General features: G+C 65.2%; 50 protein-coding genes and 2 pseudogenes. 28 read left to right on the plus strand and 24 right to left on the minus strand.

Annotation, left to right across the window (positions count from 1 at the left end; translation table 11 throughout):
* The 4 genes from QQS52_RS08815 to QQS52_RS08830 all read right to left on the minus strand — a co-directional run.
* Positions 1-456 (minus strand): transposase (locus QQS52_RS08815; RefSeq protein WP_472773512.1); only part of this gene is annotated, 456 nt, incomplete at its 3' end.
* 459 nt (positions 457-915) lie between these two features.
* On the minus strand, positions 916-4,302 hold the full coding sequence (gene murJ / locus QQS52_RS08820; protein WP_472773513.1) for a murein biosynthesis integral membrane protein MurJ: 3,387 nt from the start codon (positions 4,300-4,302) through the stop codon (positions 916-918).
* 19 nt (positions 4,303-4,321) lie between these two features.
* A complete protein-coding gene (locus tag QQS52_RS08825) occupies positions 4,322-6,550 on the minus strand; it encodes a hypothetical protein (protein WP_472773514.1) in 2,229 nt (742 codons plus the stop codon).
* A complete protein-coding gene (locus QQS52_RS08830) occupies positions 6,550-7,323 on the minus strand; it encodes an NUDIX hydrolase (RefSeq protein WP_472773515.1) in 774 nt (257 codons plus the stop codon). The genes QQS52_RS08825 and QQS52_RS08830 overlap by 1 nt, the downstream gene beginning before the upstream one ends.
* Positions 7,324-7,351: 28 nt before the next feature.
* Between QQS52_RS08830 and QQS52_RS08835 the strand changes: the two genes are divergently transcribed.
* From QQS52_RS08835 to QQS52_RS08850, 4 genes are read left to right on the plus strand one after another with little or no spacing between them, the layout of a single operon-like run.
* Complete coding sequence (locus QQS52_RS08835; protein WP_472773516.1) at positions 7,352-8,788, plus strand: CCA tRNA nucleotidyltransferase; 1,437 nt, start codon at positions 7,352-7,354, stop codon at positions 8,786-8,788.
* On the plus strand, positions 8,788-9,384 hold the full coding sequence (locus QQS52_RS08840) for a YqgE/AlgH family protein (protein ID WP_472773517.1): 597 nt from the start codon (positions 8,788-8,790) through the stop codon (positions 9,382-9,384). The genes QQS52_RS08835 and QQS52_RS08840 overlap by 1 nt, the downstream gene beginning before the upstream one ends.
* A 55-nt stretch (positions 9,385-9,439) precedes the next feature.
* The gene (locus tag QQS52_RS08845; protein WP_472773518.1) at positions 9,440-10,165 is read left to right on the plus strand and encodes an AzlC family ABC transporter permease; all 726 of its coding nucleotides are present in this window, start codon (positions 9,440-9,442) and stop codon (positions 10,163-10,165) included.
* Positions 10,165-10,497 (plus strand): branched-chain amino acid transporter permease, encoded by a 333-nt coding sequence (locus QQS52_RS08850; RefSeq protein ID WP_472773519.1) that lies wholly within the window; start codon positions 10,165-10,167, stop codon positions 10,495-10,497. Before QQS52_RS08845 ends, QQS52_RS08850 begins: the two co-directional genes overlap by 1 nt.
* On the opposite strand, the gene QQS52_RS08855 is transcribed toward QQS52_RS08850, so the two are convergent.
* The 4 genes from QQS52_RS08855 to QQS52_RS08870 all read right to left on the minus strand — a co-directional run bounded on the left by QQS52_RS08855 (position 10,494) and on the right by QQS52_RS08870 (position 12,930).
* Positions 10,494-10,832, minus strand: coding sequence for a hypothetical protein (locus QQS52_RS08855; protein WP_472773520.1), 339 nt, complete (start codon positions 10,830-10,832; stop codon positions 10,494-10,496). The two genes, QQS52_RS08850 and QQS52_RS08855, sit on opposite strands and share 4 nt — an antisense overlap.
* Before the next feature lie 34 nt (positions 10,833-10,866).
* Positions 10,867-11,844 (minus strand): bile acid:sodium symporter family protein, encoded by a 978-nt coding sequence (locus QQS52_RS08860; protein WP_472773521.1) that lies wholly within the window; start codon positions 11,842-11,844, stop codon positions 10,867-10,869.
* Positions 11,845-11,898: 54 nt separating this feature from the next.
* On the minus strand, positions 11,899-12,243 hold the full coding sequence (locus QQS52_RS08865; protein WP_472773575.1) for a Rieske (2Fe-2S) protein: 345 nt from the start codon (positions 12,241-12,243) through the stop codon (positions 11,899-11,901).
* A 216-nt stretch (positions 12,244-12,459) separates the two neighbouring features.
* The gene (locus tag QQS52_RS08870) at positions 12,460-12,930 is read right to left on the minus strand and encodes an SdpI family protein (protein ID WP_472773522.1); all 471 of its coding nucleotides are present in this window, start codon (positions 12,928-12,930) and stop codon (positions 12,460-12,462) included.
* 214 nt (positions 12,931-13,144) lie between these two features.
* Here QQS52_RS08870 and QQS52_RS08875 point away from each other — a divergent pair, with 214 nt between their 5' ends.
* Positions 13,145-14,383: a dicarboxylate/amino acid:cation symporter gene (locus QQS52_RS08875; RefSeq protein ID WP_472773523.1), complete on the plus strand. Its 1,239-nt coding sequence runs from the start codon at positions 13,145-13,147 to the stop codon at positions 14,381-14,383.
* A 69-nt stretch (positions 14,384-14,452) separates the two neighbouring features.
* Positions 14,453-16,444, plus strand: coding sequence for an MMPL family transporter (locus tag QQS52_RS08880; protein WP_472773524.1), 1,992 nt, complete (start codon positions 14,453-14,455; stop codon positions 16,442-16,444).
* Positions 16,445-16,516: 72 nt separating this feature from the next.
* Here QQS52_RS08880 and trpA read toward each other — a convergent pair whose 3' ends face one another.
* The 7 genes from trpA to QQS52_RS08915 form a co-directional block, all read right to left on the minus strand.
* Positions 16,517-17,374, minus strand: a complete 858-nt coding sequence (trpA, locus tag QQS52_RS08885; protein WP_472773525.1) for a tryptophan synthase subunit alpha — start codon at positions 17,372-17,374, stop codon at positions 16,517-16,519.
* A 2-nt stretch (positions 17,375-17,376) separates the two neighbouring features.
* Entirely contained in the window at positions 17,377-18,594 is a 1,218-nt protein-coding gene (gene trpB / locus QQS52_RS08890; RefSeq protein WP_472773526.1) for a tryptophan synthase subunit beta, read from the minus strand.
* 45 nt (positions 18,595-18,639) lie between these two features.
* Positions 18,640-20,076, minus strand: coding sequence for a bifunctional indole-3-glycerol-phosphate synthase TrpC/phosphoribosylanthranilate isomerase TrpF (trpCF, locus tag QQS52_RS08895; protein WP_472773527.1), 1,437 nt, complete (start codon positions 20,074-20,076; stop codon positions 18,640-18,642).
* Positions 20,066-21,091, minus strand: a complete 1,026-nt coding sequence (trpD, locus tag QQS52_RS08900; protein WP_472773528.1) for an anthranilate phosphoribosyltransferase — start codon at positions 21,089-21,091, stop codon at positions 20,066-20,068. The genes trpCF and trpD overlap by 11 nt, the downstream gene beginning before the upstream one ends.
* A 65-nt stretch (positions 21,092-21,156) precedes the next feature.
* The gene (locus tag QQS52_RS08905; protein WP_472773529.1) at positions 21,157-21,768 is read right to left on the minus strand and encodes a glutamine amidotransferase-related protein; all 612 of its coding nucleotides are present in this window, start codon (positions 21,766-21,768) and stop codon (positions 21,157-21,159) included.
* Positions 21,765-23,309 carry an anthranilate synthase component 1 gene (locus QQS52_RS08910; RefSeq protein WP_472773530.1) on the minus strand — a complete coding sequence of 515 codons (1,545 nt, stop codon included), beginning with the start codon at positions 23,307-23,309 and terminating at the stop codon, positions 21,765-21,767. Before QQS52_RS08910 ends, QQS52_RS08905 begins: the two co-directional genes overlap by 4 nt.
* A 233-nt stretch (positions 23,310-23,542) precedes the next feature.
* Complete coding sequence (locus tag QQS52_RS08915) at positions 23,543-23,923, minus strand: YbaN family protein (RefSeq protein WP_472773531.1); 381 nt, start codon at positions 23,921-23,923, stop codon at positions 23,543-23,545.
* A gap of 233 nt (positions 23,924-24,156) precedes the next feature.
* On the opposite strand from QQS52_RS08915, the gene QQS52_RS08920 reads away from it, so the two are divergent.
* Positions 24,157-25,629: an NAD-dependent succinate-semialdehyde dehydrogenase gene (locus tag QQS52_RS08920; protein WP_472773532.1), complete on the plus strand. Its 1,473-nt coding sequence runs from the start codon at positions 24,157-24,159 to the stop codon at positions 25,627-25,629.
* Between the two features lie 93 nt (positions 25,630-25,722).
* Here QQS52_RS08920 and QQS52_RS08925 read toward each other — a convergent pair whose 3' ends face one another.
* Positions 25,723-25,878, minus strand: coding sequence for a hypothetical protein (locus tag QQS52_RS08925; RefSeq protein WP_472773533.1), 156 nt, complete (start codon positions 25,876-25,878; stop codon positions 25,723-25,725).
* A gap of 536 nt (positions 25,879-26,414) precedes the next feature.
* Here QQS52_RS08925 and QQS52_RS08930 point away from each other — a divergent pair.
* The 6 genes and pseudogenes from QQS52_RS08930 (at position 26,415) to QQS52_RS08955 (ending at position 32,590) form a co-directional block, all read left to right on the plus strand.
* Entirely contained in the window at positions 26,415-26,753 is a 339-nt protein-coding gene (locus QQS52_RS08930; protein WP_472773534.1) for a flavin reductase family protein, read from the plus strand.
* A gap of 32 nt (positions 26,754-26,785) precedes the next feature.
* The gene (locus QQS52_RS08935) at positions 26,786-27,070 is read left to right on the plus strand and encodes a hypothetical protein (RefSeq protein ID WP_472773535.1); all 285 of its coding nucleotides are present in this window, start codon (positions 26,786-26,788) and stop codon (positions 27,068-27,070) included.
* An 89-nt stretch (positions 27,071-27,159) separates the two neighbouring features.
* A pseudogene (locus QQS52_RS08940) lies at positions 27,160-28,567 on the plus strand (aldehyde dehydrogenase family protein).
* A gap of 162 nt (positions 28,568-28,729) precedes the next feature.
* Positions 28,730-29,806 (plus strand): annotated as a pseudogene (locus tag QQS52_RS08945) (ABC transporter substrate-binding protein).
* Positions 29,807-29,891: 85 nt separating this feature from the next.
* On the plus strand, positions 29,892-31,493 hold the full coding sequence (locus tag QQS52_RS08950) for an ABC transporter permease (protein ID WP_472773576.1): 1,602 nt from the start codon (positions 29,892-29,894) through the stop codon (positions 31,491-31,493).
* Between the two features lie 5 nt (positions 31,494-31,498).
* Entirely contained in the window at positions 31,499-32,590 is a 1,092-nt protein-coding gene (locus QQS52_RS08955) for an ABC transporter ATP-binding protein (RefSeq protein ID WP_472773536.1), read from the plus strand.
* A 29-nt stretch (positions 32,591-32,619) separates the two neighbouring features.
* Here the strand turns inward: QQS52_RS08955 and QQS52_RS08960 are convergent, their stop codons facing one another.
* The gene (locus QQS52_RS08960; RefSeq protein ID WP_472773537.1) at positions 32,620-34,308 is read right to left on the minus strand and encodes an alkaline phosphatase D family protein; all 1,689 of its coding nucleotides are present in this window, start codon (positions 34,306-34,308) and stop codon (positions 32,620-32,622) included.
* Between the two features lie 341 nt (positions 34,309-34,649).
* Here QQS52_RS08960 and QQS52_RS08965 point away from each other — a divergent pair, with 341 nt between their 5' ends.
* The 9 genes from QQS52_RS08965 to QQS52_RS09005 all read left to right on the plus strand — a co-directional run bounded on the left by QQS52_RS08965 (position 34,650) and on the right by QQS52_RS09005 (position 44,194).
* Positions 34,650-36,368, plus strand: a complete 1,719-nt coding sequence (locus QQS52_RS08965) for a purple acid phosphatase family protein (RefSeq protein ID WP_472773538.1) — start codon at positions 34,650-34,652, stop codon at positions 36,366-36,368.
* A gap of 212 nt (positions 36,369-36,580) precedes the next feature.
* Positions 36,581-39,433 (plus strand): leucine--tRNA ligase, encoded by a 2,853-nt coding sequence (leuS, locus tag QQS52_RS08970; RefSeq protein ID WP_472773539.1) that lies wholly within the window; start codon positions 36,581-36,583, stop codon positions 39,431-39,433.
* Positions 39,434-39,668: 235 nt separating this feature from the next.
* Entirely contained in the window at positions 39,669-39,929 is a 261-nt protein-coding gene (locus QQS52_RS08975) for a hypothetical protein (RefSeq protein WP_472773540.1), read from the plus strand.
* A gap of 282 nt (positions 39,930-40,211) precedes the next feature.
* Entirely contained in the window at positions 40,212-40,883 is a 672-nt protein-coding gene (locus tag QQS52_RS08980) for an ABC transporter substrate-binding protein (protein ID WP_472773577.1), read from the plus strand.
* Positions 40,884-40,889: 6 nt separating this feature from the next.
* A complete protein-coding gene (locus QQS52_RS08985; protein ID WP_472773541.1) occupies positions 40,890-41,912 on the plus strand; it encodes a FecCD family ABC transporter permease in 1,023 nt (340 codons plus the stop codon).
* Between the two features lie 2 nt (positions 41,913-41,914).
* Positions 41,915-42,673: an ABC transporter ATP-binding protein gene (locus tag QQS52_RS08990; protein WP_472773542.1), complete on the plus strand. Its 759-nt coding sequence runs from the start codon at positions 41,915-41,917 to the stop codon at positions 42,671-42,673.
* A gap of 27 nt (positions 42,674-42,700) precedes the next feature.
* Positions 42,701-42,874, plus strand: coding sequence for a hypothetical protein (locus QQS52_RS08995; RefSeq protein ID WP_472773543.1), 174 nt, complete (start codon positions 42,701-42,703; stop codon positions 42,872-42,874).
* A gap of 395 nt (positions 42,875-43,269) precedes the next feature.
* Complete coding sequence (locus QQS52_RS09000; RefSeq protein ID WP_472773544.1) at positions 43,270-43,806, plus strand: Fic family protein; 537 nt, start codon at positions 43,270-43,272, stop codon at positions 43,804-43,806.
* A 16-nt stretch (positions 43,807-43,822) separates the two neighbouring features.
* On the plus strand, positions 43,823-44,194 hold the full coding sequence (locus QQS52_RS09005) for a hypothetical protein (RefSeq protein WP_472773545.1): 372 nt from the start codon (positions 43,823-43,825) through the stop codon (positions 44,192-44,194).
* Positions 44,195-44,225: 31 nt separating this feature from the next.
* Here QQS52_RS09005 and QQS52_RS09010 read toward each other — a convergent pair whose 3' ends face one another.
* Positions 44,226-44,981, minus strand: a complete 756-nt coding sequence (locus QQS52_RS09010) for a hypothetical protein (protein ID WP_472773546.1) — start codon at positions 44,979-44,981, stop codon at positions 44,226-44,228.
* Complete coding sequence (locus QQS52_RS09015; RefSeq protein WP_472773547.1) at positions 44,981-45,961, minus strand: MDR family oxidoreductase; 981 nt, start codon at positions 45,959-45,961, stop codon at positions 44,981-44,983. Before QQS52_RS09015 ends, QQS52_RS09010 begins: the two co-directional genes overlap by 1 nt.
* 196 nt (positions 45,962-46,157) lie before the next feature.
* Here QQS52_RS09015 and QQS52_RS09020 point away from each other — a divergent pair, with 196 nt between their 5' ends.
* Positions 46,158-46,646: a VanZ family protein gene (locus QQS52_RS09020; protein WP_472773548.1), complete on the plus strand. Its 489-nt coding sequence runs from the start codon at positions 46,158-46,160 to the stop codon at positions 46,644-46,646.
* Here the strand turns inward: QQS52_RS09020 and QQS52_RS09025 are convergent.
* Genes QQS52_RS09025 through QQS52_RS09035 form a run of 3 tightly spaced genes read right to left on the minus strand, consistent with a single transcriptional unit; the run spans position 46,643 to position 49,502 of the window.
* Positions 46,643-47,665, minus strand: a complete 1,023-nt coding sequence (locus QQS52_RS09025) for an FAD-dependent oxidoreductase (protein WP_472773549.1) — start codon at positions 47,663-47,665, stop codon at positions 46,643-46,645. The genes QQS52_RS09020 and QQS52_RS09025 overlap by 4 nt on opposite strands.
* On the minus strand, positions 47,665-48,270 hold the full coding sequence (locus QQS52_RS09030) for a response regulator (RefSeq protein WP_472773550.1): 606 nt from the start codon (positions 48,268-48,270) through the stop codon (positions 47,665-47,667). The genes QQS52_RS09025 and QQS52_RS09030 overlap by 1 nt, the downstream gene beginning before the upstream one ends.
* 47 nt (positions 48,271-48,317) lie before the next feature.
* Entirely contained in the window at positions 48,318-49,502 is a 1,185-nt protein-coding gene (locus tag QQS52_RS09035) for a sensor histidine kinase (protein WP_472773578.1), read from the minus strand.
* Between the two features lie 165 nt (positions 49,503-49,667).
* Here QQS52_RS09035 and QQS52_RS09040 point away from each other — a divergent pair, with 165 nt between their 5' ends.
* From QQS52_RS09040 to QQS52_RS09050, 3 genes are read left to right on the plus strand one after another with little or no spacing between them, the layout of a single operon-like run.
* Positions 49,668-50,681: an ABC transporter permease gene (locus tag QQS52_RS09040; RefSeq protein WP_472773551.1), complete on the plus strand. Its 1,014-nt coding sequence runs from the start codon at positions 49,668-49,670 to the stop codon at positions 50,679-50,681.
* A 1-nt stretch (position 50,682) separates the two neighbouring features.
* Complete coding sequence (locus QQS52_RS09045; protein ID WP_472773552.1) at positions 50,683-51,363, plus strand: ABC transporter ATP-binding protein; 681 nt, start codon at positions 50,683-50,685, stop codon at positions 51,361-51,363.
* 59 nt (positions 51,364-51,422) lie between these two features.
* Positions 51,423-52,160, plus strand: a complete 738-nt coding sequence (locus QQS52_RS09050) for a YwaF family protein (RefSeq protein ID WP_472773553.1) — start codon at positions 51,423-51,425, stop codon at positions 52,158-52,160.
* Here QQS52_RS09050 and QQS52_RS09055 read toward each other — a convergent pair.
* Entirely contained in the window at positions 52,143-53,627 is a 1,485-nt protein-coding gene (locus tag QQS52_RS09055) for a bifunctional ADP-dependent NAD(P)H-hydrate dehydratase/NAD(P)H-hydrate epimerase (RefSeq protein ID WP_472773554.1), read from the minus strand. The genes QQS52_RS09050 and QQS52_RS09055 overlap by 18 nt on opposite strands.
* Positions 53,628-53,636: 9 nt before the next feature.
* The gene (locus QQS52_RS09060) at positions 53,637-54,449 is read right to left on the minus strand and encodes an Fpg/Nei family DNA glycosylase (protein WP_472773555.1); all 813 of its coding nucleotides are present in this window, start codon (positions 54,447-54,449) and stop codon (positions 53,637-53,639) included.
* Positions 54,450-55,039: 590 nt separating this feature from the next.
* Between QQS52_RS09060 and QQS52_RS09065 the strand changes: the two genes are divergently transcribed.
* Together QQS52_RS09065 and trhO are read left to right on the plus strand one after the other, a co-directional pair.
* Complete coding sequence (locus QQS52_RS09065) at positions 55,040-56,536, plus strand: DUF1846 domain-containing protein (protein WP_472773556.1); 1,497 nt, start codon at positions 55,040-55,042, stop codon at positions 56,534-56,536.
* Between the two features lie 53 nt (positions 56,537-56,589).
* Positions 56,590-57,528, plus strand: a complete 939-nt coding sequence (gene trhO / locus QQS52_RS09070; RefSeq protein ID WP_472773557.1) for an oxygen-dependent tRNA uridine(34) hydroxylase TrhO — start codon at positions 56,590-56,592, stop codon at positions 57,526-57,528.
* The last annotated feature ends 143 nt before the right edge of the window (positions 57,529-57,671 follow it).

The following is a 57,671-nucleotide window of genomic DNA, read 5'->3' on the forward strand; positions in this document are numbered from 1 at the left end:
CATGGCAGTTGCCATATGGTGCTGGATGTCCCTAATGGTCATCCCACCGGCGTACAAGCTGACGATCATGTCATCAACGTCAGTCAAACGCCTCGAGCCTTTAGGGACCATGGTCGGCAAGAATGTGCCCGCCCGATCTCTCGGCACATCAACGGTGACTGGCCCGTAGTTAGAATCCACGGTCTTTGGATACGACCCGTTGCGGTGATTGCCTGTCCCAGCAGCAGCTTTGCCGCTCCTGTCGCCAGACTCATAGCCCAAATGGGCATCCATCTCAGCGTTGAGTCCCCTAGTAATCGAGGCCTGCAACATGCCCCGAACCAGGTCATTGGCATCCGTTGTCGACGTGCCTAGGACATCAATCAGTTTCGCGATTTCAGGGTTAGCAAGAAGCTTCTTTTCAATCGCATCAATCTCGGCCTTATCAGCCGGATCTCGTCTCGCCACAGTAGTCATTCTGGTCCATCTCCTTATGTGGGTTAGGTACCCACACACAAACCATCAGACACTCTCCAGAGAGGTTGTAATCGAAGACTAATCTAGCGATACTGAGGGTTTGATGCATGAGCATTCCACGTCAGATTCCACCGTAGCGGACCCCAATTAAACGCATAATAGAATAACCCACTCCATCACTTAGCACCTAATTAATCCCCGTTGTTTCCTGTATTTTCAATGCAAGGTTCCCAGGAGCGTGTACAACTCATGGAAGCGCTAGTGCTATCGATTCTGTCTTATTGGCAAGATAAGAACGGAGTGGTTACTTGGTGGTGGAATCTTCAGATTAGGAAACGACACCCTAGAGCTATGGGCTGGATTGCTATTAACATACGATCGAGAACGACTGGGTGTAAATAGATTTCTTGAAGAACTCGAGTGGACTATCAACCAAGCGAAGACTAACCAATATCCGGTTTACTGTGGCACTCCGGCGACGCGGATATCGGCCAGGGTGGCCTTCTTATTCTTCGGCAGTTCGCTGATCCAGACCAGCAGGCCGTCGTAGAACTCCGGGTTCTCCTTCAGATCCAGCGAGGTGCGCGAGCCCTGCAGCGGTTCGCTGGCCAGCTGCGGCAGCTCGTCGAGCTGCGGGTTCGTGGGGTCGAAGGTCTCCGACTCCACCGCGTAGATTTCCACCTTCGCCTGGGAGCTCCCCGACTGATCGATAATGACGTCGCGCAGCTGCACCGGATCCTCAAGGCCCAAGACCACGCCGGTCTCCGTCTTCTCGGTGGACCAGCGGGTGGACTTGTCGCCGTCGATGAGGTCTTTGGCGTCCTTGTTCGTCGGCACGGTGTGGGCCGACTGGGCATCGAGGAGCAGCGGCGGGCCGGAAAGCAGGGTCGGCTCGGCTTGCTCGACCGCCTCCGTGTTGATCGGCGCGTTCTCGGTGTTGTTGCCCAGGATCGACATCACCCAGGTAGTCAGGGCCGCCATGAGCACCACGAAAATGGTGGCGAGTACGCCGATGAGCAGCACGCCGGAGCCCGAGTAGCCGCGCCCGCCGAAGCCGGCGGTCGGTTCCGGGGTCTCCTCCGGGGTATCGTCCGGCAGCTGGCTGACCGGCAGGGCCTCGTCGCCTTCCGGATCGTCCGGGGCGAAGTCGTAGAGGCGGTGGGCAATTCCGGCCAGGGTCTTGCCCTGCGCGGCGGCCAGCGCCTCCTCCTTGTCTTCCTTGTCGTCCGCGCCCGCGGCGTCCAGTTCCCGGTAGGCCTGCTCCACCTCTTCCGCTACCTCCTCGCCGGAGAGCTCGGCATCGGCGGCGATATCGCGCAGCACCTTCGGCGTGGGCGAGGTCGACTCGACCAGCATGTCGAGTGCGGAGCTCAGGCTCTCACGGTCGGTGGACTCCGCGGCGTCGCTCAGCACCGCCGGGAAGGCCAGCACGGCCACGCCGTCGGTGGAGATCCGGATGCGGTCGCGGTGATCCAGGCCCATCAGCACGCCGGCCTCGTGGGCGGTGGCGGTGTCCTCGACCATGTAGCCCATCGCGTGGGCGACCGCGTGCGGGTCCAGCCCGTCGGAGGCGGCAACCGTCTTCAGCTCGGTGCCGGCGACCCAGTCGGCCACCACCAGGCAGCCGGAGCGATAGGATAGCACCTCGATGTTTGGCGCCACCGAGGTCAGGCCAAGCTCGCCCAGCTTGCGGGTGTTGCGGGCCACCGCGGCGGAGCGGCGCGCGGCCTGGCCCGGGTTTGCCGGCGCGAACGGCGCCTGGTTGGTGGTGTCCACGAAGGTCAGCGCCACCGTCCGGCCGGTGGACTGCTCGCGCGCCTGCCAGAAGCGGGCGCCGGCCACGGATCCGTGGTCCTTGAGCAGGCGGAAGCGGCCGTCGGAGACGGGCGCGCCCGGGACCAGCCGGGGGCCGCGGACAATGCCGGCCGACATGGGTGGCGGGACCGGCGAGGAGTTGAAGGAGTCCTGCGTGAACACGGACTGGATTTCCTGCAGCTCCGGCTCCTCGACCTCGATGGCCTGGGAGTTGTCGACCTTGATAAGGCGGGCCATGCCCGGGATGCGGTGCAGGGCCCGGCCCAGGTTCTGGACTTCGGGCAGGCCGGAGCGGGACAGCACCAGGCCGGTGATGACGACGAAGAGGAACCCGAAGACGATTACGCGCAGCAGGTAGAAGATGGACGGCATGGGATCCGGCAGCACCAGGCCCACCAGCCAGTTCGCGGCCATCGTGATGGCCACGCCCACTACGCCGGAAATCGTGGCCCACACGATCGTGCGGCTGAGCTCCTTGCCTCCCAGGGATCCCAGCTTGCGCTTGAGCAGGAACGCGCCGATGACCGCGCCAGAGATGAAGCCGAAGCCGTTGGCGGTACCCAGCAGGATGACCACGTGCTCCGGGGTGCTGGCCACCAGTGGCGCCAGCAGGGTCAGCACCACCTTGGTGAAGGTGATGCCGGCGATGATAAACGTCGGGGTCCAGGCTTCCTCGCGGGCGTAGAAGACGCGCAGGTGCAGCAGCACCAGCGCATAAGGGATCAGCGTGAAGGCGGAGAAGCTGATGGTCAGGCCGAGCTGCTCGGCGCTGTCGGCGCCGTAGGAACCGTATTGGAAAAGAGCGCGTGCGATTGGCGTGCCGAAGACCGTCATGAAGATGACGATCGGGATCAGCGCGATGAAGGTCAGCTTGGAGCTCAGGGTCAGGTCCCGGACCACGCCGTCGACGTCGCCGTCGGCCGCGTTGCGCGACAGCCGCGGCATGATGGCGGTCAGCAGCGTGACGCCGATGATGCCGTAGGGCACCTGCAGCAGCAGCCAGGCGTTCTGATAGACCAGCGGCGAACCGGCGTCGGCGTGCGCGGCCACCCGGGAGGTGACTACGTAGCCGGCCTGGGAAATGGCCACGTAAGCGATGATGGCCACCGCCATGCTGCCGAACTGCTTGATGCGGTCGTCCAGGCCCCACATTGGACGCATGTTGATGCCGGCCTTTTTCAGGTACGGCAGCAGGATCAGCGCCTGGACCACCACGCCCGTGGTGGTGCCCAAGCCCAGCAGGATGACGTGCGGGTCGGTCACCGGGCTGGGCGCGTCCGGGTGCAGGCTGCCCGGCAGGAAGCGGTACATCAACAGCACCGAGATAGAGATGATGTTGTTGATCACCGGCGCCCACGCGCCCGGGCCGAAGATGTTCTTCGTGTTGAGCACCGCCTGGGACAGCGCGAAGAGCCCGTAGAAGAAAATCTGCGGCAGCAGGAAGTAGGCAAAGGAGATCGCCTGGATCGAGTTCGCCTTGGAATCTTCGGGCAGCATCAACTCCGTCAGCAGCGGAGCAAACAGCACCGAGAGCAGCGTGACCACGCCGAGAAGGCTAAAGGCCAGCGTGAACAGCCGGCGGATGAAGACCTCGCCGCGGTCGGAGTCCTCCTTCTCCGCGCGCACCAGCACCGGCACCACCAGCGAGGTCAGCACCGCGCCTAGCACGATCTCGGTGACGAGGTTGGGGATCTGGTTGGCGGAGCTGAACGCCGTGCCGACGGCCGCGCCCAGGGTGGCGCCGATGAGCATCTGGCGGAGGAAGCCGGTGATACGCGACAGCAGCGTGGCGATGGCCATCGTGCCGGTCGCGCGCACGACGTCGCGATCGCTGGTGGACTGATCGGCATTCTTGCCGCGCAGGTCCGACTTGTCCTTCACCGGCTCCGCGGCCGGCACGTTCACCGACTCGCGGCGGGTGGGCACGGGAGCCGGCGGCGACGCCGAAACGATCCGCCCACGGAGGCCGGCGGGTTTCGGTTCTTCGTGCCTGGGTTCTGATTCAGCCTCGCGGCCCTGCTGGTTGGTCATAGAAAAACTTAAGCTCTTTTTACGTCTCTGATTTCTTCTTGCGCCCGACCTTAAAAAGAAGGGCCAAACCTACTGCGAGTGCAGCGGCGATGCCGATGCCATAGACACTGAGGATACCGGCTCGGGTCTGCACGGCGATACTTATCGGCTGCGAGATCATGTCGGATTCCGGGGTGGCCAGCCACAGCTCCATACGGATGCGGTCGGTCTGCTCGGGCAGATCGGCGGTCATGTTCACCGTAATAGAGCCGGTGGCGGGGATCCGAACCCGCTCCGGCGTGTTTAACCGGGCGTTATCCGGGCCCTGGTACTCCAGCGTGGCTTCCACCGGCAGCGGTAGGCCGTTTTCCGCCACGATGAGCAGCGGCGAGGACTCCGAGACTCGCGTGTAGACGTTGCCGGGCGGCAACAGCGTCACCGAGGAGCGCAGCTCCTGCAGCGTGTTCGAGTTGGCGTCCAGGCGCCGGGTGGAAGCCTCTTCCGATTCCTTAGCGGTCGGCAGGGTGGTCCGCCGGGTGGCCGAAAGCGCCGTGAGTAGATCGTGGCGCAACGGCTGGGTAAAGCCGTAGCGGGTCAGCGCGATATGCGGATCGTTGACCATGATCTTGGTCAGCTCGTCGGCGTACTTCGCCTGCTGCTTGACGCGCCCGGTCTGGGTGGCATCGAAAGCAGCCGGGTCCACGTAGGGGCTGCCGGCCGACAAACCTTGCTCCGCCGCCTCGCTGGTTTCCAGCGGCAGCGCGGAAATTGGTTTGGCGCGCGCGGTGTGATCCCCCAGTACGGCCTCGCCCGCGGCGAGCACCTGGTCGGCGGTGGCCGGCTCCAGGGTGGCGGGCAGCACGGCCAGGGTGTCGTCCTCCTGGGCCCCTAGCCGGAGGGCCGCGGCAGCGCTCAAGTCCCGCGCGAGGACGGAGTCCACCCGGTAGTCGTAGCGCAGCTCCGGGTTGGAATAGGCCGTGGTCTGCGGCTGCGTCCCGGTCTGGGCCAGCAGGCTCCCCAGAGATGCGTCAAAGGAAAGCGCCTGGCCTTCCCAGATGCTGTTGTCGGCCACGACGGCGGGCCGGCCGAGGTCTTCCGTGACGTAGCCCTTGCTGCCCACCAGGGCGTTGCTGGCCAGCGGGCGGCCGGCCAGGCGCTCGATAATCTCGGCGCCGTGCGCGAAGGCCTCGTGGTCGAGCCAGGCGTTGTCTACATTGCGCACGGCGGAAGGATCCGCGTCCGCCCAGGGCATGGCCATAACGCAGTCGAGTTGCTTGATCTTAGCCAGCCACTCGCCGGCGGCCCTACTGCCCTGCCCGGTCTTGCCGCGGTAGTCCGCGTCATCGTTAAACCACGAATCGCGCAGGCGCTTGGTCTGGTGCGCCACTGAGGGCCGGGAATCATGGACGGTGTAGCCGTCTTCCATGCGCTCGACCACGCTGAGTAGCGCCGGGTCCAACGCCGCGCAGGCCGCGCCCTGCAGGTCGTGGGACAGGTAGCTATCTACCAGGCGATCCAGCCGTCCCCCGGGCGAGAGGGACTGGGCCAAGTGATCGGACTCCAAAATCAGCGACTGCCCGCCGGTATCCCCCGGCACGATGTCCACCGTGTCAGTAATCGGATAAATAACGGACAGGTCGTGGGGCTCGGAGTTCTCTGTCTCTTCCATGTTTTCTGCGTCTTCGGCCGCGGGGCTCGCGGCTTCGCCTTGTTCCTTTTCGTCAGGTTTAGGGGCGAGGTCGAGCAGGGTGCGGTCCTCCGACAGGCTGACCGGTTCCCCATCGCGGGTGCCGGTCAGCGTGTAGAGCAACGGGTAGATACCGGCTTCGGTCATGGCCAAAGAGCCTTCGCCCTCCAGCCCAGTCGGGATCGTCAGGCTGACCTCCCGGGTCTCCCCGGGTCCCAGGGGCCCGGGGTTGGCGCTGGGGCCGAAATACGGGAAGGAGCCTTGGGCCAGCTGCGTGCGGGCCTCGGCGGTGGTGGCCACCGCATCTCCGCGCCGGGTGGTGACCTGCAGATCCTCCACGGCCTGATCAGTCGGGTTGTGGATCCGGAAGCGCACGGTCAGCGCGTCACCCACCTGGACCGGGTTGGCCTCGATGAGCTCGAGGTCCAGCTGGTCCGGCTGGCGCGCCTGGCCCCAGGCGGCGAATTCAGTGTCCTGCGCGGTCGCGTCGGGGGCGGCCGCCTGGCCGCCGGTGCTGATTCCGAGCGCTACGGCCAGGCAGGCGGTCGTACCGGCGGTCAAGCGGCGGAGTCGGCGTCCCATCACCGCGGCGTGGCCTTCCCGGCAGCTGCCTCCTGACGGGCCATGTCCGGCAGGACGTCGTGGGCAATGCGGGCCAGCTTGCGCTCGTCCGCGTAGGCCAAATGCTCGATGAGCTCGGAGACGGGAATCCAGGCCACCTCGGTGACCTCCGGGTCCTCGTCGTTGAGGATGCCGTCGACGAAGCGCAGCAGGTGGTGGTGCACCGTCTTGTGGATACGCACCCCGTCGGAGACGAACCAGTAATCAATAGTGCCCAGATCGGCGAAAACCTCGCCGCGCACGCCGGTTTCCTCCCAGACTTCGCGCTCAGCGGTGGTGCGCCGCGGCTCCCCGGGCTCTACGTGGCCCTTCGGCATGGACCACAGCAGGCGGCCCCGGCGGTCGAGCCGGCCGATTAGCGCCACGTAGATGCGGGTGAGATCCACCTCGCCGCCGTTGTGGACGGCTTCGGCGAGGCCGGAGACCACCAGGCCGCCCGCCGAGGTCTCGTCCCGGGTGGTCATGTGGCTGGCCGTCGCCTGGCGCCAGGAGTTGTTGCCGCCGCGCCCGCCGCGGGACTTGGAATGGGTGCGGGTATTCTTGCCGCCCTTGCGGGCGTTGTTCGCGCGCCCGCCGCGCCGCGACTTGGCCCCGCCGCGCCGGCGCGAGCGACCGCGGCCCCCGCGACGCGAGGAGCCGGAACCGTTCCCGCCTGCCGTGGCAGCCGCAGGCTCGCCGCCGGGCGCGGCGTTGGTGTTGCTGGCCTTCGGGCTGGCCTCGTTGTGGTTAGTCATCCTAGTTAATCGTAGTAGACTAACGTGCGTGAATTTTCAGGACACTCAGCTAATCGGCGTTATGGCGCGGGCAGAATCCGCGATTGCCCAACTCAGTGACCTGTTGAGCGGGCTGGTAGAGCGCTTCGCAGCGCGCGGCTTCCCGCTCTACCTGGTAGGTGGTTCCGTCCGGGACGCCCTTCTGGGGCGCCTGGGCAATGACCTTGACTTCACCACCCCGGCCCGCCCCGACGTCGTCCAGGAGATCTTGGAAGACTACGCCGAGAAGGTCTGGGACACCGGCATCGCCTTCGGCACCGTCTCCGCGGTCTACCGCGGACAGCAGATCGAGATCACCACCTTCCGCGCGGATTCCTACGACGGCGACTCCCGCAACCCGGAGGTCGTCTACGGCGACACCCTGGCCGGGGACCTGGTCCGCCGCGATTTCAAGATCAACGCCATGGCGGTTGAGCTCAAGGCCGACGGCGGCCGCGAATTCCACGATCCGCTGGGCGGTTTGGAGGATCTCGTTGCCGGGATCATCGACACCCCGGACGCGCCGGAGATTTCCTTCCACGACGATCCGCTGCGCATGCTGCGCGCCGCCCGCTTCGCCTCCCAGCTGGAGTTCCACGTCGCCGACCGGGTCTTCGGCGCTATGCAGGACATGGCCGGCGAGATCCGGCGCATCACCGTCGAGCGCATCCGCGTTGAGCTGGACAAGCTGGTCGGTGGTACTGCGCCGTGGGTGAGTATCGACCTGCTGGTTGATACCGGGATCGCCGAGATTGTTATCCCGGAGATCCCCGCCATGCGTATGGCCCCGGACGAGCATGCCCAGCACAAGGACGTCTACGCCCATTCCCTACAGGTCATGCGGCAGGCGATGGATCAGGAAGAAGACGGACCCGACCTGGTCCTGCGCTGGGCGGCGCTGCTGCACGACTGCGGCAAGCCGGATACCCGGGACACCACCGGCGGCAAGGTGACCTTCCACCACCACGAGGTGGTCGGCGCGAAACTCGTGCGCAAGCGCCTGCGCGCCCTGAAATTCCCGAAGGGCATGACCCAGGACATCGCGCAGCTGGTCTACCTGCACATGCGCTTCCACGGCTTCGGCGAGGGGCAGTGGACGGATTCCGCCGTGCGCCGCTACGTCACCGACGCCGGCGCGCTGCTGCCGCGCCTGCACAAGCTGGTGCGCGCGGACTGCACCACGCGCAACGAGCGCAAGGCGCGCCGCCTGCAGCGCACCTACGATCACCTGGAGGAACGCATCCAGGAGATCCAGGAAAAGGAAGACCTGGCCCGCGTGCGCCCGGATCTGGACGGCAATGAGATCATGTCGATCCTGGGGCTGAAGCCGGGGCCGGAGGTGGGCCGCGCCTGGTCGTTTTTGAAGGAACTGCGCCTGGAGCAGGGCCCGCTGCCCCGCGAGGAAGCGATTGCAAAGCTACGTGCTTGGTGGGAGTCTGGTAGTTAATGTACGCGGACCGACTATTTAATGCCCTCGAACGCAACGACCCGGAGCCCGGCCAACTGCTGGTAGCAGCCCCGGGCATGTTCTCTGCCGAGTTTGCCCGCTCGGTCATCCTGCTCATCCAGCACGACGACTACCTGACCTTCGGCGTGAACCTGACGACCCGCAGCGAGCTGGCGGTCTTCAACGTGCTGCCGGAATACCTGCCGGTGGTCGCCAAGCCGCAGGCCCTCTACATCGGCGGCCCGCTCAACCAGCAGTCCGTGGTGGGCCTGGGCATGACCAAGCAGGGCGTGCGCTTCGAGGAACACCCGCAGCTAAGCCGCCTGGCCCCGCGGCTGGCGCACGTAGACATGCGCGCCGACCCGGAGTTTCTGGCGCAGACCCTCGACGGGATGCGGCTGTTTGCCGGCTACGCCGAGTGGGCCCCGGGCCAGTTACAGCAGGAGATCGACCGCGGCGACTGGTTCGTCGCCCCGGCGCTGGCCCAAGACGTGTTAACGCCCGGCCCGGCCGATCTGTGGGCGGACGTGATGAAGCGCCAGCCCATGCCGCTGCCGCTGTATTTCACCTTCCCCGCCGACTTGGACGACAACTAGAATATTTCTCTGTTTTCTGGGGCGGCGATGGGCCTGCCGCCGCTACGATAGGCGCATGCACGCTGATGTTCGCCAGGGGTTGAAGGACACCTGGACCGTAGCTTTGGGCCTGGTTCCTCTGGGCCTGGCCTTCGGTGTCCTGATCATCCAAACCGGTTTCGACTGGTGGTGGGCGCCTATCTTTTCAATTGTCATCTATGCCGGCTCCATGGAGTTTTTGGCCATCAGCATGGTTACCTCCGGGGTGGGCCCGGTCTCCGCGGCGCTGACCGGCTTCATGGTTAACTTCCGCCACATCTTCTACGGGTTGAGCTTCCCCCGGCACCGCATCTCCTCGGTGGGCGGGAAGGTCTATTCCACCTACGCGCTGACGGATGAGACCTACGCGATCGTCTCGGCACTGCCCCACGACTCCGCCCTGACCGGGCGGAGGATACTTACCATCCATCTTTTCGCCCAGTTCCTCTGGGTGGGCGGCGGCGTGGTGGGCGCGCTGGCGGGCCAGGCCATACCGGACAACGTGCAGGGGATGGAATTCGCGCTGGTGGCCTTGTTCGTGGTGCTGGCGCTGGATTCCTTCCGCAACAACCCGGACTTTTCCCTGCCGGTGGTTGCCGCCCTGCTGGGAGTCCTGGCCGTGGTCATCACGCCCAACCAGGTGCTCATGGTGGCTTTGATGGCCTATTTCCTGTTCTTGCTGGCCCGGGTGTATTCTCCGCGCTTTGATGGGGTCATCGAGTGGCGTCGCCGCGGCGCCGACGGGCCGGGAGGTGAACGCTAATGCCGGCCGGCGTGAGCTTATCCATGATCCTGGCCGTGCTCGTCCCGGTCTGCGTTGTGACGATCCTCCTGCGGCAGATCCCGTTTAGCTTCGTTCGGGCGCTGCGCGGCAGCGACCTGGTCGGCGTGCTGGGCCGGACCATGCCGGTCGGCGTGATGGTGGTGCTGGTGGTCTACACCATCGTCGGGCAGTCTGCGGCCCCGGGCGGCATCCTGGCCGCCCTGCTGAGCGCGGCCGTGACCGCAGGCCTGCACCTGTGGCGGCGCGAGTCCGGCCTGTCCATCCTGGGCGGCACCGCCGTTTACATGGTGCTGGTGAATTTCGTCTTCTAGAGCCCCGGATGGCACAGCTGGGCCTCGACCCAGAGGGACTCGAAGTCCGCCGAGTTAAGGTATTCGGCGTCGATATCTGGGTAGGACGCGTACCTGTCCGGGTGCGGCACGGTGCTGTTCGGCTTATCGATGCTGCCCACGCGTTTATCGCCCCTGACCGCGCCGGCGATCTGCCCGTCCGGGGTCTGCGCGATCAGACGGTGGATGCGGCAGCTGCGGGCGTCGAGTTGCTGCATCTCGGCCACGTGGATGGCGGTTCCGGCGCCGGGGATGCTCAGCGTGGTCTTGACGTAGAGCAGCGCTTTTTCGCTGCCGGTGGTCTCTGCGGAAGTCATGGCACTCAAGTCTAATGCCTAGCCCGTCCGATGTTTAACGTGCCTCGGCCGCAGGCTCTTGGCGGGCGTAGCGGGCGGCCAACCACGAGCAGACCATCAGCTGGACCTGGTGGTAGATCATCAACGGCAGGATGAGCAGCCCCAGCTGCCCGCCTCCGGTGGCGAAGATGACTGAGGCCATCGGCAGGCCGGTGGCCAGTGATTTCTTCGAACCGCAGAATTCGATGGCGATGACGTCGGGGCGCGCGAAACCAAGCCGGGCACTCACCCAGCGGGTCAGCCACAACACGGCGCTGACCAGCGCTACGGCGAAGGCGATGAGGAAGAACAGCTGGCCTATCCCGATATCGGACCAGATCTTTCCGACCACGCCGGAGGAAAAGGCGGAGTAGACCACCATCGCGATGGAGCCGCGGTCCACGACCTTGGTGGCCTTGTGGGCTGCGAAGTTCTTCACCCAGCGGCGGGTCAGCTGCCCCAGGACGAAGGGCAGGAGCAACAAGAGGGAAATTTCCAGAAAGACCGAGGAGTCGATGTGGATGCCGTGGCCGGCGCCCATGCACAGCATCACCAGCAGCGGGGTGAGGATGACTCCGGCGAGGTTAGACAACGAGGCAGAGACGATGGCGCCCGCGACGTTTCCGTGCGCAATGGAGGTGAAGGCGACAGAGGATTGCACCGTGGACGGGACCAGCATCAAGTAGAGAATGCCCAGGTAGAGCTCGTCGCCCACCACGAAGGACAACGGCCGCAGGGCCATGCCGATGAGTGGGTAGACTACGAAGGTGGCCGCCAGAATGGTCAGGTGGAGCTTCCAGTGCTTCAGGCCCGCGAGCGCCTCCCGGGTGGACAGCCGCGCGCCGTAGAGGAAGAAGAGTAGCACGATCGCGATGTTGGTGAGAGCCGCGAAGACCTCGGCGAATTGTCCCCGGGCGGGCAAGACGATCGCGATAAGGACCGCCGTGACGATCAGAACGATGAGCGGATCTAGTCGGCGCAGTGCGTTGAGCATGTACCGCAGTTTACGCCCCGCCTTCCCCTCGTCGGCGGGGTTTCACGTGAAACTTTAGACGGTCTTCACTGTGGTGCCGTCGTCCTCCACGGAGATCTCTTCGAGCGGATCGCGGCCGGGCCCGGAGACGACCGAGCCGTCGGTGATGTCGTACTCGGTGTAGTGAGAGGTGCAGATGACATGCGAGCCCTCCACCTCGGTGATGGGGTTGCCCTGGTGAGGGCAGGTCTGCGAGTAGGCCTTGAAGTGCCCCTCCTCCGGCTGGGCGAAAATCACGTTGTCGACGATGACGGCGGAGCCGACCGGAATCTCGGTGGCGGCGAGTTCCGCCGAGGCCTCCTTGCCGCAGGCGGCGAGGTAAGCGCCAGCGAAGGTGGTGGCGGTCCCGAGCAGGAACATGCGACGTGAACACTTCATAGTCATGACCCCTACTCTATCCCTCGGCTGGCGGGAAGACTATTTACGGCAGGCTATCCTTCCATCGCCGCGGGCATGCCCGGAGAACCACCCAGGCGGCAGAAAATACAAAAAGGCCCACCACTATGGTTTTGTCACAGTGACAATAGTGGTGGGTGTTACGCCCTACCCGCGGTGGGGCCGTAGGCCGGGGATCGGCTACTGATCCGCGCGGTTGGCTGCTTGGCGGACGGCGTCGAGATCGATCTGCGCGGGCGTGGCTTCCGCCGGGCTGTCGCTGCCGCAGCCGCCGGTGCCGCAGTTGCAGCTGTCGCCACACCCCTCGTCGGCGTTGTTGGCCTGATCCCACAGGAACGCCGAACGCGCGCCCAGGTTGGCGCCCACCGACAGGGTAATGACGGCGATGATGGCGGTTGCCACCGGGATGAGCCACATCCAGCCGGTCGCGGTCAGTGCGACGACCCCGCCGAAGGCGAGCGCTACTCCCCCGAGGAACCATACGGGGCCGGCGACGGCGTGCGCGGCATCCCAGGCCTCGCGGGACTTACGGACCTCTTCGACGCGCAGGCCCGCAACCGAGTTACCCGGCAACTTGCGAGCGGTGGCGAGGGCTCCGACCACGATCAAAACCGCGGCGAGGATGAGGATGATAATACCGAGAACGACCATGCCTCATATCCTAACCCGCTAGGCCGGGCGGGCAGCAATTGTCGGCGGGTGCACTTAGCTATCCCCCCTTCCGACGGGTCATACCCGTTGGGTACACTCTAATTCAGGTCGATCGATAGAAAATATTTTGTGATTGGCCCGCTGTCTTTGAAAGTTTCATCCTGCGCACCGACGAACCGGCGGTGCGCAGGATATAAAAATAGTTAGTGACATCATGAAATTGAAAACACTGAGCCAGAACCTGTTGTTCCGGATCGCCGTGGCCATCGTGCTGGGCATCGGCTTAAGCTTTATTGCGCCGGAATGGCTGGGCCGGGTCTTTGCCACCTTCAACGGGCTGTTCGGCAATTTCCTTAACTTCTTCATCCCCGTCCTGATCTTCGCGCTTATCGCCCCCGCCATTGCCGCCCTTGGCCGCGGTGCGGGCAAGTGGCTCGGGGTCACCGCCGGCATCGCCTGGGGCTCGACCATCATCGCGGGCCTTCTGGCCTATGGTGTCTCCCTGCTGGTCTACCCGTGGATGCTGGCCGGCCAGTCCATCGACACCAACGTCTCCGATATTGATGCGGGCGCGCTGGAACCCTATTTCGAGGTAGAGATGCCCGCGCCCATCGAGGTCATGACCGCCCTCTTGCTGTCCTTCTGCATCGGCGTGGCCATGACCCAGGTCAAATCTGACAACCTCTACAACGTCACCAAAGAGCTTGAGAACGTAGTGGTCAAGGTCATCTGGGGCTTTGTCATCCCGCTGCTACCGTTCTATATCTTCGGCATGTTCCTGGATTTGGGCATGAACGGCAACCTCGTCGACGTGCTCGTCGCCTTCGGCAAGGTCCTCTTGCTGTCTGTGGCTATGACGCTGGTCTACCTGGTCATCCAGTACCTCATCGCCGGCGCGATTACCGGCAAGAACCCCTTCAAAGCGCTGAAGAACATGCTGCCGGCCTATGCCATCGCGCTGGGTACCTCCTCCTCGGCCGCCACCATCCCGGTGACCCTGGAAAACGCGCTGAAGAACAACATCTCCAAGCCGGTCGCCAGCTTCGTGGTCCCCCTGTGCGCGACCATCCACATCGCGGGTTCGATGATCAAGTTGATGCTCTACGCCTTCGCCATCATCTACCTGACCGGCATGGACGTCAGCTTCGGCGCGGCTATGGGATTCATGGTCCTGCTGTCTATCACCATGATTGCCGCCCCAGGCGTGCCCGGCGGCGCGGTCATGGTCGCCGTCGGCCTGCTGAGCCAGAACATGGGCTTCGACGACAACCTCGTCGCCCTGATGATCGCGGCTTACATCGCCGTCGACTCCGTGGGCACCGCGGCGAACGTCACCGGCGACGGCGCCATCGCGATGATCGTGGACAAGTTCGCCCGCGGCAAGGTCAACGCGGAGGGCGAGCCCGCTAACGTCGAGGCCGCGCGTGTGGTTTCCCAGGACGAGTGGACGTAGCCGGAGGCCCTGAGCCCAGTTGGGCAACACTGGTATCCTGGGTACATGACCCGTCATCGAATATACTTATTGCGTTGGGTTTCGCTAGTCCTGCTGGTCCTCGGCCTAGGCGTGAGCGCACTAGGCGGCGTGGACCAGCCGGAATCCGCCACGGCCACCGCGCCGACCGGCATGGATTCCACCACGGTTGCCGAGTTACAGGAGAAGTACTCAGCCCAGAACTCCGGCGGCGAGTCCGGCAGCACCGCGCTGGTGTACCTCAAGTCCGCGAAGCCGCTGGACCTGCCCGTCCTCAAGGAAGTGACCTCCCAGTGGGGCGAGGCCCTCATCCCCAGCGAGGACGGTACCGCGGCACTGCTGCCCGTCACCGTGAATGCGGGCACCGCCTCGGAAAACGCTGAGGAAGTCGAGAAGCTCCGCGCGGATATCAACGCGGAGATGCCCGCGGGAGTTTCCGCCCAAGCCACCGGCCCCGCCGCCATCCAGGCGGATCTGGCCGGCGTCTTCGAGGGGGCGAACTTCCTGCTGCTGGGCGTGACGGCGGCTATCGTCGCCTTCCTGCTCATCGTCACGTACCGCTCCCCCATCCTGTGGATCCTGCCGCTGGCCGTCATCGGCGTCGCCGACCGCACCGCGGCCACCGCGTTCACCTATGTCCTCGACGCCTTCGGCCTGTCCTGGAACGAGTCCACGGCTGGCATCCTGTCGGTGCTCGTCTTCGGCGCGGGTACGAACTACGCGCTGCTGCTTATCTCCCGCTACCGCGACGAGCTGACCGGGACCGCGGACCGATTCACCGCCATGGCGCAGGCGTGGACGCCGACGGCTAAGACCGTTTCCGCCTCCGCGGCCACCGTCATCGTGGGCGTGGCCTGCCTTCTGCTGTCGTCGGTGCCTACTACCCAGGGCCTGGGTGCGGCCGCGCTCGTCGGCATCTCGATCGCCTGGCTCTTCGCGCTTTTCGCCCTGCCCGGCTTCCTGGCCCTGTTCGGTCGGTGGATCTTCTGGCCGCGCATCCCGCGGGAAGGCGACACCCCGAACCACGGCGTGTGGGCGAAGGTGGGCTCCTGGGTGCGCCAGCGCCCGCGCAAGGTCGTGGCCGTGGCCCTGCTGGTGCTCGGCATTTGCTGTACCGGGTATTTCCAGACCAACACCGGGCTGACCCAGTCCGAGCAATTCATCGACACCCCCGAGTCCATCACCGCCGCGGAAGAGCTCAGCCGCGATTTCCCGGATCAGTCCGCCACTCCACCGGTGGTGGCCACCCAGGATGTGGAGCTGACACAGGAACAGCTGCAGCAGATGGGCGCTAGCGGGCGCGAACAAGGCAGTGTTGAGGGTTGGACCCTGCTGCAAGTCAGCGGCGCGGACTTCCAGGAGTTGCGCGGCGAGCTCGACGGCGCGCTTGTAGGCGGCCCGGACGCGGAGCTCGCCGACGCGGAGACCGCAGCTGCCGACGACCGTCAGCTCATCTTCCCGCTCGTTCTCGTGCTGATCTTCGTCGCCCTCGTGGTCATGCTGCGGGCCCTGGTGGCCCCGGCCATCATGATCGCCTCGGTCCTTCTAACCAATATCGCGGCGCTGGGCCTGGGCTGGTGGGTATCCCACTACCTGCTGGGCTTCAACAACTTCGACTCCACCACCCCGCTCTACGCCTTCGTCTTCCTCGTCGCCCTAGGCGTGGACTACACCATCTTCCTAGTGACCCGCGCCCGCGAGGACGCCGCTAGGGAGGGCACCGCCTTAGGCATCTACACTGCCTTGGCCGCGACCGGCGGCGTCATCACCTCGGCCGGCATTCTGCTGGCCGCGGTCTTCGCCGCCCTAGGCGTCCTGCCGCTGGTGGTGCTGGCTCAGATCGGCGTTATCGTGTGCATTGGCGTCCTGCTGGACACGCTGATCGTGCGCACCCTGGTCGTGCCCGCGGTGGTGCAGTTGCTGGGCGAGCGCTTCTGGTGGCCGGCCCGCCCGGCCAAGAACGCGAGTGGCCAGTCTCCTGCCCCTTCCCCTACTGACGACGCCGATGGTTGTGCTCGGCCAGTCAGCGGCAGCAGCGACTAAAAAAATGACGACACCGCCGGTCCGAGAAGGACCGGCGGTTTTTGTCTTCCGGTCAGTACTGCGTGCCTGTGCCTAGCGGCGGGTGGCTTCCTTCATCGCGGAGACATACTCGCCAAGTTTGGCGTCGAGTGCTTCTCGGTCGGTCACGCGGGCCGGCGAGTGCTCATCGTCCGGATCGGTGCGCTCGACGTATTCGTTGATGATCTGGGTGATGGCGGAGCCTGTGATGGCGCCGGAAGCCCCAGCGGCAATGGCATCCCGGACGTGCTCCGGCTGGGAGATGCCGAAGCCGAGCAGGACCGGCGGACCGTCGTGGCGCGCGACGTTGTGTACGACCTCCTCGAGTCCGAGCGTCTCGGAGGTGCGCTCCGTACCGGTCACGCCGTCGCGGGAGATGGCGTAGATATAGCCCTCGGAAAGCGCTGCCACGCCGGCAAGGGTGGCATCGGTGGCGCGGGCCGGGGCGATGAAGATGGGATCGATGCCGGCCTTGTTGGCGGACTCTGCGAAGGGCTCGCCCTCTCGCACCGGAACGTCCGGCAGCAGGATGGAATCCGCGCCGGCGTCGTGGAACTCCGCGTAGAACTTGTCGCGGCCGCGGGTGAAGGCGACGTTGCCGTAGATGAGCATGCCGATGGGCAGCTCGGGGAATTCGGCGCGGACCTTACGGATGGTCTCCAGAGCCAGATCCACGGTGGCACCGCCGTCGAGGGCGCGGATATGGGAGGCCTGGATGGTTGGGCCGTCGGCCACCGGGTCGGAGAACGGCACGCCCAGCTCGAGCGCGTCGGCGCCGGCATTAACGACAGCGCGGATGGTGGCCAGGCAGTCCTCGGAGTTCGGGTCGCTGAGCATAATGAAGGGAATGAAGGCTCCCTCGTTGCGCTCAGTGAGGACGGAAAACATCTTTTCGTAGCGGTTGGCGGTCATTTTTAGTCCTCCTGGTTCAGTTGCAGTTCGGGGTGGGCCTTAAGGGTGGCGCGCACGTGGTCGATGTCCTTGTCACCGCGGCCGGATAGGGAGACCAGGATGGTGATGTCCTCGTCGTTGCGCTTGAGTGCGTAAGCCAGGGCGTGGGAGGACTCGAGGGCCGGGATGATGCCTTCCTTCTGGCTCAGCAGCTGGAAGGCGTGCAGGGCTTCGGCGTCGGTGATGCCGACGTACTTCGCGCGGCCGGTGACGGACAGGTAGGCGTGCTGCGGGCCGACGCCCGGGTAGTCCAGGCCGGCGGAGATGGAATAGGATTCCTCGACCTGGCCGTCCGCGTTGCGCATCAGGTAGCTGCGGGCGCCGTGTAGGATGCCCACGGTGCCGTTGTTGATGGTCGCGCCGTGGCGGCCGGAATCAAGGCCCTCGCCGCCGGGCTCGGCGCCGACGAGTTCCACCCCTTCTTCATCGATGAAGTCGGCGAACATGCCGATGGCGTTGGAGCCGCCACCCACGCAGGCGACCACTACGTCGGGCAGGCCGCCGGTGCGCTCGAGCATCTGAGCCTTCGCCTCGGTCGAGATGACGCGATGGAATTCGCGCACGATCGTCGGGAAGGGGTGCGGGCCCGCCGCGGTGCCCAACAGGTAGTGGGATTCGTGGAAGGTGGCGGTCCAATCGCGCAGGGCCTCGTTCACGGCGTCCTTGAGTGTGCCCGAGCCGGTGTCGACTGGGACCACCTTCGCCCCCATGAGCTCCATGCGGTAGACATTGGGCTGCTGGCGCTGGACGTCCTTGGCGCCCATGTAGACCACGCACTCCAGGTTGAGCAGCGCGCAGGCCAGCGCCGTCGCGGTGCCGTGCTGGCCGGCGCCGGTCTCTGCGATGATGCGGGTCTTGCCCATGCGCTTAGCCAGAAGCGCCTGGCCGATGACCTGGTTGGTTTTGTGGGCGCCACCGTGGACCAAGTCCTCGCGCTTGAGGAAGATGCGGGCCTTGCCGCCCAGCCTGGTCGCTTCGGTCAGCGGGGTCGGGCGGCCCAGGTAGTCCTTGAGATAGCCGGCCAGCTCCTCGTGGAACTCCGGGTCGTCCATCGCTTCGACGAAGGCGGCCTCGAGCTGGTCGAGGGCCGGGATGAGGGACTCAGGTACGAACTGCCCGCCAAACTCCCCGAAATAGGCTGGGAGGATGGTCTTCTTGGTTTCACGTGAAACTTCCGCCATGGGAATCTCCTTTTGTCTTGTGTGCTTGTATGTTCTGGTTTGGGTTTAGCTGTTCAGGGATGTTGCTTCGGTGTTGGTGTGGATTTCCTGGAAGGCACGGGCGATACGCCCGGTGTCCTTGCAGCCCAGTCGACTCTCGAGCCCGGAGTTCAGGTCCAGTCCGCGGGTGCCGACCGCCAGCGCGGCCGTCAGGTTGGTGTGGTCGATGCCGCCGGCGAGCAGGCTGCGTTCCTTCACCGCGTCGGGGACATCCGACCATCGGAAGGTTTGGCCCGTGCCGCCGTGGCCGGAGTCGAGGACCAGGAGGTCGGCCTCGCGGGAGAGGTCTTCGGCGAGGGCGGCGTGCTCGGGGTCGGTCATGGAGACGGCGCGCCAGACCTCCGCTCCCCCAGTCTGCTCCTGGGCCTTGGCGATGAGAGCTCGCTCGCCGTCCAGGCTGCCCTGGTGCGGGGCCTGCACCTGGATGGCGTGGACGCCGGGGAGGGCGAGCTCGGCGAAGTCGTCTTCGCGGCGGCTGACGACCACGTAGCGGAGGCCCGGCTCGGCGCTGATGATCTTTTCCGCGGTTTCACGTGAAACATTGCGGGGGCTGGCCTCCTCGAAGATTAGGCCGCCGTAGCAGGCGCCGGCGGCCCGAGCCGCCTGGGCGTGCTCCGGGGCGGTGAGGCCGCAGACCTTGTGGGTGCCGTAGACCAGCTCGCGGGCCGCCCGGTCCACGTCCGGCTGCGAGGACAGCTGGGAGCCGACCAGGAAGGCGTTGGCGTACGCGCCCAAACGACGGACTGTGGTGTGATCGCGGATGCCGGATTCGGAGATTATCACCTTGCCCGGGGATACCAGGCTGGCCAGTCGCTCCGTGCGGCTCAGGTCGATGCTTAGTTCGTGGAGGTTCCGGTTGTTGATGCCGATGATATCGACGCCGAAGTTTTCCGCGCGCTGGACTTCCTCCGGGGTGATCGCCTCGGTGAGCACGTCGAGACCGAGCTTGTCTGCGAGCGCCTTGAGCTCGGCGAATTCCTCGTCGTTGACGATTGACATCATGAGTAGGATGGCGTCCGCCCCGTAGTAGCGGGCCGCGTAAACCTGGATAGGATCGACGATGAAGTCTTTGCAGAGCACAGGCAGGTGCGTGGACAGGGAGACGGTCTGCAGGTGGTCGTAGTCCCCGCCGAAGTAGTCGGGCTCGCACAACACCGAGATGCCCGCGGCGTAGCGCGAGTAGATGCGGGCCATGTCCCCGGGGCGATAATCCGAGCGAATAAGCCCCAACGACGGCGAGGAAGACTTGCACTCCATAATGAAGCGGTTGCTTCCCTTAAGGGACTCGTAGAGCGAGCGCTCGGAGCGCGGCAGCGCGGAGATATCCACATGGGCGAGGCGCTCCCGGATTTCCGGCAGGTGCCTCCGGCGGTTCGCCACGATATTCTCCAGCACCGTGGGCAGAGCCCCGGAAGGATTCGCAGAAGAAGGATTACTGGGCATAGTCGGCCTCCTCGTGCTTGGCCAACCATGCGTTGACCTCGCCGGAGGTGATCAGCTGCTGGGCGCGGGCCACGCCTTCGGCGATGGTTTCGTCGTGGCCGTCCAGGTAGAACATGGCGCCCGCGGTGGCCGCGATAGTGTCGAAGTGGGCCTCGCTCCCCTGTCCCGCGAAGACGGCGCGGATGGCGGCGGCGTTGTCCTTGCCCTCACCGCCAACCAGGTCGGCCAGCTGGTGGCGGCCGATGCCCATGTCCTCCGGCGTGAGCTCGTAGTGGGTGATCTCCCCGTCGCGCAGCTCCCAGACCAGCGTGGTGCCGTGGGTGGCGATCTCGTCTGTGCCGGCGCCGTGGATCACCAGGCCGCGACTGCGGCCGAGCTCCTTAAAGACCTCGGCGATGAGCTGGCCCTGGTCGGGGTTGGCAATGCCCATGATCTGGAATTCCGGGCGGGCCGGGGACAGCAGCGGACCCATGGTGTTGAAGAGCGTGGAGACCCCCAGCGCCTTGCGCACCGGCTGCACGTGCGCGACGGCCGGGTTGTAAGCCGGGGCGAAGAGGAAGGTGAAGCCGGAGGCCTCGAACTGCCGCACGGCGCGCGGGGCGTCGAGGTCGAGCGGGATATTCAGCGCCTCCAGCACGTCCGCGGAGCCGGACTTGGAGGAGACCGAGCGGTTGCCGTGCTTGACCATCTTCACTCCCCCGGCGGCGGCGACCAGCGACGCCGCGGTGGTGATGTTGATCGTGTTGGCGCCGTCGCCGCCCGTACCCGCGGTGTCCATGAGGCCCTCGCCCGTGATCGGGAACGGGTAGCCCACCTTGAGGAAGGCCTTGGCCGCGCCGGCCACGTCCGCGAAGGTCTCTCCGCGAGTGCGGATGTGCGTAAGAATTGCCGTGATCTGAATGTCGTCGTAGTCGCCGACCGCCAAGGGGGCGAAGGCCTCCATAGCCTCCTCCACCGTCGGCTCGTAGTTGTCGAGGAACTGCTGCAGAATCCTGCGGGATTCGGGGTTTGCCATGTACTGGACTCCTTGAGTGATAGTTCTAAGTCTTTAGGGGGTGGTTGCTTCGGGTTAGCATCGCCCTAGTCGGGGCTGAGCCGGGCGATGCACCGCTCCAGGATTAGCGGGCCGGTCGGGCTCAGGATGGACTCGGGGTGGAACTGCAGGCCTAAGATGGTGCCCTCCGCGTTATCAGCGGCCATGACGACCGGACCGATGGCGGTCTCCGTGGTGGCCAAGGGCCGCAGCGGTTCCGGGAGATTTCGGCAGCCCAGGGAGTGGTAGCGCGCGACCGGCACGGCCGCCGGGTTGGCGTCGGTGCCCAGCCCGGCGAAAAGCTCGCTGGCGGTCCCTTCCTCGGTCAGCTGCATGGGAACCGCCTGGCCGTGGACGGGGCCGCAGCGCTCGACGGGGCCGCCGAAGTGCTCGCACAGAGCCTGGAAGCCCAGGCAGATGCCCAGCAGTGGGATGCGGCCGGCGGCGCGCTCAACGAATTCCATGAGGTTGCCCGCCTCGCGCGGGTGGCCCGGCCCCGGCGAGAGGCAAAGGACGTCCGGTTGGGTCTCCAGGACCGCGTCGACGTCCACGGTGTTGCGGAAAACGTGCACGTCGTAGGCGCGCAGCGCGTCGGTCAGGTTGTAGACGAAGGAGTCGTGGTTGTCGATGACGGCCACGGTGGGGCGCTTGTCGCTCATCGGATAACCTCCAATTCGGCGTGGTGGGCGGTGGCGATGGCCTTCAGCACGGCGATGGCCTTGTGGACGGTTTCATCGGCCTCGGCCTGGGGCGAGGAGTCCCGCACCACCCCGGCGCCGGCCTGGACGATGGCGCGGGAGCCGCGAATGAAGGCGGAGCGAATGGCTATGCAGTTGTCCATCACCCCGTCGCCGCGGAGGTAACCCACTGCCCCGCCGTAGGAGCCGCGCCGGGTCCCCTCGGCGTTGCGGAGCAGCTCCGTGGCCTTGAGCTTCGGCGCGCCCGAGAGCGTGCCCATGTTCATGCACGCGCGGTAGGCGTCCAGGGCGTCGAGGCCTTCGTCCAGCTGGCCCGTCACGCGGGAGACCAGGTGCATCACGCGGGAGTAGCGGTCCACCTGCATCAGCGCGGAGACCTTCCGGGTCCCCGGCACGCAGACGCGCGCCAGGTCGTTGCGGGCCAGGTCAACTAGCATGGTGTGCTCGGCTAGCTCCTTGGAGTCCGTGCGTAGGTCCAGTTCATTGCGGACATCCAGCTCTTCGTTGAGGCTGCCGTCCGGGTTCAACCCGCGGGGCCGAGTGCCGGCGATGGGATACAGCTGCAGCTCGTGGGTCTCCGGATTGTACTTCAAGTTGGATTCCGGGGAGGCGCCGATAAGCTCGTAGTCGCTGCCGCGCACGTAGAACATATAGGGCGAGGGGTTCGCCGCGCGCAGTTCGCGGTAAGCAGCGAAGGCGTCCGAACAGGGGATGCTAAAGGCCCGGGCCGGCACGACCTGGTAGATATCGCCGGCGTGAACGTGCTCCTTCATCTGCTCGACGATGGCCCGGAACTCCTCGTCGGTGCGGTCCGCCCGCGCCTGGAAGGTGGTGTTGGGCTCCCCCACTGTGGAGGTCGCCCGCTGTAGATTATCCCTAACGCCATGGACGCGGCGCACCAGGTCGCCCAGCTGCTGGTCGACCTGGCCCTCATCAACCCCCACCACGTGCAGGTGAGCTTCGCCCGCCTGATGGTCGACGTGCAGCAACTCCTGGGCCACTATGAACTCGTAGTCCGGGTAGGTGTTAGCGCCGTCCGCGACGGCGGGCAGCTCTTCGAAGCCGGCGAGGTAGTCGAAGGCGAAGCCGCCCGCGACGAAGGGAAGCATCCCGTCGCTGTAGCCGGCGTCCGCCTGTAGAGCCCGGAGGACGGAGACCGTTGATTGCTCGCGCAGTCGCTCCCGCTCGTCAATGGCCGTGGAGCGGCTAAAGCGGAACGTGGCCTGAGCAGCGGAGTCGCTTAGTAAACGGTGGGAAAACTGCTCCTTCAGGCGCGAAACAATCTGCTGGCCAGTCGCAGTGAGGGCGGTGGCGGTGACTTCATCGTCCTGGCAGACCACCTTGGCGGCGGCGGTGAGGACGGCTAGGGAATTGAGGCTGTCCTTGGACTGGATGTCCGCGGATTCCAGCAGGAGGCTGTTGTGCGGCGTGCTGAGCTCTTGGAACACGGCTGCGGTATCGCCGTGAAAAGCCAGCGTCTGGCTAGCGGTTACTAGCGTCATTGAAGACCTCTCTTGCGGGTCGAAGGTGTGGAAGCGGTGGGAACTTTGCTTTACCGCGAGCAAGAGAGGTGTGGAAACACCACTAGGCCCGCGCTAAGCGGACCTAAGACATGACTAGAAGCTGGTGGTCCGCTACGTTAAGCGAGCCACCACCACTGGGCGTTGAGTGTGTTCTGCTTCATGAAACCTATTCTATCGTAGAAACTCCGAATGTTGGGAGCGAATCGGGAGATTTATTTATTCCGGGCGGGCTCTTGGGTCTCCGCTGGCCGTAGGCGCCACAGATGCACGGTCACGCAACTGGCGATGATGATGGACACTACCCAGACGATGGGCTTGTTGATCAAGGCGGCGGAGACGAGGATGCCTATCCACATGATGCTGAGCGTGCGGCCCTTGTGGCGGGTACTCATCTGGCCCGACTCGTAGTTGCGGAGGTAGGAGCCGAAGACCCGGTGGTTGTAGAGGTAGGCGTGGAAGCGTTCGGAACTGCGGGCGAAGCAGAACGCGCTGAACAGCAGGAAGGGTGTCGTCGGCAGAAGGGGCAGCACTACCCCGATCGCCGCCAGGGCCACGCATACCCAGCCAAGACCAATGAGTAACGCGTTCCGCATAGTTGCCACCCTAGCGGATGTCCTCCCCCGCCCACCATTTGCCAAACGTGGGATCAGAGTCGCAACACAACGTTACCAACGTCACCAAGAGATAACGTCACAGTGACTATAAGGACGCGAGTGAGTGTCCATCCCCGATTCGTTTCCGAAGGTGTGATCGGGGCCGCATTTTTCTAGACAAGTGTAGAGTGGCGATCAGAAGGGAACCTCAATTAGTAGTTTAGGAGTGGGACATGGCAGTTAATGTGGAAGAGCTTCTCAGTCGCGTACCGAAGGGTTTGCTGATCTGCGGCGAGTGGCGCGACTCTAGCGACGGTTCCACCTATGAGGTGGAAAACCCCGCCACTAAGGAAGTTATCGCCACGATGGCCTCCGGGTCCTCGGCGGACGCCCTGGCGGCTTTGAACTCCGCGTGTTCTGTCCAAGACCAGTGGGCCGCAACGTCCCCGCGGGAGCGTGCCGAGATCTTGCGCCGCGCCTTCGAGCTCGTCCACGAGCGCGCGGAAGACTTCGCCACCTTGATGACCCTGGAGATGGGCAAGCCCTTGGCTGAGTCCCGCGGCGAGGTTACCTACGGCGCGGAGTACCTGCGCTGGTTCAGCGAGGAAGCCGTGCGCGTTTACGGCCACTCCTCCCCCGTCCCGGAGGGGACGCTGCGCATGATTACCCGCCGCAAGCCGGTGGGACCGTGCCTGCTGATTACCCCGTGGAACTTCCCGTTGGCCATGGCGACCCGCAAGGTCGCACCCGCCGTGGCCGCCGGCTGCACGATGGTCCTCAAGCCCGCCAAGCTCACCCCGCTGACTGCGCAGTACTTCGCCAAGACCATGGAGGACGCCGGCCTGCCCGCGGGCGTGCTCAACGTGGTCTCCGGGCAGTCCGCCTCCACGATTTCCAATCCCCTGCTTGCCGATGCCCGCCTGCGGAAAGTGTCCTTCACCGGCTCCACCGCAGTCGGCCGCTCGCTGCTCAAGTCGGCATCCCACAACGTCCTGCGCACCTCGATGGAGCTCGGCGGCAACGCTCCCTTCATCGTCTTCGAGGACGCCGATATCGACCAGGCCGTCGAGGGTGCCATGGGCGCCAAGATGCGGAACATGGGCGAGGCCTGTACCGCCGCCAACCGCTTCTTCGTCCACGAATCCGTTGCGGAGGAATTCACCCGCAAGCTGGCCAAGCGGATGGGCCAGCTGAAGCTCGGCAACGGCCTAGACGAGAAGACCACCTGTGGTCCGGTCATCGAGGAAAAAGCCCTCAAGAACCTGGAGAAGCTCGTCGAGGACGCCGTCTCCAAGGGCGCGACCGTGGAAACGGATCAGCGCGCCGTAAAGAAGCCGGGCTATTTCTTCCGCCCCACCGTCCTGAGCAACGTATCCAGCCGGGCCCGCGTGATGCGTGAAGAGATCTTCGGACCCATCGCCCCCATCATGATCTTCCGCTCGGAGGCCGAGGTCATCGAGCTGGCCAATGACACCGAGTATGGTCTAGCCTCCTACGTCTACTCTGAGGATTCGGACCGTCTCTGGCGCCTTGCCGACGGGCTGGAATTCGGCCTGATGGGCTTCAATTCCGGCGTCATCTCCAACGCCGCCGCCCCCTTCGGCGGCGTGAAGCAGTCCGGATTGGGCCGCGAGGGCGGCGCTGAGGGCATCGAAGAATACACCGAGGTCCAGTACCTGGGCATCCGCGACCCTTACGCAAACTAGGCCTAGCTAGGGCCCAGCCCAGCTCCTCGGGTACGCAAAAACCGGGGTGGATAGTCGATATCCACCCCGGTTAAGTCTGCTATGGGTCGGCCCCTAGGCTCGCGAATCGATGCCCGCTTTGACCCGACGTAGGACATCGACCATTAGAGTGCCGATGGACAGCGCAGTGAGAACTCCCAAGATTCCTGGGTAGCCGAAGTCTTTGACCTCAATGGTGAACCAGACGCTGCAGGCTACTGCCGCTACCATCCACAAGATGATCATGGCGATTAGGGAGCGCAGCAAGAATGCGGCCCGTGATCGCCCGCCCCGGGTCAGGCAGAACCAGGTGCAGATGGCAAGAAAGACTGTGAAACTGAGCCCGCAGACCGTAAAGCAAACGGAATAAGGTATGCCGGCCCGCGGATTACCGGTAACCTCGGTGAGCCAAGGGGCGACGGTAGAAACTGTCGCGGCTGTGCCTAAGCAAGTACACAAAAGAGCCAGGGCCGCTGTTATCGGCAAAACAATTCTTTTGACGACGCTCAAAGTCGAGCTTCAATTCTGCGTGGTTGGGATTCGTATTTTGCGGGTGCTTAGGGGCGATAGGCGTCAATAAGGAAATTGTCGTCAAAATCTGTGCGAGGCGCAGTGGGGCTAACGGAATTTTCGTCGCGCCTGTGAGACTCAGTGTTCCACGTGAAACATTCGCATTCGGGGTGAAAAGGACGTGCTGGGCTCTCCGGGTGCGCATAGTATTGCGTTAACCGGCCAGCCCCATCCACCAAACCAGGAAGGTTTCTTCCATGAAGTTCAACCCGTTAACTGGAAGCTCCGGACTGCCGCACTCGCCGTTTAAGGGCTGCACCGTGCCTCGCCCCATCGGATGGCTCTCCTCGGTGAGCGAAGACGGTCGGGAAAATATCGCGCCTTACAGTCAGTGGCAGAACCTGACGTTTGACCCGCCAATGGTGATGTTCTCCTCGAACCACTACCCCGACGGGTGCCGCAAGGATACGGTCATTAATGCTGAGCGCACCGGATGGTTTGCCTGGAACATGGCCACCTATCCCCTCCGCGAAGAGGTTAACAAGTCTGCCATGGCGCTCGAGACGGACGAGAGCGAGTGGGACCACCTCGACTAAACAGGGTCTACGCGGACAACTACCCCATCCCCATGGTCAAGGAGTCGCCGGTCCACTTCGAGTGCCGCTACCTGTCCACGCAACGGCTCATGGGCAACTCCAACCAGGGCAGCATCGACGTCGTATTCGCGCGGGTCGAGAAGATTCACATCGATGACGATTATCTGACCGAGGATGGGCTGCTCGACATCCTCAAGGCCGAGCCGATCGCCCGCATGGGCTACTTCGACTACACGGTAGTCCTCGAGAAGTTCGAGATGCGCGTCCCGGGCGCCTCTGAGGAAGCCCGGCAGGGCCTGGAAGGTACCGCCAACTAACCTCATGGTTTCACGTGAAACCATTGATATGTGACCTGTGCAATACTGGGGATCAATCTTGGCCCTTTGAATCTTTTCAGGGAGTTCCCATGACCACTGTGCACAACTACTCTGACCTGCTCCCCGACGTCGACTTGGACAAGGGGCGCGAAATCATCAATCCGGCGACCGAAGAAGGTCGTCGGCGTCGCGCCCGTCGGCACGGTGGATGACGTCGACACTGCGGTGAATAAGGCTCGCGCAGCGCAGAAAGACTTCGACCGAATAGGGGATGCCGCCCGCCGCGACCTTTTGCTCAAGGCTGCTGACGCCATCGAGGAACACGCGGAGGTGCTGGCGGAGCTGCTCTCCCGCGAGCAGGGTTAGCCGCTCAACGGGCCGAACGCGCGCTTTGAAGTCGGTGCGTGCTCGGCCTGGCTGCGCGGCACGGCGTTCTTCGATTCCCCGGACTACACCGCGGTGGAGGACGACATCACGGCCGGGGTGCACTACCGCCCCCTAGGCGTGGAGGGAGCTATCGGCCCGTGGAATTGGCCCATGATGATCACCGTCTGGCATGTGGCCCCGGCGCTGCGGATGGGGAACGCGGTCGTTGTAAAGCCTTCCGAATACACGCCGCTATCCGTGCTGGCGTTGATGAAGATCATCAACGAAGTGCTGCCCGAGGACGTGCTCCAAGTGGTTACCGGTGACGGTGAAGTAGGCGCGGCGATGTCGACGCACTCCGGGATCGACAAGATTATGCTCACCGGATCGACCGCCACGGGTCGTAAGATCGTGGAATCCTCCGCGGCCAACCTGACGCGCCTGACGCTAGAGCTGGGCGGTAACGACGCCGGCGTCGTCCTGGATGACGCGGACATCGACGCTATCGCAGGCGATCTCTTCTGGGGTGCATTCATTGATACCGGCCAGACCTGCGCGGCGATGAAGCGCCTCTACGTACCGGCGGCACAATACGACGTCGTGGCTGCCCAGATTGAGGTGGCTAAAAACTCCCCCATGGGCGTTGGTCTCGAGGAGGGCAACGTGCTTGGTCCGCTGCAGAACCAGCAGCAATTCGAGATCGTCGACCGCTTGGTCAAGGAGGCAAAAAACGGTGGCGCCACGGTGCTGCTCGGCGGCGAACCGGACTACGACGCGCCGGGCTACTTCTATCCCGCCACGTTGATCAAGGACATCGATCCGGATAACGCGCTCGTGGTGGAAGAGCAGTTTGGCCCAGTGTTGCCGATCATTGACTACGAGGACGAGGAGTGGGCCATCGAGTAGGCGAACAAGCTGGATGTCGGGCTGGGGTCGTCAGTCTGGTCCAGCGACCGCGAGCGTGCGCGCCGCGTGGCTGCCCGGCTGGAGGCCGGAACCACGTGGATCAACGGCCACGGCGGGGTGGATCCCCGTGTGCCCTTCGGCGGCGTTAAGTCCTCCGGCTACGGGGTGGAATTCGGCGCGGAGGGACTGAAGGGCTTGGCCTACCCGCACATCATCAACGGCTAAAGGCCGAAACTGGCCGGGGAGATAATTCACCGCAGCGCAACGTGGAGAGAACCTGGTATTAACCTCCGGGGACTTGGATGGTCAGACATGGTGTCGAGGCTCTGAGCTAAAGAGCCCACGCTAAAGTCCCTATCTCTATCACTTGTATGAAGGAGTTTGCGCATGAAACTCTCCGGTTCCTTTAGCCGCTACTGTCCCTCCCACCGCCCGCGTGCGGCAGCCGTTATCGCGGGCGTGGCGACCGTGGGGCTGGCGTTAACTGCCTGCTCCGAACCAGCCTAAAACGGCAACGGCGGAGGCGACCCCGCAGCCGAGGGCGACCAGACGACCCTGACGGTCTACACCTCCGAGCCGGAGGACAAGGTTGATGAAATCAACGCGGCGTTCGAAAAGGCACACCCGGATATCTCCGTGGAGGTCTACCGCGCGGGTACGGGCGACCTGAATGCCCGTATCGAATCCGAAAAGTCCTCCGGCGGTATTGAGGCCGACGTCCTGTGGGCGGCGGACTCCGCCACCTTCGACCAGTACGTCGCCAGCGACGACCTGAGCCAGCTAAAGGACGTGGACACCTCCAGTCTCATCGATGAGGCAGTCTCGGAGGACGGTTACTACGTCGGCACCCGCATCATCCCGACGGTGATCGCCTACAACACCGACGTTATCGATGAGGCTGACGCCCCGCAGTCATGGGCCGACTTGGTCGACCCGGAGTATCGCGACAAAATCGTTCTGCCGAACCCGGCGGTCTCCGGCGCCGCGGCCTTCAACGCCTCGGTCTGGAAGAACCACGAACAGCTCGGCGAGGACTGGATCAACCAGCTGGGTGAGAACTCCCCGATGGTGGCGGAGTCCAACGGGCCCACCTCCCAGGAGATCGCATCGGGCTCGCGCCCGGTGGGCATCGTCGTGGATTATCTGGTGCGCGACCTGGCTGCCCAAGGCTCGCCCATCGCCACCGCCTACCCGAGCGAGGGCGCACCCTACATCACGGAGCCGGCTGGTGTCTTTGCCGATAGTGAACAGCAGGAGGCCGCCGAGAAGTACATCAACTTCCTGCTGTCCGAGGAAGGCCAGAAACTGGCGGTGGAGCAGTCCTACCTGCCGGTTCGCGACGACGTCGGAGTGCCGGAGAACACCCCGGCCCTAGACGAGATTGAGCTCATGACCCCGGATCTGGACACCGTGACCGAAGACAAGAATGCCGCGGTCAAGGTATTCCAGGACGCGATGAACTAAAGCCTTGGCAAGTACACTTACGCGAAACACTCAGCGAAGCGCCCAGGCCACTAAGGCCTCCGGCACCGCCCCCAGCGCCACGTCGCTGTTGTCGGGGGTTTCCCTCGCCCGTTTCGGCACCTGGCTCGTGGTCGCCGGGGTCTTCGTCATCCCGCTGTCTCTGGTCGTGGCCCTGGCTTTGGGCGGCAACCAGTGGCCCCTGTTGCTGGATAGCGGGTTGGGCCAGGCGGCGTGGAACTCGTTCTTTACCACCTTGCTCTCCGCGGTGGGCGCGGTCATCGTGGGCACCGCCATGGCGCTGGTGCTGGACCGCACTGACGCGGCAGGCACGCGGTGGCTGCGTCTGCTGCTGCTCTCCCCGCTGCTGGTCCCGCCGTTTATCGGGGCCATCGCCTGGATGCAGCTGTTCGGGCCGGCGCAGGGGGTTAACCGCCTCTTCGGCACTGCGGTATGGAATATCTACGGCGCCGACGGCGTGACGGTGTTGATGCTGGTCCACTCCTACCCGATGGTCTACATCATCATTGCTGCGGCGCTGCGGGGCCTGCCGGCGGATCTGGAGCAGGCGGCCCGGGTCTCCGGCGCCGGCCCGTTTATGGTCTTTTGGACCGTCACGCTCCCGCTGCTGCGGCCCGCGTTGCTGTCGTCGTTTACGCTGACTGCGGTGTCCAACCTGGCTGACTTCGGCATCCCAGCCATCCTGGGCTCGCCGCAGGGCTTCGAGACGCTGGCGACGATGATGTACCGCTTCATGGACTCGGGCACTGTCTCGAATCCCCTCCAGGTGGTCTCCACGCTGGGCCTGGTGCTGCTCCTGCTGGGCATCGGCGCTGTCATCGCTGAGCACGTGGTGTCCCTGCGGGCGGCGACGACGCTGCAGGCAACGGGCGAACCCGCGCTCTTCGAGCTGGGCGCTCTGCGCGCGGTGGTCTTTGCGATCGCGTGGTCGGTGGCGTTGGTGATTGCCGTGGGCCCGTTGGCGGGGCTGACGTACCGAGCCCTGTTGCCTGCGCCGGGTGTGCCGTTTACGTGGGAGAATATCTCCCTGGATAATTTCACCAACGCGGTGTCTAACCCGCGGGTTATTGACGGCTTCCAAAACTCGCTCTTCCTCGCGCTGAGCGCCGCCGTTTTGTGCGGCATCATCGGTTGGGCGGTCGGCCTGGTCGTGACCCGCACGCGCCTGTGGGGCAATACCGCTCTGACGCTCGTGGTGCTCCTGCCGACGGCATTGCCCGGCATGATCGTGGGCATCGCCTGGCTGATCTTCGGCCGCTACACCGGCATCTACAACACGATCTGGGTCATCCTGGGCGCGTACGTGTGCGCCTTCACCGCCCTGGTCCTACAAGCCGTGCGGGCTCCCCTGCGGACCACTCCCCTAGCCGTTGAGGAGGCCGCGCGGATGTCCGGCGCCGGGCAAGTGCGGGCGTTGCTGTCTACGACGGGCGCTATGGCGATCCCCGCCGCCATTTCTGGGGCGGTGCTCGTGGCGGTCACTGCGGTGCGCGAGCTAACCGTGTCGATTCTGCTCATCGCGCCGGGCACCACGACCCTGGGCGTTCAGGTTTTCAATCTGCAGCAGGCAGGGGCTTATAACGAGGCGGCGGCGCTATCGCTGATGTTTAGCGTGGTGGGCATCGTCGCGCTCGCGCTGTCCGCCCGGTCCCCCGGGGAAGGAAAATAAGAAAAGTGTCATTTCTGGAATTACAAGACCTGACCGTCGATTTTCCCGACGGAACTCGGGGCCTAGACTCGGTGAGCCTAGCGGTCGAAGAAGGCGAATTCGTCGCGCTCGTGGGCCCGTCCGGGTCGGGAAAGACTACGCTGTTGCGCACTATTGCTGGGTTCGTCCACCCCACGGCGGGCGTACTCCGCGTGGCGGGCGAGGATCTAGCAGGCCTGCCCCCGGAAAAGCGCCGCATGGGCATGGTCTTCCAACAGCACGCGGTCTGGCCGCACATGAGTGTCGCGGACAACGTGGGCTATCCGCTGAAGATGGCAGGCGTTGCTGCGGCTTCGTGCCGGGAGCGGATCCACGAGGTGCTAACCATGGTCGGGCTGGAGGGTATGGCCAAACGCAAGCCCTCTACTCTCTCCGGCGGGCAGCAGCAGCGAGTGGCGCTGGCCCGTGCGGTGGTGGCGAACCCGAGCGTGCTACTCCTCGACGAGGCGCTATCTGCCCTCGATGAGCCGCTGCGCGACAAACTGCGCCGCGATCTCACGGCCCTGGTGCGCACCCAGGGGCTCACGGCGGTCCACGTGACCCACGACCGCGCCGAGGCCCTAGCGGTCGCCGATCGCATTGTGGTCCTGGCCGACGGTCGCATCCAGCAGATAGCCACGGCCCCGGAGTTGCTCCACTGCCCTGCCAGTCCCGCGGTGGCGCGGTTTATCTCCGACGCCACGGTGCTGGACGGCCGCGTGCGCAACAGCGCAGTGGAGTGCCCAGACCTCGGTATTGGTTGGGAGGACTTCGCCTGGGCGGCAAGGCAAGAGCGGGAAGCCGGAAACGCTACCCCACCCGACGGCGGAGCGGTAGAAATCGTCGTCCTGCCCCGCACCGTGGAGGTCACCGCGCCGGGTCAGAAGGGCGCCGTCGACGCCACGCTGACCTCGGTGCTCTTTGAGACCACGGCGTATTCGGTCACGGCCGAGACCGGCTCCGGGCACACCTTCCGTGCCAGCGTAGGGCTGGAGCACCACCCCAAGATCGGCGACGCCGTAGGGCTGAAGATCAGCCGGCCGATGGTCTACCCGGAATCGGCCGCAGACCGCGCTTAAGGCGGGATTAATTCGCCCTCAAGGCTCGTCTATGCGCCGTCCGAGGGATCGAAGCCGCCGTCCACGCGCCAGGTGCGGGTGGTGTGCAGGGAGACGCTCGCCTCGGGGTCCTCGACGTCTGAGACGCGGTAGTAGCGCATCTCAACGTCGTCGGCGCGCAGCTGCGCGACCGCATAGCCGTGGGCGTCGTAGTCGAGGTGGTTGACGTTGGGGTTCGCGTCCTTGATGGCGCCTTCTACCAGCTGGGAGGTCGAGTTATCCTCCGCGTGGTAGATGCCGGTGGCTTCGGTCAGGATTTCGTCGACGTTCGGCGCGGAGATAGACGTGGTCACCATCTCGCAGGCGACTTCCTTGTCGCCGGTGTAGATGGAGTTGGCCCACTCGGAGTGGATATCGCCGGTGACGAAGAAGTTGTGGCGGCCGCGTTCCCCCAAAAGCTCGAGCAACTTGTCGCGGTCGTGGGTGTAGCCGTCCCACTGGTCGGAGTTGAGCGCGATACCGGAGCGGGAGGCCTTCATCGCCTGGATTGCTTCTTCGGCCTCGCGGTTGCCCGGCATGGTCAGCAGACGCATGGGCGACATCATCACCGAGTTGCCCAGCACCATCCAGCGCGCCGGAGAGGTCTCCACGACGTCGGTCAACCAGGCGAACTGCTCGCTGCCGAGCATGGTGCGGTCCGGGCTGGCGAAGTTGGCGGCGGTGGTTTCCGCGTCCCGGTAGCTGCGCAGATCCATCAGCGTCAGCTCCATGAGGTCGCCGAACTGGAAGCTGCGGTACAGGTGGCCTTCCTGCGAGGTGCCGGCCTTGCGCAGCGGCATCCACTCGAAGTAGGCCTGCAGGGCCTGGTCACGGCGGCTGGCCCACTGGCCCTCGGCGAATCCGTCGGTGTGGTTTTCCGCGCCGTCGCGCCAGGCGTTGTTCGCGGACTCGTGGTCATCCCAGGTCACGACCCACGGGGCGGAGGCGTGCGCGGCCTGCAGGTGGGCGTCGGTGCGGTACCGGCCGTAGCGCATGCGGTAGTCCTCGAGGGTGGTGATCTCCCACGACGGGTGGTGCGGGCGGGCGATGCCGGACTTGCCCACGTACTCGCCCGTGCCGTACTCGTAGATGTAATCGCCGAGGAAGACCACGAGGTCGAGCTCGCCGGACCAGCCGCGCTCGGCCATGTCGCGGTAGGCACAGAAGAAGCCGGACTCGTAGTTGGCGCACGATGCCACGGCGAAGGTCAGCTGATCCGGGCTATCCCCGTGGGCGGGTGCGGTCTTGGTGCGACCCACCGGGGACTCGGCCCCGGCGTGCGGGCCGTCGGCAACGCGGAAGCGGTAGTAATACTCGGTAGCCGGGCTCAGGTCGTGCGGCTCGGCGTGGATCGTGTGATCGCTATCCGGGCTGGTGGTCTCCGTGCCGCGGGCGACGATGTCGCCGAACTCCTGGCTGGTAGACACCTCCCAGTCGACGCGGATGGGCTCGCCCAGGCCGGAGCCGGGCAGCGAGTCACGATCCGGGGTAACGCGGGTCCACAAAACCACGGAGCTCGGCAGCGGGCCGCCGCTGGCGACACCGTGTAAGAACGGCAGGCTGGCACCGGAATCCTGGTTATAAATATCCAACGGGGAGGTTGGCTCGTCTTGGGCAAAGGCGGGGGCCGCGGCGATGCCGGCTGCGGTGAGCGAGGCGGCAGTCAGTGCCGTGCGGCGAGAGAAACGGGTTGTCTTCATGGCTGACAAACTAACCCAGTCCCGGGCCGCTCGCTGGGGGAATAAGAGCTGGTAGTTGAGTCTTAAGTAGAAGTTATTCCCTGAGTAATCTGACTTTAACCTGGCATTTACCTGTATTTGTTTCCATGTGCCCAACGTTTTGCTCAAGCTGGGTGGTTTACGCGGGGTGACCGAAGTTCTCTCTCCGTGACCACCCGGCTCTAAAGCTGTAAAACAACTCGCCCAAAAACTCTGCTTTTGGTTCTGCCACACGGACCGTGGGGCACCGCACGCTCGATGACAGTGATGAGCTGCAGCGCCACTAGGCCTTGTGGCAGGGCCGTTTTACCAGGAAGAAGCTCATGATTAAAGCTCGCCTCAACCGCTCATTCGTGGCGCTTGGTTGCGCCTTGTCTGTCACTCTTGCCTCCGGCGCCGTCATGCCGACCACCGCTCAAGCGCAGGAATCCCCGATTTTCCGCCAGGTCCTACAGCCGGGTGCGGATGAAACCTCCGTCATTGTCTCCTGGCGCACCAAACACAAGGGCGAGGAAAAGCTCAAGGTCTACCCGACCGGGCAGGAAGACCAGGCGAAGGAATTCGATGCCAAGGAAAAGGACGCCGGCCGGATCCTCTACCTGTCCAACTACGCGACCGCTACCGGCCTGACGGAAAACACCGAGTACACCTACGTGGTGGGCTCTGACGAGGGCGGCTGGTCCGCGCCGCAGACGTTCAACACCGGTTCCTACGGCGAGGACTGGTCCTTCGTCACGATCAGCGACGCGCAGATCGGCGTAGACGCCAAGATCGAGGAACAAACCGAGCAGTGGAACAAAACCATCAATAAGGCCATCGGTGACGTTCCGGACTCGCAGCTCGTCTGGTCCCTAGGCGATCAGGTTGAAGGCTGGGGTGCTCCCCTGGCCCAGTACGACGGCTTCTTCAGCCCAGATGTTGTGCGGCAGGTCCCGCTCAGCGCTATCCCGGGCAACCACGAGGGCTACCCCTCCGCGATTGCTTTTGGTGACTACGACGAGCACTTCATCAACCTGAACCAGGCCCCGGACGTGCGCGATTCCTGGTTTGAGCGCAACAACGTGCTCTTCATCAACCTGGACTCCAACGCGAGCCAAGAGGACGACATTGAGCGCCACAAACGCTTCCTCAAGGACACCATCGATAACCGTGGCGCCTTCAACGATTGGGTAATCGTGGGCATGCACCACTCCCTGTACTCGCAGGCCACCCACTACACCGACACCGACGTGGGACGCCTGCGCGACGGTCTGGCCGACACCTTCTCTGAGCTCGGCGTCGACGTGGTCCTGTCCGGCCACGATCACATCTACACTCGCACCCACCTGATGAACGGCCAGGAGCCGGTAACCGAAGGCCCCGGCAAGCGCAATGACAAGCTCTCCCCGAACGATAATGAGGTCCTCTACCTGACCACCACCAGCGCTGGTGGCGGCAAGTTCTACGATTTCCAGGACGTCAACGGCGAAAAGCAGCCGAATGCTCGCATGGAACACGTCCCGCAGGAACTGGTCCACGACTCCACCGCCTACTGGCGTCAGGATTACACCCCGGACTACCTGCGGGTGGACGTGACCGGCGAGGAACTCCGGCTGACAACCTACGACGAGCCCACCGGCGCACTCGTCGACCGCGTCACCCTGGAAAACCGCGACCGCGCCCTCGTCGATCCGCGCGAGGAGCAGCCGGAACCGACCGAAGAGCCGACTACCGAACCGTCGACGGAGCCCTCCGAGGAGCCGACCACCGAGCCGAGCGAACCGGAAGAGTCCACTGAGCCGGGTAAGCCGGGCGAGACCGAAGAACCTTCGAGGCCGAGCAAGCCGTCTGAGCCGGCGAAGCCGGGCAAGGAACCGAATAAAGAAGGCAGCTCGAGCAGTAGCGATGCTAACTCGCAGGGCTCGTCCAACGTGTTCTGGGGCTTCACCCTGGTCGGGGCGCTGCTGGGCGCGCTTGGCCTGGGTAGCTGGGCAGGCTGGAAGTATCTGCCGCACCTGATGATGAAGCCGGTCAAGAACTTCTTCGACCGCATCTTTGGCTAGGCCCCAATCTAGCCGGCACGGCAAAAGCCGCGCGGCGCTGAAAAACTTCGGCGTTCGCGCGGCTTTTCGTCACTGAAAGATAAGCGAAGTGTCCGGATGGTGATGATGGCGCTTTGAATTGTTCAGTTGCCTTCAGCATTCGGGTCCAAAAATTTGGCCCCGGCTTAACCTAAACTGACACCGCTAACCTGCGGCGACTACAATGTGTGCCTATGACTAACCCGAGTGATTCCACGGATACTACCGCGCACCGCTATACGCCGGAACTGGCTAACCAGATTGAGAAGACCTGGCAGCAGTACTGGGCAGATAATGGCACTTTTAACGCGCCGAACCCGGTCGGCGACCTGGCTACGGATGGTCAGTTGCCGGCGGAAAAGCTCAACGTGCAGGATATGTTCCCCTACCCCTCCGGGGCGGGGCTGCACGTGGGCCACCCGCTGGGTTATATCGCTACGGACACCTTCGCCCGCTACAACCGCATGCTGGGTAAGAACGTGCTGCACACTCTGGGGTATGACGCCTTCGGCCTGCCGGCTGAGCAGTACGCCATCCAGACGGGTACGCACCCGCGGACGACCACGATGGCCAATATCGACAACATGCGCCGACAGCTGGGCGCCCTGGGTCTGGGCCACGACCCGCGCCGCAGTGTGGCTACCACGGACCCGGAGTTTTACAAGTGGACGCAGTGGATTTTCCTGCAGATTTACAACGCCTGGTTTGATGAGGAGCAGGGCAAGGCCCGCCCGGTTTCGGAGCTGATCCAGGAGTTGGAGGCCAACAAGCGCACCACCAAGGACGGGCGCTACTACGAGGACCTGACCGCGGCGGAGAAGGCTGAGGCGGTGGACGAGTTCCGCTTGGTCTACCTGTCGAATTCCACGGTGAACTGGTGCCCGGGCCTGGGCACCGTGCTGGCCAACGAGGAGGTGACCGCGGACGGCAAGTCCGAGCGCGGTAACTTCCCGGTCTTCCGCAAGAACCTGAAGCAGTGGATGATGCGCATTACCGCGTACTCGGACCGGCTGCTCGATGACTTGGAGCTGTTGGACTGGCCGGAGAAGGTCAAATCCATGCAGCGCAACTGGATCGGCCGCTCCCGGGGCGCGGACGTGAACTTCACCGCGGAGGGCCAGGAGATCAGCGTCTTCACCACCCGCCCGGACACCCTGTTCGGTGCGGAATACGTGGTGCTGGCGCCGGAGCACGAGCTGGTCGACCATCTGCTCTCCCCCATCCCTTACGACGACGACATTGATGAGCGCTGGACCTACGGCCACGATGACCCGAAGGAGGCCGTGGAGGCCTACCGCGAGGACATCGCCGCGAAGTCCGACCTGGAGCGCCAGGAAAACAAGGACAAGACCGGCGTCTTCCTGGGTACCTATGCCACCAACCCGGTCTCCGGGAAGCAGGTCCCGATTTTCATCGCGGACTACGTCCTGACCGGCTACGGCACCGGCGCCATCATGGCGGTCCCGGCCCACGACACCCGTGACTACGAGTTCGCGCAGACCTTTGGCCTGCCGATCACGGAGGTTGTCAGCGGCGGCGACGTCAGGACCGAGGCCTGGACCGAGGACGGTACCCTGGTCAATTCGGCTAACGATGCCGGGCTGGATCTCAACGGCCTGGACAAGAAGGCCGCCATCGCCCGCACCATCGCCTGGCTGGAAGAGACCGGCAAGGGCTCGGAGAAGATCCAGTACAAGCTGCGCGACTGGCTGTTTGCCCGCCAGCGCTACTGGGGCGAGCCTTTCCCGGTTGTCTACGACGCGGACGGCCACGCCCACGCCCTGCCGGAGTCGATGCTGCCGGTCGAGCTGCCGGAGGTAGAGGACTACGCGCCGGTTTCCTTCGATCCGGAGGATCGCCACTCGGAGCCGCAGCCGCCGCTGGCCAAGGCCCGCGAGTGGGTCGAGGTCGAGCTGGACCTGGGCGACGGCCCGCAGACCTACTACCGCGACACCAACGTCATGCCGCAGTGGGCCGGGTCCTCCTGGTACCAGCTGCGCTACGTGGATCCGACCAACGACGAACAGTTCTGCGATCTTGAGAACGAGCGCTACTGGACTGGGCCGCGCCCGGAGGAGCACGGCGCGAATGATCCGGGCGGCGTCGACCTGTACGTCGGCGGCGTGGAGCACGCCGTGCTGCACCTGTTGTACTCCCGTTTCTGGCACAAGGTGCTCTACGATTTGGGCTTTGTCAGCTCCAAGGAGCCGTACCGCCGCCTGTTCAACCAGGGCTATATCCAGGCCTATGCTTACACCGATTCCCGCGGCGTCTACGTGCCGGCCGCCGAGGTTGAAGAGAAGGACGGCAAGTTCTACTACAACGGCGAAGAGGTCAACCAGGAATACGGCAAGATGGGCAAGTCCCTGAAGAACGCCGTCGCGCCGGATGACATCTGCCGCGACTTCGGCGCGGACACGCTGCGCGTCTACGAGATGTCGATGGGCCCGCTGGACACCTCCCGCCCGTGGGCCACCAAGGACGTCGTGGGTGCGCAGCGCTTCCTGCAGCGCCTGTGGCGCCTAGCCGTCAACGAGGAGACGGGTGAGCTGGCTGCTACCGATGCCGCCTTGACCGAGGACGACTTGAAGGCCCTGCACCGCACCATCGCGGGCGTGCGGGACGGCTACGAGAACCTGCGTCTGAACACCGTCGTGGCCAAGCTGATCGAGTACGTCAATTACCTGACCAAGGCCTACTCGAACGGCGCGCCCCGCCAGGCCGTTGAGCCCATCGCGCAGATGGTCTCCCCGGTCGCCCCGCACATCGCGGAGGAGATCTGGCGCCGCTTCGGCCACGCAGAGACCATCACCTTCGAGCCCTTCCCGGCCTACGAGGACAAATACCTGGTGGACGACGAGATCGAGGTCCCGGTCCAGATCAACGGCAAGGTCAAATCCCGCATCCACGTCGCTGCCGATGCCGACCAGGACACCGTCTTGGCCGCCGCCTCCGCCGACACGAAGATCGCGGAACTGATCAGCGGCAAGAACGTGGTCAAGCAGATCTATGTGCCCGGCCGCATGGTCAACCTCGTCGTGAAATAGCCGGGCAGGGCAAGTCGGGGACGGGCGGATACTTCCTTTTGGGGTAATCCGCCCGAAAACCCGCGGTGAGATGGGGTGGTTTCACTGCGGGATGGTCGCTGAGGCCGATCGGAGGGGTTATAGAGGAATTGTTTAGGACAGGGTTGCCTAAAAAATTTGATGCCAGCCATCGGAGGACTAAGGTAAACCTGCCCTTGCCTACCTGCTTATTTCTCTGAAAGGTTTGCAGCACATCATGAAGAGAATCCTGGCCGCTGTAGCGGCGACTACGCTGGTTTTCGGCGCAGCGGGCTGTTCTAGCGACTCCGCCGATAACGGCTCCAACGGGTCGAATGGTTCGAATGGGGCTTCGCAAGTAAACCAAGACGGCACAAAGGCGGAGAACTCGGCCCTGACGGTCCACGACGCCGCCGGACGCACCGTCGAGTTCGCGGAACAGCCGGAGCGCATCATCCTGGCGGAAGGCCGCAACACCTTCGTCACCTCGATTCTGTAAGACGACCCGTTCGAAAACGTCGTTGCCTTTGGCTCGGACCTGACCAAGGCCGCGCCAAAGTTCGAAGAAAAGCTCTACGAGCTGAACCCCGCGGCCAAGGACCTGCCGGAGATCGGCAACATCGCCAAGGGCGACGTGACCGTGGAAAACCTACTTGCGCAGGACCCAGACGTCGTGGTCATGTCCCTGGACCACAAGGACGGCGCGGAAAAGACCGGCTTCCTGGACGATCTGGATAAGGGCGGCATCACCTAAGTCTTCACCGACTTCCGCCAGAAGCCGCTGGAGAACACCACCACCTCCGTCAAGCTGCTGGGCGACCTGCTGGGTAAGACCGAGCAGGCCGAAAAGTTTAACGACTTCTACGAGGGCAAGGTCAAGGAAATCACCGACCGCGTTGCCGACGTCAAGGACGAGGACCGTCCGGAGGCGCTGGTTTGGACCGCGGCCGGCATGATGGACTGCTGCTCCGTTTCCGCGGACAAGAACTTCGGTTCCCTGCTGGACGCGCTGCACGCCAAGAACCTGGGCGAGGACATCACCTCGGCCGAGAACAACACCCTGACCGCTGAAAAGATGATTGAGATGCAGCCGGAGAACCTCATCGTTACCGGTGGCGAGTGGTCCGATGAGACGGACAAGACCCCGGACGTTCGCCACGTCCAGATGGGCTACCAGTCCAGCCCGGACAAGGCCCAGGAAACTCTGGACGGCCCGCTGGAGACCCCGGGCCTGGACCTGCTGGAGGCGCCGAAGAACGACAAGTACTTCGCCGTCTATCACCAGTTCTACGACAACCCGTTCAACGTCTTCGCCCTGGAGGCCTTCGCGAAGTGGCTCTACCCGGATAAGTTCGAGGACATGGACGCGGCCAAGGACTTCGAGGACTTCCACAAGGACTGGCTGCTGTTCGATTACTCCGGCGCCTTCTTCGCTCAGAATGGGGATAAATAACCGGCGATGGCGTTAATGCAAGCAACAGACCCAGACCGTCTCGGTCAGGCTCAGCCCGCTGTGGGCGAGGAGAACGCGGAGCTAAAGCAACTGGCCATCAAGGACTACCGATCGCGGGGGCGCCGGAAGGTGGTGGCCATCGTCGGGCTGTTCTTGCTCGCCTTCGTGGCCTTCGTCGTGGCGACCGTCGTCGGCCCCATCGACTTGGGCATCCGTGATCTCTTCTTTGCGCTGACCGGCTCCGACGGGGTAGATCAGCGCACCCACACGGTGCTCTGGCAGCTGCGCCTGCCCGCCTCCGTCATGGCCCTGCTGGTCGGCGCGGCCCTCGGCCTGTCCGGCGCGTTCATGCAGACCATCCTGGCCAACCCTCAGTTCAACCTCGCGCTGCTGACCTCCGTCTCCGCACTGCTGGCGGTTCTCGTGGTGGCCGCGGCATCCCTGTGGCGCGGCGCCAGCGCGGAGGTGATGATCCTGCTGGGCATCGCCCTGTCCTTCTTCTTCCAGGCCCTGCTGTCGCTGATGCAGTACGGCGCCTCCACGGAAGCCCTGCAGCAGATCGTCTTCTGGACCATGGGCTCCATGCAGCGGGCCAACTGGACCTCCAACGGCATCATCGGCGTGGTCCTGCTCGTTGCCCTGCCCTATGCGGCCGCCAGCGCGTGGAAGCTCACGGCACTGCGCCTGGGCGACGACCGGGCGGCATCGTTGGGCGTCAACGTCAAGGCCCTGCGGATTGTGACCCTGGTGGTCGCCTCGGTCCTGGCCGCCGCGGCCGTGGCTTTCGTCGGGATCATCGGCTTTATCGGCCTGGTGGGCCCGCACATCGCCCGCATGCTGGTGGGCGAGGATCAGGCCTTTTTCCTGCCCGCCTCGGTCGCCTCCGGCGCGGTCCTGCTGACCGTGGCTTACGCGGTCTCCATCTCCATCGTGCCCGGGGTGGCTAACCCGATTGGCATCATCACCGCCCTGGTGGGTGTGCCCTTCTTCGTCTTCCTCGTCTTCTCGCGGCGGAAGGGAAGGAGCTAGCCATGGCAATCACGGTTGACAACCTCAGCTTCCGCTACGGCAGGCACACCATCTTGGATGGCATATTTTTCGGGCCGATGAAGGAGGGCCGGGTGACCGGCCTGCTGGGCCCGAACGCCGCCGGCAAGTCCACGCTGCTCAACACCATCGCCGGACTCAAGCAGCCAGCGGGAGGCCGCGTGTACCTGACCCGGGGTGAGACCGAGCTGAGCAAGAAAGAACGGCGCACCGCTATCGGTTACGTGCCCCAGGACATCCTGGCGACGGCCTCGCTGACCGCGTTTGAGAGCCTCATGGTTACCGCCCGGCGCAGCCACCGCCCCGGGGTAGAACCGGTGCAGGCCAGCGCCGACACGCTGGAGCTGCTCGGCATCACCTACCTGGCTGACCGCCTGGTCTCCCAGGTGTCCGGCGGCCAGCGCCAGCTGGTCAGTGTGGCGCAGGTCTTGGTCGGCAACCCCGACATCCTGTTGTTGGACGAGCCCACCTCCGCGCTGGACCTGCGCCACCAGATCAAGCTGCTCAAGGTGGTACGCAGCGCCGTAGCCGACGGCGCGCGCCAGGCCGTCGTGGCCATCCACGACGTGAACCTGGCGGCCCGCTACTGCGACGACCTGCTGGTCATCAAGGGCGGCAAGGCTCTGGCCCACGGCAGCCCGACCGAGGTGCTCACGCCGGAACTCATCGCCCAAGTCTACGGCATCGAGGCCACGATCCTGGACGACGCCGGCACCCCGGTCATCTGCCCGGTATCGGCTTAAGCCTCCCGCCGGGCCCGACGGCATCGCGTGGGCCGAAGGATATTTTTTCTGCTCCACGATGGGCACCTCGCGCCCCAACGGCACCCAGGAGGGGACTATTCCTCCCCGGACGGCACCATGTACCGAGTGGACGCCGAGACAACCGAAGCCACGGCCGTTGCCCACCTGGATACCCCGGCCACCGGCATCGTCTTCGTCTAACCGGTCCTTCCACCGAGGACACCGGCTGGCCCGTAGGGGAAGGGAAAGTTTTCCATCGAAGTTGTTCCTTTCGAGAAAAAGCACAAACTTAGGCAATTAACTTTTCGTGTGTTCCGGAAAGGGAAAAGATCTTTTGCTGATCTCGTGCCATGACGTGGCCGCACTTGGAGTATGAGACTCGTCCTTGGGCCCCGACGCTAGACCGAGGACTCTCGCGGCGGCGTGTGCGGGAATACCGCAGTGCCCTTGTCCCGCGGATCGCGGAAAGTACTCCGTCCCTGGATACTGCTACCTGGGCGTTGCTTGACGCCGCGACTATCGCAGTCGCGAAATTCGAAGGGGTACACGCGCATGGCGTCGTCCCCTTCGCGCCCCTGCTTCTGCGATTGGAGTCGATGGCATCCAGCCGGATTGAGAACCTGACGTCCTCGGCCCGCAAGGTTCTGGAGGCGGAACTTACCGCCGCTGGGAGCCCTAACGCTCGACTCATCGTGGCGAATACTCGCTTGATGCGGGAAGCGATCGAAGAAGATTCACCTAGTACGGATGCCATCCGCGCCATGCACCGGGTGTTGCTCCGTGAGGATGCGCCGGAAATCGCCGGCGAGCTCCGCACCGAGCCGGTATGGATCGGCGGGCGGGAAGACTCGCCCCGTGACGCGCTGTTCGTCCCTCCCCACCAAGACCAGGTGAAAGAACTCCTGGGGGATCTGGAGGCCTTCATGGCTCGCACGGATATCCCGGCGCTCGCCCATGCGGCAGTGGCTCACGCTCAGTTTGAGACCATCCACCCCTTCGCCGACGGCAATGGGCGTACCGGCCGGGCGCTCGTCCACGTCATGTTGAAAAAGCACGGGCTATCGGGGCACTGCGCTGCCCGTCTCGGCCGGACTGCTGGCGCAGACGACAACCTATTTTGCCGCCCTAGATGACTACCGGGAGGGCAAGGTGGAGCCCATCGTGAAGCTCTTTGCGGAGGCAGCGGTCCAGGCGGCTGAGCAGGGCACCTGGTTGGCCCGCCAGCTGCGGGAGATTCAACGGGAATGGAAAGCCCGGCTTAACGCACGCGGAGATGCCCTGGCCTGGGACGTGCTCCCGTTGCTGTTGCGGCGTCCTGTCCTGACTGCGAGCGCGGTAGCCGAAGAGCTACATACGTCATCGCCTAACGCCCGCAATGCGCTGGACCGACTGTCCAAAGACGGGATCGTCGTGGCCGCCAACCTGGACAAAAGGACACGAGCGTGGCGCTCGCCGGAGGTCCTCGAGGTCCTGGACGAGTTCGCGGAGGCGGCGGGCCGCCGCAGCGACGCGCCGGACTAGAGCGCCGGATGCGCGGTGCTTGACTGCGGGCTTAGCGAGCCAGGGCGGTCTCCCAGAAACCGGCGGAGGCCAGCATGCAGGCCGCGCCGAAGAAGACGTGGCCTTCTTCCGGGACCTTCCCGGTTAGCAGCAGCGGAAGGTTGCCCGCCGGGGTGGCCAGGGTAGCGACCACGAATTCGTTGCCGGTCAGCTGGTTAGTGCGCTTCTGCGCGCTGCGGATAACCCCGCCTAGGCGGGCGAATGGGTTGACGTTGCCCGGGTGGAAGTCGCGGTAGAAGCGCTCGGTCGACGGCGAATAGAGCATGGACGGCGCGGCGGCATCGTAGGCGTCCTGAGACTCGCGCCAGTCCTCCACCGAGTCGTACAACGTGTAATCGGTGCCGGCAGCGGCCATGCGCAGCTCGGTGGCGCGCAGCTTGCGCCCGCCAGCGGGATTGCCGGCGGGCAGTGCGAAGGCCTCGTCCGAGGCGGCGGCGAACTGGTTGAAGACCTCTCCGTCGCCGGCGCGGCGCAGCTCCACCAGCGAAAGGTAGGGGCTGACCCGGTAGGTGGACGCGTCGACCGTGTTGTCGGAGCGGAAGCCCGGCAGGGTGGCCCACTCGCCTTCGTACTGCAGCGCGGTCATGCGCGCGCCGGACGGATCCTGGTAGGTCATGGCGGCGTCGAAGCCGTCCACCGGGATGGTCCGCTGCCCCGGGGCCTCCTGGATGAGCTCCAAAAGCTCGTCGAAATCACCGAATTCGAAACCCAGGGCGGCATAGACCCGGCCCATGGCCTCCTCGCGCATCAGAGCTCTACCACCGTGCGGCCGTGGCGGGTGCCCGCCAGCAGAGCCTCGCCGGCGTCGGCGACCTCGTCGATGCCGATGGTTGTGGTCAGGCTGTTGAGCACCTCGGCCGGCAGCTTGTCCGCCAGCAGGTCCCAGGCGCGCTGGCGGTAGTCCAGCGGAGCGTCGACGGAGTTTACGCCGGCCAGGATGACGTTGCGCAGGATGAACGGCAGCACGGTGGTCTCCAGCTTGGGGCTGGCGGCCATGCCCGTGGAGGCCACCACGCCGCCCCAGGTCACCTGGGCCAGGACGTTGGCCAGCACGTGGGAGCCGGCGGTATCTACCGCGCCGGCAAAGCGGGCCTTTTGCAGCGGCTTGCCGGCCTCCGCGAACTCTGCACGGTCCAGCACCTCGTCCGCGCCGAGGCTGCGCAGATAGTCGCCGTGTTCTGCCACGCGGCCGGTCAGGGCCGTGACGGAAAAGCCCAGCTGCTTGAGCAACACGACCGCAATCGAACCCACGCCGCCGGTAGCGCCCGTGACCAAGATCCGCGGCGAGTCATTGGGGGAAAGCCCGTGGTCCAGCAGAGAGTTCACGCACAGCGCGGCCGTGTATCCGGCAGTGCCGATGGCCGCGGCCTCCGCCAGGCTGAAGGCCTCCGGGACGGCGACGGTGGCCTCCGCGCGCACGCGCTGGCGGTCGGTGTAGCCGCCGTGGCGGAACTCGCCCAAGCCGTCGCCGTTGCAGACTACCTGGTCGCCCGGGTTAAAGCGCTCCGAGCTGGACTCTTCCACGGTGCCGACGACGTCGATGCCGGGAACCAGCGGGTTGGTGCGCATCACGCCCTTGTCCCCGTTCAGGGCCATGGCGTCCTTGTAGTTCAGGGAGGAGTGACTAACTGCGACTACGACGTCACCTTCGGTGTTGACCGAGTCCTGCTCGGACTCCTGCGAGTGTTGGACGGAGCCGTCATCGTTGCGAGTTACCCAAATAGTCATGTCCGCCATGTTATGCGCCCCACGGCTAATCTGCATTGTTAGAACGACCACCTTTTCTGAGGACTCAGGCTCCTGCCAGTGTCTCCCTTCCCGATTAGCAGGGCGCGCCGCTACGGTAGAGGACATGTCAGCCAACTACCGCCTCGCCGTCGCCGAGCCCACCGCCGCTCGGCCTCCTCATGCTGGATGCGGGCGTTTGGCCTTCAGCCTCGTCGTCATCCTCGCGATGGTGGGGCTGGTGACCCTGGCCAAGCCGTGGATTGAAATCCCCGGCCTCATCAACGGCCCGGCGCACGCGATCCGCAGCCTGGATTTGCAATTCCTGGATGGCTGGGAGACCCCGCCCATCTGGTACGGGCCGTACACCAATACCTTCGGCAATATCCTGCTGTTCGTGCCGGTGGGCGCCGCCTTCTACGCCCTGACCCGCGGCACCGGCCGCGCGGTGCTTCTGGGACTGGCCACCAGCCTGGGCATCGAGGTCATCCAGTACATTTTCGCGCTCGGTTACAGCGACGTCGATGATCTGCTGTTCAATACCATCGGCGCGGCGCTCGGCGGCATCTGGTTCGCCCGCTGCGATCACGCGGCGCGGACCCGCCTGTTGCGGCGCCTGACGCTGATAGCCGCCGTCGTCGCCGCCGTCATGCTCGCCGCCTTGGGTTACACCCTCCTGTGCGGTTAGGCGCGGACAATCTCCTCGATCGCGGCGACGGTCTGCTTAGCGAACGGAGAGACCCCCGTGATGGTGGCCGAGCCGGGGCCGGTCCAGCTGCCGTAACCCACCAGGAAAAGGCCGGGTACCTGGGCGTTTCCCTCGGCGACCAGGTGCCGGATGGGCCCCAGGGCCGGGCGGAAGCCCGTGCACCAGATGAGGTGGTCGTGGTCGAGCTCATCCAGCCGCCCGAAGATGGGCTGGGCGGCCAAGCGCCCGGCATCGCGCGCCGCCTTGACCGGCGGGACCATGACGATATCGCCGAGGGAAGACTCCGAACCCAAATCGGGGCGGCCCTCCTTCTGGGCCAGCAGCCGCGCGCGGCTGCGGTGGAAGAGAGCCCGACCGTCGATGTCATCTGGCATCCAACGCGGCGGCCGGTGCGTAAACCAGTCCACCCGGGCCGCGGTGCCCAGCAGGTCCGCGGCGATCTGGGCGCCGGAATTGGCCCCGCCCACCACGGTCACGCGCGCGCCGGCGAAGGGGGAAGCACCCGGGTACCACGCCGAATGCCACTGTTTCCCGGGGAAGTGCCCGGGGTAGAACGGGATAAACGGGCTGGACCACGTACCGGTCGCTGCCACGACGGTGCGAGCGGTAACCGTCGGGGCATCGCCGCCGCGGAGGGCCACCACGAAATAATCCTTGCCGCCCAAACCGTGGCTATCCTCGTGACTTGCGCTGCGGTGGTAGACCCGCGTGACAGTGACCGGGCGGTTGACCGGCAGATCGTAGCGCTTTTCGTAGGCGCGCAGGTAGTCCACCACGTGGCTGGCCGGCGGGTAGCCGGGGTAGGCGGGCATCGGCATACCCGGCAGGTTCGAGGCCGTCGCCGGGCTGAACAGGCGCAGCGAGTCCCAGGTGTGCTGCCAAGCCCCGCCCGGGGCGGGCTCGGCGTCGAGGATCCGGAAATCAAGGCCGCGCTTGTGAAGGTAGTAGCCGCAGGCGAGCCCGGATTGCCCGCCGCCGATAACCAGGCAGTCGAGCATTAGATGACCTTCAATTCCTGAGCCCGGTGGATGGCTGCGGTGCGGGTGTCCACGCCCAGCTTCTGATAGATGTGGATCAGGTGCGTTTTCACCGTCGCCACGGAGATAAACAGCTGGCCGGCCAGCTCCTTGTTGGACGCGCCCGTGGCCAGCGCCCGCAGGATTTCAATCTCGCGGGCTGAGAGCGCCTGTTGCCCGCGGCCCAGCCTATCGGCGAGCATCTCGGCTACCTCCGGGGACAGCGTGCGGCGGCCGGAGGCCGTGTCCAGCACCGCCTGGTGGAGCTCCTCTTCCGGCGAGTCCTTCAGCAGGTAGCCCCGGGCGCCGGCCTCCAGGGCGGCGACGATGTCGGCCTCCGTGTCATAGGTGGTCAGGATGAGCACCGGCGGCCCGCCGCGCTCCACCACCCGCTGGGTTGCCGTAATGCCATCCACGCCGGGCATCTGGATATCGCAGACGATGACCTCGACCTGCGGGTCTAGGTCATCGACCGCGGAGCCGTCCGCGCCCTCGGCCACGACATCGATGTCGTCGAAGCTGTCCAAAATGGCGCGCAGGCCCGCGCGGACCACGGGGTGATCATCAATCAGCATCACTGCCACCATGGTGCTCGTCCTCCTCGTCTACTCGTGCGTCCGCGACCGAGTCGCTACTACTGTGTGCCCGTTTCTGCCATGCCGGGGGCTGGTTCAGAAACCGGGCCGGGGCGTTGGGCCTGGGGCGCGTGCTGGCTGGTCAGGGGAATGCTGACTGCCAGGGCGGTGCCGGCGGCGCCGGTGGATTCTAGGCTCAGGCTACCTCCTAAATCCTCCACGCGGCGGGCCAGCCCGCGCAGCCCGTAGCCGAAGTGCCCGTCCGCACCGTCGCCGTCATCGACGACGTCGACGGTCACCGCGTCCTTAAACAGCCCCAGGGTGACCACTGCGCGGGAGGCGTGGGCGTGCTTGACCACGTTGTTGAGGCCCTCCTGCACGCAGCGCAGGGCGGCGGAGTAGACCGGCTCCGGAAGGGCGGCGGCCAGGCCGTGGGTGTGCAGCTCAAAGGCGGTGGGCTCCCCCAGCGCCTTGCCGCGGCGCCGCATCCGCGCCAGCACCTCGGCGGCGGCCTCCGGGAGGGGGCGGGCGGAATCCGCCGCCGTCAGGTCCCGCACGAAGCGCCGGGCCTCGGCCAGGTTCTCGCGGGCCACGGACTCGATGGTGGACAGGCCCTCCTGGGCGCTGTCCGGGGCCTGCGCGCGGGTGGCGCGGGCTAGCAGCACGATGGAGTTCAGCCCCTGGGCCACGGTGTCGTGGATTTCCCGGGACAGGCGCTCGCGCTCCTCCAGCCGGCCGGCCTGGTGCTCGGCGGCGGCGAGCTCCTCGCGGGTCGCGCGCAGCTGCTCGGCCACCTTCCGGTGGTGGTCCGCCTCGCGCGCCAGGGCCCGGTAGGAGTAGTAGATGGCCACGGCGAACAAGGTGCCGATGGCCGGCCCGATGGCCGCGGCCACCGTCCAGTCCGCCGGGTGAAGCCAGGCCGGCACGAAGGCCGCCACCGCCCAGGCGCCCGCCACGGCCACCAGGCCGGGCACGGTGGGAAGCAGGTGCAGGTACAAAAACGCCAGCGGGAATTCCAGCCACAAAAAGTCCGGCGTGTGCACGACCAGCCCGAGCCACAGCAGCGTGACCAGCGCCAACCAGCCATAGCGGGTGGCCCGGCGCAGCGGCACGCCCCGCTTTTCCTGCCAGGTGCCGGCGACGTAGACCACGGCCAAGACGCCCGCCAACAGGACGGCGCGGTAGTCCAGGCGCCCGTCCACGCCGGCGCGCAGCACGCCAAAGCCCAGCAGGAAAGCGAACATGACGTGCAGGCCCACGCGCAGCCCACTCAATACGGAGTCGAATCCAAACTTCACAGCGATCCACGCTAGTCGGGCCGGAGGTTGATTTTCATCAACCAGTCGGTTGACTGGCAAATCAACCGCCGCCCCGATTACTTTCTGAGCTGGGCAAACCATGATGAAAGTATGTTCTTAGCACTTCGAGATATCGCCTATGCCCGCGGCCGGTTCGCGCTGATGACCGCAGTCGTCGGGCTCATTACCCTATTGCTCGTCATGCTGAGCGGACTCACCGGCGGCCTCAGCAAGCAAAACACCTCCGCCCTGGAGGCGCTCGACCCGGCCGGCGTGGTCTTCAGTAGCGACGAGCCCTCGTTCAGCGACTCCCAGGTGGACCGGGACTTCGCCGCCGACTACCCCGGTGCCACCGCCCTGGGAGTAAGCCAGACCCGGATCGCCTCCGGCGAGGAGGCCGGCACCGTCGCGGTGATGGGCCTGCCCGAAGGCAGCCTCGTCCCCGGCACCGAGACTCCGGTGAAATCCGGGCAGCTGCAACTGTCCGAGACGGCCGCCGAGGACGTCGCCGCCTCCGCCGGGGAGATGCTCCAGGTAGGCGGGGAGGACGCCCGGGTCGCCGGGACCGTCCCGGACGAGTTCTACTCTCACTCCCCCGTTGCCTGGACCACCACGGAGACCTGGCGCGAGGTCGCGCACGCCCCGCAGGACGTTGTCGGCACTGTCCTTCTGACCGAGGACGCCGACGCGCCGGGCGCGGTCTCCCTCAAGGATGCCCTCGGCGGGCTGGCCAGCTACCAGTCGGAGCGCGGCTCGCTGCTGACCATGCAGGGCTTCCTCTACGCCATCTCCGCGCTGGTGACCGTCGCTTTCCTTTCCGTATGGACCATCCAGCGCACCCGCGACCTGTCCATCCTGCGGGCACTCGGCGCCGACGGTTCCTACCTGCGCCGCGACGCGCTCGGCCAGGCTGCCGTGGTCCTGGGGCTGGGCACGGTCCTCGGCGCCGTCGTGGGCTGGGGGCTGGGCGAAGCCGCGGCCCAGGCGCTGCCGTTTGAACTGTCCATCAACACCGTGCTGGTGCCCGCCGTGGGCATCTGGCTGCTCGGCTTGGCGGGGGCGGCGCTGGCTACCCGCAAGGTCTCCCGTACCGATCCGATGCTGGCTCTAGGAGGGGCTGCCTAAGATGAATTACCCACTTGATCTACGCAATATCACCGTCACCTACCCCGATGGCCCGACCGTGACCACTGCCCTCGACGCCGCGGACCTGCAGGTTCCGGCCGGCCAGGTCACCGCGCTCGTCGGCGAGTCCGGCTCCGGCAAGTCCACCCTGCTGTCGGTGGGCGCCGGGCTGGTGGTCCCGGACAGCGGGAGCGTGCGCGTCGCGGGCACCGATCTCACCGATGCCCCGGACAAGCTGCGCTCTCAAACCCGCCGCAACCACATCGGCATCATCTTCCAGCAGGCCAACCTCATCGCCTCCCTGACCGTGCGCGAGCAGCTCGAGATTGTAGATCACATCAGCGGGCGCAAGCGCCGCCCGCACCACGCCGACGAGCTCCTCGAGCAGGTCGGCCTGGGCGGACTGGGCGGTCGCCGCATGCAGCAGCTGTCCGGCGGCCAGCGTCAGCGCGTCAACATCGCCCGCGCCCTGATGGCCGACCCGGAAGTCCTGCTAGCGGATGAGCCGACCAGCGCGCTGGACTCTAAGCTCAGCCAGCAGATCATGGACCTTGTGATCCGGCTTACCCGCGAGCGCGATCTCGCCACGGTGGTGGTTACCCACGATCGGGGCTTGGCCGCCGAGTGCGACGCCGTAGTGGAGGTCAATGACGGAAAGGTTAAGGAGACGATAGTAACCTAGTTCGGGTCATGTTAAAACGCCCACGTAAAGCACGTGTAGTCCCCACCGCGTATCCCCGGATGCCGCAGTGGGGACCTGCGCATATCACCATGCTGGCCGTCACGGTCGCCGCCTGCGGCGTGTTCATCGTGGCCGCACGGCGCGTGCGCGGCACCAGCAAGGAATCCTTCCTGCGGAAGATGACCGGCTGGGTCATGCTCGTCGCCGGCACCGCCTGGACGATTATCTCCCTGGACCCGAAGCAGTTCGACGTTCGGGAGTCGCTGCCGCTGCACCTGTGCGACGTCCTGCGGCCTGTGCTGGCCATAGGTCTCATCACGGAGAACGAGCGGGCGCTCAACCTCACGTATTTCTGGGGGATTATCCTCAACCCGCAGGCAATCATCACCCCGGACGTGATCTATTACTTTGAGCCGAAGTGGCTGCGCTTTGCCACCTACTGGTTCTTTCACATCACTGCGCTGGCCACTCCCCTGGCGCTCACCTTCGGCCTGGGATACCGCCCGACCTGGGCCGGGTACCGCTCGGCCGTGGCCACCACCCCGGTCTGGATGGCCACCGCCATGCTGGTCAACCGCTTTACCGACGGAAACTACGGGTTCTTGAACCACCCGTCGGGCAGCCGCTCCATCATCAACTACCTGGGCCCGTGGCCCTTCTATATCGTCTCCGAGATCCTCGCGGTGGGCGCGGCCTGGGCCGCGCTGACCGCGCCGTGGCAGCTGCCCAACCTGCGCCGCCGCACCCGGCCTATCGGCCCGAAGGGCCTGGTCTGCAAGCTACTGGCGCGCAAGTAGCCGCGCGACAGCCGCGGGGATGGCGGCGGCTATCTGGCCCGCGGTTGCTACCGATACCCCGTACTCCGTCGTCGCCGCGATCTCCGCGGCGTGGACGTGGATGGTCGCCGCGTGGGTGATGGACTCCATGCTCATGCCCTCCAGCGCCACTTGCGCGCCGAGGATCCCGCTGAGTACGTCGCCGGAGCCGGCCGTGGCGGCCAGCGAATGGCCCGCGTTGATGCCGACCGGGGTGGTACCGGCGCTTTCCGGGCCCACGACGGTGGTGATCCGGCCCTTGTGCAGCACCCAACAGTCCAATGCCCCGGCGAGAGCCTCCTGCGCCTCCAAGCGCCCGGCGGGCTTTTCGCCCTGCACGCAGCCGGCGTAGAGGGCGTCGAATTCCGCCGCGTGCGGGGTCAGCAGGACCGCCGGGTGCGCGCGGACCAGGCTTTGCAGGCGCGGGCTTTCGGCCAGCTGCCGCAGGCCGTCGGCGTCGATGACCACCGCGCACTCGGGGCGCTGCAGCACCGCCTCCAGCTCCTTTCCGGCCGCCTTTGCCCTACCGGGGCCGACCACCCAGCTATCGACGCGGGCGTCCGTCCCGGTGGCCGAGATAATCTCCGGGAAGCGCTGCGTGGCGCCGGGGTTGTTGAGGACCTGAACCATGGATGGCGTTGTGCGCAGGGCGCCGGCCGCGGCGAGCACCCCGGCGCCCGGGTAGCGCCGGCTGCCGGCGCATATCCCGGTCACCCCGCCGCTGTACTTGTGGGAGTGGATGCCGGGGCGGGGATCCGGGGTGGGGCCGGTAGTTTCCGCAGGGCACAGAAATGGAGACTCCCAAACATGGCCGCTGCCCACGGTGGGTTCGCTCGCTAGATAGGCGTCCGGGGTATGCCGGCCGAGCGCCTCGGCGAAGCCGGGCACTTCGCCGACGATGACCTCGCCGCACTCGGCCGCCACGGCCTGGCCCAGCCGGCCTCCGCCGAAGGTGACGGTGACGTCGGCGCAGACCGCGTTGTCCGCGGCCACTCCCGAGTCGGCGTCTACCCCGGTGGGCATGTCGACGGAGAGAACCTGCGCGCCGGCCAGCAGGCCGTGCACGTCCGCGTCCAGGCCGCGGGCCGAGCCTAGCCCGGCGACGGCGTCGATGACCAGATCGAACTGCCCCGGCTGCGGCCCCTTGCGCTTGATGGTGACGCCCGCCTCCTTCGCGGCGGCCAGGGCCCGCGGCTGGGCGGAGCCAGTGACCAGCAGGGCCTCGACCGAGCGGCCGAGCTGCGCTAACAGGGCGCCGGCGTAGAGTCCGTCGCCACCGTTGCCCCCGGAGCCGGCCAACACCAAGATGCGTCCGGAGGCCGACATCGCCGCCGCGGTGCGGGCGACGGCCTGGGCGGCGGCGCGCATGACGTGGTCCGGCTCGGGCTCGGCGGCGAGCAGTTGCTTCTCGGCGGCGCGTACAGCGGCAGTGCTATAGGTGGGTAACATGCCTCCAGCCTAGGCTGGCTGGCAGCTCGGGCACCAGAAAAGATTGCGGGATTCCAGCGCGCGCTCGGCAATCGGGGTGCCGCAGACGTAGCAGCCTAGGCCGGCCCGGCGGTAGACATAGACCTCTCCCCCGTGATCGTCCTGGCGCGGATCGCGTCCCATCGCCTCCGGGGTGTGCTCGTCGCGGACGGTGTCGATCCGGCCGCGCTCCACGCCTACCTGCATGAGGAAGACCAGATCCGCCCAGAGGGCATCGAAAGCCGCACGGTCTAGCTCCTGGCCGGGAAGGAAAGGGCTAATGCCCTGCCGGAAAAGGGCCTCCGCGCGATAGATATTGCCTACCCCGGCGAACAGGTGCTGGTCCATCAGCAGCGAAGCAATGCTGCGCCGGGAACGGTGCACCTTCTCCCAGACCACCTCGGGGTTCGCGTCCGCGCGCAGCGGGTCCTCGCCCACCTTGGTCAGGCGGGCGGCGTAGTCCTCCTCGGTGATAAGCCGGCAGAACTGCGGGCCACGCAGGTTGGCCGCCAACCCGTCGGTGGCGATCCGCAGCCGGATTTGTCCCCAGACGTCTTCTGCCGGCTCGAAGCGCAGGGAGCCGATAAGCCCTAGGTGGATGTAGATGATGTGCTCCGGCTGCGGTGCGTCGAAGTGCACGAAGAGGTGCTTGCCGAAGGTCTCGGCCCAGTCGATTTCGCACCCGTCTAGCTGCGCGGCTTCGGCGGCGAAGCGACCCTGGGGGCTGGTGACCTGCAGCGCGCGGTGTCGGAAATCCCGGTTGAGGCGGTTGGCTAGACGGTGGATGACGTGACCTTCGGGCATAGTTTCCCAGTCTAGTCGGCCTAGTCGGCAGGGCACTCACGGCCGCCGGCCGTGGCTGGTGACGGAACTCATATTTCCTTATAACATCGTCGTTTCCTGTACGCCGCCGCGGGTTTCTCCGCTGCGCACAGTGTTAACATCAGGAAGGTCCAAGGTGGACCGGACAATTGCGGACGAGATACCGTTTATGCAATTTCATAACTTCGGTGCTATCTGCGGTACTCTGGCGGGCGCTCGACGCCGTCCGAGAGGGTTGACGTCGGGTACGGGCGTGGCGGTTGTTGGGTAAGAGCGGCAACTGTCGGATGCGCCTATTCTTGGAGAGAGGCGAACGGCGCCGCCGACCCATATTCCTTTCCGTGGGTGGCGGCGCCGTTTGACATATCCGGGTCTCCCCTGGCGCCCAGTTCTCCCCCGGCGTCCGGATGTCCCCCCCAGCGCAAAGAAGATGAGAAATTTTTGGGCCTCGTTATAGGGTGACTAGGATTTCTATGACTTTTAGCTCGGGGTTGGGTAGACTGTAGCGGCGTACATAAATCGATAAGACGGCAGTGACGCCGCCCATGCTGATGGAGCAAGAAGGGCCATTTATGACGCACGCACTTGGATTCGACCGCGAAAAATACATCCAACTCCAGTCCGAACACATCAGCGCCCGGCGGCGTGACATCGGGGGAAAGCTTTACCTGGAGATGGGCGGCAAGCTTTTTGACGATATGCACGCCTCCCGCGTGCTGCCCGGATTCACCCCAGACAACAAGATCGCCATGCTGGAGCACATCCGGGACGAGGTGGAAATCCTCATCTGCATTAACGCCAAGGACATCGCCCGCCAGAAGGTGCGCGCTGACCTGGGCATCCTCTACGAAGACGACCTGCTGCGCCTGGTCGACGTCTTCCGCGAGCGCGGTTTCTTGGTCAACAACGTGGTGATGACCCAGCTGGAGGACGGCAACGGCCCGGCCGAAACCTTCATCGACAAGCTGGAGCGCTTGGGGCTTAAGGTCGCCCGGCACCACATCATTCCCGGTTACCCGACCGACACGGACCTGATCGTCTCCGGAGAGGGGCTGGGGCGCAACGAATTCGCCGAGACCACCCGGGACCTCGTGGTGGTCACCGCGCCGGGGCCGGGCTCCGGCAAGCTGGCCACCGCGCTGAGCCAGATTTACCACGAGCACCAGCGCGGCGTGCAGGCCGGCTACGCCAAGTTCGAGACCTTCCCCGTCTGGAACCTGCCGCTCGAGCACCCGGTCAACCTAGCCTACGAGGCCGCGACCGTGGACCTGAACGACTCGAATATCATCGACCACTTCCACCTGTCGGCCTACGGGGAATCCACCGTGAATTACAACCGCGACGTGGAGGCCTTCCCGCTGCTCAAGTCGCTGCTGCAGCGCCTGACGGGCCAGACCCCCTACCAGTCCCCCACGGATATGGGCGTCAACATGGCCGGCCTGTGCATTACTGACGACGCCGTCTGCTGCGCCGCCTCCCAGCAGGAGATCATCCGTCGTTACTTCAAGGCCCTGGTCGAAGAAGCCCGCGAGGGCCTGGATTCCACCCAGTCCGACCGCGCCGCGGTCATCATGGCCAAGGCCGGCATCCGCGTCGAGGACCGCCCGGTGGTCGAGCCGGCGCGCCAGCGCGCCCAAGAGACCGGCGACCCGGCCTCCGCGCTGGAGCTGGCCGACGGCACCATCATCACCGGCCGCACCTCCGCGCTGCTGGGCTGCTCGGCGGCAATGCTGCTCAACGCGCTCAAGCACCTGGCCGGAATCGAAGACGAGATCCACCTGCTGTCCCCGGAGGCCATCGAGCCGATCCAGACGCTCAAGACCAAGCACCTGGGCTCCCGCAACCCGCGCCTGCACACCGACGAGGTGCTCATCGCCCTGTCGACTTCGGCCGCCAAGGATGACAACGCCCGCCGCGCCCTCGAGCACATCAAGGAGCTGACCGGTTGCGACGTCCACACCACCACCATCCTGGGCTCGGTCGACGAAGGTATCTTCCGCAACCTGGGCGTCCTGGTGACCTCGGACCCGATTTTCGCCCGTAAGAAGGGCCTGTACCACAAGCGCTAAGCCGCAGGTCAACAATTCGGATTTTGCCGGTGCCCCGCCTAAAATTCAAAGGCGTGAGCATCGGCAAAATTCTCCTGTACTACTGCTTTACCCCGCTCAAGGACCCGAAGGCCATCATGCTGTGGCAGCGGGACTTGTGCGAATCCTTGGGGCTTAAAGGCCGCATCCTGGTCTCCGAGCACGGGATCAACGGCACCGTAGGCGGGGACATGAACGCCTGCAAGCGCTACGTGCGCAAGACCCGCGACTACCCCGGCTTCAAAAAGATGGCCTTCAAGTGGTCGGAGGGCTCCGCAGACGACTTCCCGCGGCTGTCGGTGAAGGTGCGCGACGAGATCGTGGCCTTCGGCGCGCCGGAGGAACTGCAGGTCGACGAGGACGGCGTCGTGGGCGGCGGGGTCCACCTGCGCCCGGAGCAGGTCAACGAACTGGTCGCCGAGCGGGGCGACGACGTCGTTTTTTTCGACGGCCGTAACGCTATGGAGGCCGAGATCGGCAAGTTCAAGGGCGCGGTGGTGCCGGACGTGAACACCACGCACGACTTCATCAAGGAGCTCGAGTCCGGCAAATACGACTGGATGAAGGACCGGCCCGTCGTGTCCTATTGCACCGGCGGCATTCGCTGCGAGGTTCTCTCCGCCCTGATGAAAAACCGCGGTTTCAACGAGGTCTACCAAATCGATGGCGGGATCGTGCGCTACGGGGAGAAATACGGCAACGACGGCTTGTGGGAAGGATCGATGTACGTCTTCGACAATCGCATGCACCACGAATTCGGCATCGGCACCGAGGATCCCGGCTTTATCCAGCTGGGCCACTGCGTGCACTGCGGGGCCGGGACGAATACCTTCCACAACTGCATCAACGAGGACACCTGCCGGCGCCAGGTCCTCATCTGCGACGACTGTGTCCAGCACACCGAGACTCAGCACTGCGGCCGGCCCGACTGCGCGGCGGTGGCCGCCCGTGGCGCGGAGAACGCGGACAACTAGCCCGGCTGGGCCATCGAGTACCCGCGCCCCGGCGGTGGGTTTTTTAGTTTAGGGCGGCGCGGGTGGGGACGGGGGAGGCATCCGGCAGGCTAGCGGTGTCCGGATCTACCCCCACGGTATGGTCCTTGGGGGTACAAATCGCC

The sequence above is a fragment of the Corynebacterium sp. 1103A genome (genome assembly GCF_055700955.1).

Coding starts and splice junctions, on each gene's coding strand:
- QQS52_RS09050 (WP_472773553.1), top strand. CDS start 51,423: ATGCCGCAGTGGGGACCTGCGCATATCACCATGCTGGCCGTCACGGTC.
- trpD (WP_472773528.1), bottom strand. CDS start 21,091: ATGGCAAACCCCGAATCCCGCAGGATTCTGCAGCAGTTCCTCGACAAC.
- QQS52_RS08860 (WP_472773521.1), bottom strand. CDS start 11,844: ATGCTCAACGCACTGCGCCGACTAGATCCGCTCATCGTTCTGATCGTC.
- leuS (WP_472773539.1), top strand. CDS start 36,581: ATGACTAACCCGAGTGATTCCACGGATACTACCGCGCACCGCTATACG.
- murJ (WP_472773513.1), bottom strand. CDS start 4,302: ATGACCAACCAGCAGGGCCGCGAGGCTGAATCAGAACCCAGGCACGAA.
- QQS52_RS08840 (WP_472773517.1), top strand. CDS start 8,788: ATGTACGCGGACCGACTATTTAATGCCCTCGAACGCAACGACCCGGAG.
- QQS52_RS08920 (WP_472773532.1), top strand. CDS start 24,157: ATGGCAGTTAATGTGGAAGAGCTTCTCAGTCGCGTACCGAAGGGTTTG.
- trpA (WP_472773525.1), bottom strand. CDS start 17,374: ATGACCGCCAACCGCTACGAAAAGATGTTTTCCGTCCTCACTGAGCGC.
- trpB (WP_472773526.1), bottom strand. CDS start 18,594: ATGGCGGAAGTTTCACGTGAAACCAAGAAGACCATCCTCCCAGCCTAT.
- QQS52_RS08960 (WP_472773537.1), bottom strand. CDS start 34,308: ATGAAGACAACCCGTTTCTCTCGCCGCACGGCACTGACTGCCGCCTCG.
- QQS52_RS08875 (WP_472773523.1), top strand. CDS start 13,145: ATGAAATTGAAAACACTGAGCCAGAACCTGTTGTTCCGGATCGCCGTG.
- QQS52_RS09045 (WP_472773552.1), top strand. CDS start 50,683: ATGAATTACCCACTTGATCTACGCAATATCACCGTCACCTACCCCGAT.
- QQS52_RS08865 (WP_472773575.1), bottom strand. CDS start 12,243: ATGTTCCTGCTCGGGACCGCCACCACCTTCGCTGGCGCTTACCTCGCC.
- QQS52_RS08925 (WP_472773533.1), bottom strand. CDS start 25,878: ATGGTAGCGGCAGTAGCCTGCAGCGTCTGGTTCACCATTGAGGTCAAA.
- QQS52_RS08825 (WP_472773514.1), bottom strand. CDS start 6,550: ATGGGACGCCGACTCCGCCGCTTGACCGCCGGTACGACCGCCTGCCTG.
- QQS52_RS09010 (WP_472773546.1), bottom strand. CDS start 44,981: ATGCGCGAGGAGGCCATGGGCCGGGTCTATGCCGCCCTGGGTTTCGAA.
- QQS52_RS09000 (WP_472773544.1), top strand. CDS start 43,270: ATGGCATCCAGCCGGATTGAGAACCTGACGTCCTCGGCCCGCAAGGTT.
- QQS52_RS08870 (WP_472773522.1), bottom strand. CDS start 12,930: ATGGTCGTTCTCGGTATTATCATCCTCATCCTCGCCGCGGTTTTGATC.
- QQS52_RS09055 (WP_472773554.1), bottom strand. CDS start 53,627: ATGTTACCCACCTATAGCACTGCCGCTGTACGCGCCGCCGAGAAGCAA.
- QQS52_RS08985 (WP_472773541.1), top strand. CDS start 40,890: ATGGCGTTAATGCAAGCAACAGACCCAGACCGTCTCGGTCAGGCTCAG.
- QQS52_RS09065 (WP_472773556.1), top strand. CDS start 55,040: ATGACGCACGCACTTGGATTCGACCGCGAAAAATACATCCAACTCCAG.
- QQS52_RS09060 (WP_472773555.1), bottom strand. CDS start 54,449: ATGCCCGAAGGTCACGTCATCCACCGTCTAGCCAACCGCCTCAACCGG.
- QQS52_RS08845 (WP_472773518.1), top strand. CDS start 9,440: ATGCACGCTGATGTTCGCCAGGGGTTGAAGGACACCTGGACCGTAGCT.
- QQS52_RS09015 (WP_472773547.1), bottom strand. CDS start 45,961: ATGACTATTTGGGTAACTCGCAACGATGACGGCTCCGTCCAACACTCG.
- QQS52_RS08830 (WP_472773515.1), bottom strand. CDS start 7,323: ATGACTAACCACAACGAGGCCAGCCCGAAGGCCAGCAACACCAACGCC.
- QQS52_RS08930 (WP_472773534.1), top strand. CDS start 26,415: ATGAAGTTCAACCCGTTAACTGGAAGCTCCGGACTGCCGCACTCGCCG.
- QQS52_RS08975 (WP_472773540.1), top strand. CDS start 39,669: ATGAAGAGAATCCTGGCCGCTGTAGCGGCGACTACGCTGGTTTTCGGC.
- QQS52_RS08965 (WP_472773538.1), top strand. CDS start 34,650: ATGATTAAAGCTCGCCTCAACCGCTCATTCGTGGCGCTTGGTTGCGCC.
- QQS52_RS09030 (WP_472773550.1), bottom strand. CDS start 48,270: ATGGTGGCAGTGATGCTGATTGATGATCACCCCGTGGTCCGCGCGGGC.
- QQS52_RS09035 (WP_472773578.1), bottom strand. CDS start 49,502: ATGTTCGCTTTCCTGCTGGGCTTTGGCGTGCTGCGCGCCGGCGTGGAC.
- QQS52_RS08910 (WP_472773530.1), bottom strand. CDS start 23,309: ATGACGCTAGTAACCGCTAGCCAGACGCTGGCTTTTCACGGCGATACC.
- QQS52_RS09040 (WP_472773551.1), top strand. CDS start 49,668: ATGTTCTTAGCACTTCGAGATATCGCCTATGCCCGCGGCCGGTTCGCG.
- QQS52_RS08935 (WP_472773535.1), top strand. CDS start 26,786: ATGGTCAAGGAGTCGCCGGTCCACTTCGAGTGCCGCTACCTGTCCACG.
- QQS52_RS08990 (WP_472773542.1), top strand. CDS start 41,915: ATGGCAATCACGGTTGACAACCTCAGCTTCCGCTACGGCAGGCACACC.
- trpCF (WP_472773527.1), bottom strand. CDS start 20,076: ATGCCCAGTAATCCTTCTTCTGCGAATCCTTCCGGGGCTCTGCCCACG.
- QQS52_RS08915 (WP_472773531.1), bottom strand. CDS start 23,923: ATGCGGAACGCGTTACTCATTGGTCTTGGCTGGGTATGCGTGGCCCTG.
- QQS52_RS09025 (WP_472773549.1), bottom strand. CDS start 47,665: ATGCTCGACTGCCTGGTTATCGGCGGCGGGCAATCCGGGCTCGCCTGC.
- QQS52_RS08905 (WP_472773529.1), bottom strand. CDS start 21,768: ATGAGCGACAAGCGCCCCACCGTGGCCGTCATCGACAACCACGACTCC.
- QQS52_RS08855 (WP_472773520.1), bottom strand. CDS start 10,832: ATGACTTCCGCAGAGACCACCGGCAGCGAAAAAGCGCTGCTCTACGTC.
- QQS52_RS08850 (WP_472773519.1), top strand. CDS start 10,165: ATGCCGGCCGGCGTGAGCTTATCCATGATCCTGGCCGTGCTCGTCCCG.